General features: G+C 40.5%; 43 protein-coding genes and 1 other RNA gene (1 of these 44 only partly in view). 22 read left to right on the forward strand and 22 right to left on the reverse strand.

The features are described 5' to 3' along the window. From ACQ93I_RS11655 to ACQ93I_RS11680, 6 genes are all read right to left on the reverse strand, one after another. Positions 1 to 665, reverse strand: the 5' portion of a protein-coding gene (locus ACQ93I_RS11655) for a UDP-3-O-(3-hydroxymyristoyl)glucosamine N-acyltransferase (RefSeq protein WP_431698689.1). Its footprint begins 268 nt before the window's first position; 665 of the gene's 933 nt are visible here — the first part of the coding sequence; it begins with the start codon at positions 663 to 665; its stop codon lies beyond the left edge, outside the window. Between the two features lie 66 nt (positions 666 to 731). After that, positions 732 to 1,298: an elongation factor P gene (gene efp / locus ACQ93I_RS11660; protein WP_431698690.1), complete on the reverse strand. Its 567-nt coding sequence runs from the start codon at positions 1,296 to 1,298 to the stop codon at positions 732 to 734. 12 nt (positions 1,299 to 1,310) lie between these two features. Continuing rightward, the gene (gene lpxA / locus ACQ93I_RS11665) at positions 1,311 to 2,096 is read right to left on the reverse strand and encodes an acyl-ACP--UDP-N-acetylglucosamine O-acyltransferase (RefSeq protein ID WP_431698691.1); all 786 of its coding nucleotides are present in this window, start codon (positions 2,094 to 2,096) and stop codon (positions 1,311 to 1,313) included. Between the two features lie 5 nt (positions 2,097 to 2,101). Beyond that, positions 2,102 to 3,490: a bifunctional UDP-3-O-[3-hydroxymyristoyl] N-acetylglucosamine deacetylase/3-hydroxyacyl-ACP dehydratase gene (locus ACQ93I_RS11670; RefSeq protein WP_431698692.1), complete on the reverse strand. Its 1,389-nt coding sequence runs from the start codon at positions 3,488 to 3,490 to the stop codon at positions 2,102 to 2,104. Continuing rightward, positions 3,483 to 4,511, reverse strand: coding sequence for a UDP-3-O-(3-hydroxymyristoyl)glucosamine N-acyltransferase (gene lpxD, locus ACQ93I_RS11675; protein ID WP_431698693.1), 1,029 nt, complete (start codon positions 4,509 to 4,511; stop codon positions 3,483 to 3,485). Before lpxD ends, ACQ93I_RS11670 begins: the two co-directional genes overlap by 8 nt. Positions 4,512 to 4,535: 24 nt before the next feature. Beyond that, positions 4,536 to 5,765, reverse strand: coding sequence for an HD domain-containing protein (locus tag ACQ93I_RS11680; RefSeq protein ID WP_431698694.1), 1,230 nt, complete (start codon positions 5,763 to 5,765; stop codon positions 4,536 to 4,538). Positions 5,766 to 5,804: 39 nt separating this feature from the next. On the opposite strand from ACQ93I_RS11680, the gene ACQ93I_RS11685 reads away from it, so the two are divergent. From ACQ93I_RS11685 to ACQ93I_RS11705, 5 genes are all read left to right on the forward strand, one after another. After that, positions 5,805 to 7,355, forward strand: a complete 1,551-nt coding sequence (locus ACQ93I_RS11685) for a response regulator (protein WP_431698695.1) — start codon at positions 5,805 to 5,807, stop codon at positions 7,353 to 7,355. A 45-nt stretch (positions 7,356 to 7,400) separates the two neighbouring features. Next, positions 7,401 to 7,805 (forward strand): tRNA (adenosine(37)-N6)-threonylcarbamoyltransferase complex ATPase subunit type 1 TsaE, encoded by a 405-nt coding sequence (gene tsaE, locus ACQ93I_RS11690; protein ID WP_431698696.1) that lies wholly within the window; start codon positions 7,401 to 7,403, stop codon positions 7,803 to 7,805. Between the two features lie 366 nt (positions 7,806 to 8,171). Next, positions 8,172 to 8,765: a hypothetical protein gene (locus ACQ93I_RS11695; protein WP_431698697.1), complete on the forward strand. Its 594-nt coding sequence runs from the start codon at positions 8,172 to 8,174 to the stop codon at positions 8,763 to 8,765. A 51-nt stretch (positions 8,766 to 8,816) separates the two neighbouring features. Beyond that, positions 8,817 to 10,016 carry an alanine dehydrogenase gene (locus ACQ93I_RS11700; RefSeq protein WP_431698698.1) on the forward strand — a complete coding sequence of 400 codons (1,200 nt, stop codon included), beginning with the start codon at positions 8,817 to 8,819 and terminating at the stop codon, positions 10,014 to 10,016. A gap of 6 nt (positions 10,017 to 10,022) precedes the next feature. Then, positions 10,023 to 10,397, forward strand: a complete 375-nt coding sequence (locus ACQ93I_RS11705; protein ID WP_431698699.1) for a hypothetical protein — start codon at positions 10,023 to 10,025, stop codon at positions 10,395 to 10,397. A 43-nt stretch (positions 10,398 to 10,440) separates the two neighbouring features. On the opposite strand, the gene bcp is transcribed toward ACQ93I_RS11705, so the two are convergent. After that, complete coding sequence (gene bcp, locus ACQ93I_RS11710; protein WP_431698700.1) at positions 10,441 to 10,890, reverse strand: thioredoxin-dependent thiol peroxidase; 450 nt, start codon at positions 10,888 to 10,890, stop codon at positions 10,441 to 10,443. Positions 10,891 to 10,922: 32 nt separating this feature from the next. Here bcp and ACQ93I_RS11715 point away from each other — a divergent pair, with 32 nt between their 5' ends. After that, positions 10,923 to 11,585, forward strand: coding sequence for an endonuclease III domain-containing protein (locus ACQ93I_RS11715; RefSeq protein ID WP_431698701.1), 663 nt, complete (start codon positions 10,923 to 10,925; stop codon positions 11,583 to 11,585). Positions 11,586 to 11,798: 213 nt separating this feature from the next. Here the strand turns inward: ACQ93I_RS11715 and ACQ93I_RS11720 are convergent, their stop codons facing one another. After that, positions 11,799 to 12,383: an RNA polymerase sigma factor gene (locus ACQ93I_RS11720; RefSeq protein ID WP_266068534.1), complete on the reverse strand. Its 585-nt coding sequence runs from the start codon at positions 12,381 to 12,383 to the stop codon at positions 11,799 to 11,801. Between the two features lie 244 nt (positions 12,384 to 12,627). Between ACQ93I_RS11720 and uvrA the strand changes: the two genes are divergently transcribed. Continuing rightward, positions 12,628 to 15,414 (forward strand): excinuclease ABC subunit UvrA, encoded by a 2,787-nt coding sequence (uvrA, locus tag ACQ93I_RS11725; protein ID WP_431698702.1) that lies wholly within the window; start codon positions 12,628 to 12,630, stop codon positions 15,412 to 15,414. A 262-nt stretch (positions 15,415 to 15,676) separates the two neighbouring features. Next, a complete protein-coding gene (locus tag ACQ93I_RS11730; protein WP_431698703.1) occupies positions 15,677 to 16,726 on the forward strand; it encodes a hypothetical protein in 1,050 nt (349 codons plus the stop codon). A gap of 83 nt (positions 16,727 to 16,809) precedes the next feature. Here the strand turns inward: ACQ93I_RS11730 and ACQ93I_RS11735 are convergent, their stop codons facing one another. From ACQ93I_RS11735 to ACQ93I_RS11750, 4 genes are read right to left on the reverse strand one after another with little or no spacing between them, the layout of a single operon-like run. Next, positions 16,810 to 18,273, reverse strand: a complete 1,464-nt coding sequence (locus ACQ93I_RS11735) for a lipopolysaccharide biosynthesis protein (RefSeq protein ID WP_431698704.1) — start codon at positions 18,271 to 18,273, stop codon at positions 16,810 to 16,812. Then, positions 18,273 to 19,556: a glycosyltransferase family 4 protein gene (locus ACQ93I_RS11740; RefSeq protein WP_431698705.1), complete on the reverse strand. Its 1,284-nt coding sequence runs from the start codon at positions 19,554 to 19,556 to the stop codon at positions 18,273 to 18,275. The genes ACQ93I_RS11735 and ACQ93I_RS11740 overlap by 1 nt, the downstream gene beginning before the upstream one ends. 21 nt (positions 19,557 to 19,577) lie before the next feature. Next, a complete protein-coding gene (locus ACQ93I_RS11745; protein WP_431698706.1) occupies positions 19,578 to 21,998 on the reverse strand; it encodes a YfhO family protein in 2,421 nt (806 codons plus the stop codon). A gap of 24 nt (positions 21,999 to 22,022) precedes the next feature. Further along, complete coding sequence (locus ACQ93I_RS11750) at positions 22,023 to 22,301, reverse strand: DUF4834 domain-containing protein (protein ID WP_431698707.1); 279 nt, start codon at positions 22,299 to 22,301, stop codon at positions 22,023 to 22,025. Positions 22,302 to 22,406: 105 nt separating this feature from the next. Here ACQ93I_RS11750 and ACQ93I_RS11755 point away from each other — a divergent pair, with 105 nt between their 5' ends. Genes ACQ93I_RS11755 through pncA form a run of 3 tightly spaced genes read left to right on the forward strand, consistent with a single transcriptional unit; the run spans position 22,407 to position 25,354 of the window. Then, positions 22,407 to 23,303: a transporter gene (locus tag ACQ93I_RS11755; protein WP_431698708.1), complete on the forward strand. Its 897-nt coding sequence runs from the start codon at positions 22,407 to 22,409 to the stop codon at positions 23,301 to 23,303. Positions 23,304 to 23,339: 36 nt separating this feature from the next. Continuing rightward, positions 23,340 to 24,752, forward strand: coding sequence for a nicotinate phosphoribosyltransferase (locus tag ACQ93I_RS11760; protein ID WP_431698709.1), 1,413 nt, complete (start codon positions 23,340 to 23,342; stop codon positions 24,750 to 24,752). Then, entirely contained in the window at positions 24,749 to 25,354 is a 606-nt protein-coding gene (gene pncA, locus ACQ93I_RS11765; RefSeq protein WP_431698710.1) for a bifunctional nicotinamidase/pyrazinamidase, read from the forward strand. The genes ACQ93I_RS11760 and pncA overlap by 4 nt, the downstream gene beginning before the upstream one ends. A 45-nt stretch (positions 25,355 to 25,399) precedes the next feature. Here pncA and ACQ93I_RS11770 read toward each other — a convergent pair whose 3' ends face one another. The 5 genes from ACQ93I_RS11770 to ACQ93I_RS11790 form a co-directional block, all read right to left on the reverse strand. Next, complete coding sequence (locus ACQ93I_RS11770; RefSeq protein ID WP_431698711.1) at positions 25,400 to 25,828, reverse strand: hypothetical protein; 429 nt, start codon at positions 25,826 to 25,828, stop codon at positions 25,400 to 25,402. 108 nt (positions 25,829 to 25,936) lie between these two features. After that, positions 25,937 to 27,508, reverse strand: coding sequence for a ribonuclease Y (rny, locus tag ACQ93I_RS11775; RefSeq protein ID WP_431698712.1), 1,572 nt, complete (start codon positions 27,506 to 27,508; stop codon positions 25,937 to 25,939). Between the two features lie 50 nt (positions 27,509 to 27,558). Then, positions 27,559 to 27,665: non-coding RNA, 6S RNA (ssrS, locus tag ACQ93I_RS11780), on the reverse strand. A gap of 59 nt (positions 27,666 to 27,724) precedes the next feature. Continuing rightward, complete coding sequence (locus tag ACQ93I_RS11785) at positions 27,725 to 28,015, reverse strand: cell division protein ZapA (RefSeq protein WP_265163332.1); 291 nt, start codon at positions 28,013 to 28,015, stop codon at positions 27,725 to 27,727. 12 nt (positions 28,016 to 28,027) lie between these two features. Continuing rightward, on the reverse strand, positions 28,028 to 28,318 hold the full coding sequence (locus ACQ93I_RS11790) for a hypothetical protein (protein ID WP_266068518.1): 291 nt from the start codon (positions 28,316 to 28,318) through the stop codon (positions 28,028 to 28,030). Between the two features lie 182 nt (positions 28,319 to 28,500). Between ACQ93I_RS11790 and ACQ93I_RS11795 the strand changes: the two genes are divergently transcribed. Next, positions 28,501 to 30,192, forward strand: coding sequence for a M23 family metallopeptidase (locus ACQ93I_RS11795; RefSeq protein WP_431698713.1), 1,692 nt, complete (start codon positions 28,501 to 28,503; stop codon positions 30,190 to 30,192). A 389-nt stretch (positions 30,193 to 30,581) separates the two neighbouring features. Here ACQ93I_RS11795 and ACQ93I_RS11800 read toward each other — a convergent pair whose 3' ends face one another. Next, positions 30,582 to 31,730: a cysteine desulfurase family protein gene (locus ACQ93I_RS11800; RefSeq protein WP_431698714.1), complete on the reverse strand. Its 1,149-nt coding sequence runs from the start codon at positions 31,728 to 31,730 to the stop codon at positions 30,582 to 30,584. An 87-nt stretch (positions 31,731 to 31,817) separates the two neighbouring features. Between ACQ93I_RS11800 and ACQ93I_RS11805 the strand changes: the two genes are divergently transcribed. Then, on the forward strand, positions 31,818 to 32,771 hold the full coding sequence (locus ACQ93I_RS11805) for a hypothetical protein (RefSeq protein ID WP_431698715.1): 954 nt from the start codon (positions 31,818 to 31,820) through the stop codon (positions 32,769 to 32,771). Here ACQ93I_RS11805 and ACQ93I_RS11810 read toward each other — a convergent pair. After that, positions 32,765 to 33,313: a Smr/MutS family protein gene (locus ACQ93I_RS11810; protein WP_431698726.1), complete on the reverse strand. Its 549-nt coding sequence runs from the start codon at positions 33,311 to 33,313 to the stop codon at positions 32,765 to 32,767. The two genes, ACQ93I_RS11805 and ACQ93I_RS11810, sit on opposite strands and share 7 nt — an antisense overlap. Before the next feature lie 2 nt (positions 33,314 to 33,315). Continuing rightward, positions 33,316 to 33,534, reverse strand: coding sequence for a hypothetical protein (locus tag ACQ93I_RS11815; RefSeq protein WP_266068511.1), 219 nt, complete (start codon positions 33,532 to 33,534; stop codon positions 33,316 to 33,318). Positions 33,535 to 33,610: 76 nt separating this feature from the next. Here ACQ93I_RS11815 and ACQ93I_RS11820 point away from each other — a divergent pair, with 76 nt between their 5' ends. Genes ACQ93I_RS11820 through ACQ93I_RS11830 form a run of 3 tightly spaced genes read left to right on the forward strand, consistent with a single transcriptional unit; the run spans position 33,611 to position 36,075 of the window. Then, positions 33,611 to 35,446, forward strand: a complete 1,836-nt coding sequence (locus ACQ93I_RS11820; protein WP_431698716.1) for a T9SS type A sorting domain-containing protein — start codon at positions 33,611 to 33,613, stop codon at positions 35,444 to 35,446. Between the two features lie 17 nt (positions 35,447 to 35,463). Then, positions 35,464 to 35,736, forward strand: coding sequence for a DUF2752 domain-containing protein (locus ACQ93I_RS11825; protein WP_431698727.1), 273 nt, complete (start codon positions 35,464 to 35,466; stop codon positions 35,734 to 35,736). 12 nt (positions 35,737 to 35,748) lie between these two features. Continuing rightward, positions 35,749 to 36,075 carry a CCC motif membrane protein gene (locus ACQ93I_RS11830; RefSeq protein ID WP_266068507.1) on the forward strand — a complete coding sequence of 109 codons (327 nt, stop codon included), beginning with the start codon at positions 35,749 to 35,751 and terminating at the stop codon, positions 36,073 to 36,075. Between the two features lie 121 nt (positions 36,076 to 36,196). Here the strand turns inward: ACQ93I_RS11830 and rocD are convergent, their stop codons facing one another. Then, positions 36,197 to 37,441, reverse strand: a complete 1,245-nt coding sequence (rocD, locus tag ACQ93I_RS11835) for an ornithine--oxo-acid transaminase (RefSeq protein ID WP_431698717.1) — start codon at positions 37,439 to 37,441, stop codon at positions 36,197 to 36,199. 177 nt (positions 37,442 to 37,618) lie between these two features. Between rocD and rlmD the strand changes: the two genes are divergently transcribed. The 3 genes from rlmD to ACQ93I_RS11850 are packed head-to-tail and all read left to right on the forward strand — an operon-like array spanning position 37,619 to position 40,177. Further along, a complete protein-coding gene (gene rlmD, locus ACQ93I_RS11840) occupies positions 37,619 to 39,031 on the forward strand; it encodes a 23S rRNA (uracil(1939)-C(5))-methyltransferase RlmD (RefSeq protein WP_431698718.1) in 1,413 nt (470 codons plus the stop codon). Further along, positions 39,028 to 39,516, forward strand: coding sequence for a DUF6452 family protein (locus tag ACQ93I_RS11845; RefSeq protein ID WP_431698719.1), 489 nt, complete (start codon positions 39,028 to 39,030; stop codon positions 39,514 to 39,516). Before rlmD ends, ACQ93I_RS11845 begins: the two co-directional genes overlap by 4 nt. After that, positions 39,482 to 40,177 (forward strand): DUF6048 family protein, encoded by a 696-nt coding sequence (locus tag ACQ93I_RS11850; RefSeq protein WP_431698720.1) that lies wholly within the window; start codon positions 39,482 to 39,484, stop codon positions 40,175 to 40,177. Before ACQ93I_RS11845 ends, ACQ93I_RS11850 begins: the two co-directional genes overlap by 35 nt. 1 nt (position 40,178) lies before the next feature. On the opposite strand, the gene ACQ93I_RS11855 is transcribed toward ACQ93I_RS11850, so the two are convergent. After that, positions 40,179 to 41,339 carry a THUMP domain-containing class I SAM-dependent RNA methyltransferase gene (locus tag ACQ93I_RS11855; RefSeq protein WP_431698721.1) on the reverse strand — a complete coding sequence of 387 codons (1,161 nt, stop codon included), beginning with the start codon at positions 41,337 to 41,339 and terminating at the stop codon, positions 40,179 to 40,181. 45 nt (positions 41,340 to 41,384) lie between these two features. On the opposite strand from ACQ93I_RS11855, the gene ACQ93I_RS11860 reads away from it, so the two are divergent. Genes ACQ93I_RS11860 through ACQ93I_RS11870 form a run of 3 tightly spaced genes read left to right on the forward strand, consistent with a single transcriptional unit; the run spans position 41,385 to position 43,216 of the window. After that, on the forward strand, positions 41,385 to 42,116 hold the full coding sequence (locus ACQ93I_RS11860) for a class I SAM-dependent methyltransferase (RefSeq protein WP_431698722.1): 732 nt from the start codon (positions 41,385 to 41,387) through the stop codon (positions 42,114 to 42,116). Next, entirely contained in the window at positions 42,116 to 42,784 is a 669-nt protein-coding gene (locus ACQ93I_RS11865) for a ZIP family metal transporter (RefSeq protein WP_431698723.1), read from the forward strand. Before ACQ93I_RS11860 ends, ACQ93I_RS11865 begins: the two co-directional genes overlap by 1 nt. A 3-nt stretch (positions 42,785 to 42,787) precedes the next feature. Next, on the forward strand, positions 42,788 to 43,216 hold the full coding sequence (locus tag ACQ93I_RS11870; RefSeq protein WP_431698724.1) for a DUF4268 domain-containing protein: 429 nt from the start codon (positions 42,788 to 42,790) through the stop codon (positions 43,214 to 43,216). The last annotated feature ends 316 nt before the right edge of the window (positions 43,217 to 43,532 follow it).

A 43,532-nucleotide genomic window follows, 5' to 3' on the forward strand; every position in this document is an offset into this window, starting at 1 on the left:
ATGACCGTATCGTGGCCCACCTGGATAAGGTTATCCATTTTAGTGCCTTTTCCAATGGTGGTATCACCAGTCACGCCTTTATCTATAGTACAATTAGCGCCAATATCTACATTGTCTTTGATCACCACTCTTCCACCCGATATAAGTTTATCGTAACCCTCGGGGCGTTTCTTGTAGTAAAAGGCATCGCCTCCTAAAACTGAACCTGAATGAATGGTAACATTATCTCCAATTATTGTGTTATCGTAAATACTTACGTTAGCATGAATAAGACAGTTCTTACCAATTTTTACATTGTTCCCCACAAAAGCGGTTGGTTGCACTACCGTTCCTTCTCCAATTTCTGCGGAAGAAGCCACATTTGAAGTAGCTTTTTCAAAAGGCTTAAAGTACCTGGTGAGCTTATTGAAATCCCTGAAGGGATCATCTGAAATTAATAAAGCTTTTCCTTCAGGACATTCTACTTCTTTGTTGATAAGAATAATGGTAGCTGCCGAATTCAAAGCCTTGTCATAATACTTCGGATGATCTACAAATACAATATCTCCCGAAGTCACCACATGAATCTCATTCATTCCCAAAACAGGGAAATCGGCCGGACCTACATATTCCGAAGAAATTATTGTAGCGATCTGCTCGAGGGTATGTTGCTGCGGGAACTTCATGTTAGATATGAGATGTTAGATATTAGATGTGAGATTTGAGATATTAAATTCTCTGATCACCGATCACTATTCTTTAATTCTTTCCTTGTAAGTACCTTTATCGGTTTCTATCTTGATCTTATCACCTTCGTTGATAAAAAGGGGAACGTTCACTTCGGCACCTGTTTCTACTGTTGCAGGTTTGGTGGCATTAGTTGCTGTATTCCCTTTAACTCCCGGTTCTGTATGGGGTACCTCAAGAATCACACTTGCAGGCATCTCAACAGATAGCGGCATTTGATCTTCGGTATTAATTAGAATAGTAACCACTTCCCCCTCTTTTAGAAGTCCCGGTGCATCAAGTGCGTTTTCGGTAAGTCTAATCTGGGTATAATCTTCAGTGTTCATGAAGTGGTAAAATTCGCCATCATTGTAAAGAAACTGGAACTTATGAGTTTCAACCCTTACGTCTTCGATCTTGTGACCTGCAGAAAAGGTGTTATCAATCACTTTTCCTGTAGTTACACTTTTCAATTTTGTTCTAACGAAAGCAGGACCTTTTCCCGGCTTCACGTGAAGAAATTCTACAACTTTGAATATGTCATGGTTGTATCTTATACACAATCCATTTCTAATATCACTTGTACTTGCCATTTTTGCGCCTTATTAATTTGTACTTAAATATCCTTTCATGATTCCTCGTTGGGAATTCTTGATAAACTCTAAAATATCATCTCTTTCGGAAGTGGCTTCCATTTCAGCTTCAATGATGGCCACAGCCTGGGTATTGTTGTAGTTCTTCTGATAGAGAATTCTGTAAATATCCTGGATCTCCCTAATCTTATCAGTAGAAAAACCACGACGTCTTAGTCCGATTGAATTCACTCCTACGTAAGACAGGGGCTCCCTTCCGGCTTTTACGAAAGGAGGAACATCCTTACGCACTAAAGAACCACCGGTTACAAAGGCGTGACTCCCAATACTACAAAACTGTTGAATAGCGGCCATACCTGCAAGAATTACATAGTCTCCTACATTAATATGACCTGCCAGGGTACTGTTATTTGAAAAGATACAGTTGTCACCCACCACACAATCGTGCGCAATGTGACAATAGGCCATGATCCAGCAGTTCTTACCAATTTTGGTCTTCATCCTGTCGGTAGTACCACGGTTGATAGTCACACATTCTCTAATTGTGGTGTTATCCCCAATTTCGGTAAGTGTATCTTCATCATTAAATTTTTTGTCCTGAGGAACAGCAGAAATAACGGCACCGGGAAAAATATTACAGTTCTTTCCGATCCTCGCCCCTTCCATGATAGTAACATTCGATCCTATCCAGGTGCCTTCTCCAATCACCACATTGTTATGTATAGTGGTAAAGGGTTCAATCACTACATTTTTCGCAATCTTGGCTCCGGGATGAACGTATGCTAAGGGTTGATTCATAGTTTTTATTTTTGTTTTACAATTTGAGCCATTAAAATGGCTTCTGTCACGAGCTTGCCGTTAGCATAAGCATATCCCTGCATTTGGCATATTCCTCTTCTTATTGGCGCCAGTAGCTCCAATTTAAAAATTAGTGTATCTCCAGGCACCACCTGTCTTTTAAACTTAACGTTATCAATCTTCATAAAGAAGGTAAGATAATTTTCGGGGTCGGGCACAGATTTAAGCGCAAGTATACCACCGGTTTGAGCCATAGCTTCTACCTGAAGTACACCCGGCATTACAGGTTTCCCAGGGAAATGTCCTACAAAAAAAGGTTCGTTCATAGTGACATTTTTGACACCCACTACGGTATCACTGGTCAACTCAATGATCTTATCTACAAGGATAAAAGGAGGCCGGTGAGGCAGAATGTTCATGATCTCATTAACATCCATTAAAGGCTCCTTATCAAGATCATATTTTGGCACATTATTTCGCTTTTCAGCTTTAATGATCTTAGAAAGTTTTTTAGCAAACTGTGTGTTTACGTAATGTCCAGGCTTGTTGGCAATTACTTTTCCGCGAATGCGGGTTCCAGCCAGGGCTAAATCTCCTATCACATCAAGGAGCTTATGTCTTGCCGCCTCATTAGGATAATGGAGGGTAAGATTGTCCAGTATCCCATTGGGTTTAACCGCAATATTATCTTTATTAAAGGCCACCCTTAATTTATCCATAGTCTCAGGACTCAGCTCTTTGTCTACATAAACAATAGCATTATTAAGATCTCCTCCTTTTATAAGTCCGTGTTCCAAAAGGGTTTCCAGTTCATGCAGGAAGCTGAAAGTACGCGCGTTGGATATTTCTGATTTAAAATCTGAAATTTTTTGAAGCGATGCATTTTGTGTGCCCAGAACTTTTGTGCCAAAATCTACCATAGTAGTCACCTGATACTCATCGGCAGGCATCACCAGAATTTCACTGCCCGATTTTTCATCGTGATACCTAATAACATCTGTTACCACGTATTCTTCCCTGTCACACTCCTGTTCTTCAATACCTGCTTCCTGAAGCGCTTCTACAAAAAACTTAGAAGACCCGTCCATAATAGGAGGTTCAGCAGCATTAAGCTCAATAATTACGTTGTCAATTTCAAGACCAACACAGGCTGCAAGTACGTGCTCTGATGTTTGGATAGTAACGCCGTCTTTTTCAAGGTTTGTACCTCTTTGGGTGTTGACTACATAGTTAACATCGGCTTCCACCATAGGATTTCCTTCAATATCTGTTCTTACAAAACAGTAACCGGTATTGTTTGGAGCCGGTTTAAATGTAAGAGTGACTTCATTACCGGTGTGAAGCCCCACTCCCTGTAAAGAAACTTCTTTACTTATGGTGCGTTGTTTAGCCATTATCTGATTGTTTTTTTTCTAGTTTGGTTAAGCGGTCTTCTATTTTGGGTAAATTCTTAAAATGTACGTAAGCTTTATTGTATTCACTATAGCCAATCGCAGGAGAACCCTGAATCATTTCTCCATCTTTAATATTACGACCTATTCCTGACTGAGCCTGAATTTTCACTCCGTTACCAATGTGAATATGTCCCGCAATACCAACCTGTCCTCCTATAAGACAGTTTTTACCTATTTTGGATGAACCGGCAATTCCGGTCTGGGCGGCAATAGCCGTATTCTCTCCTACCTCAACATTATGTGCTATCTGGATCTGGTTATCCAACTTCACTCCTTTCCTTATGATTGTAGATCCAAGAGTAGCCCTGTCAATCGTAGTGCCGGCACCTATATCTACATTATCTTCAATAATTACATTGCCTATTTGTGGAACTTTTGAATACACGCCATCGGCATCTGGTGAAAAGCCGAAACCATCGGCACCAATCACTACCCCGCCGTGCAGTACACAATTATTCCCTATTATGGTTTCAGAATAAACTTTAGCGCCCGAAAAGATCGTAACATTATCTCCAATCTGAACATTGTCTCCTATATATGAGTTAGGAAAAATTTTGACATTATCCCCTATTTTCACCTGGTCTCCAAGATAGGAGAAAGCACCCAGATAAAGATTCTCACCGTAAGAAACAGTTTCAGAAATAAAACTTGGCTGCTCTATTCCCGATTTATTCAGTTTCACCTGATTGTAGTATTCCAAAAGCTTTGAAAACGCCGTATATGGATCTTTTACCTTTATAAGGGTAGTAGACAGATCATCTTCTGCCTGAAAATTTTCACCTACTATAGTAATAGTAGCTTTGGTGGAATATATAAAAGAGGTATATTTAGGATTAGCCAAAAATGTGATGGAACCGGCAGTCCCTTCCTCTATTTTGGCAAGCCTGTCAACCTCGGCCCCGGGATCTCCTACTACCTCTCCTCCGAGTATTCCTGCTATTTGAGTTGCTGTAAACTTCATTCTGGCAAAAGTAAAAAAAATGAGTTAATCTTTTGGTTTTGGATAACAGATATAAAATTTGGTCACCGGCCTGGAAAGTGCTTTGAGATTAAAATGGTCTGAAGCCTTTATCACATCGGTTATTTTTCCACTTTTAAAGAGGACATGAATTTTTTCATCTTCTCTTTTATAGGCCAGGTTACTAATATCTCCGCTAAACACAAAGTAGCTGGCCTCTTCCCTGCTTATATCAAACCGCGAGATCACTTTTTGAAGCTGGCGTTCTACTTTTTCTTCAGCAACCGGTTTTTTCTTTAGCTTTATTTTTAGTAGATCGCGATTAATGATCATTTGACATAAATTGCTTAGCACAAAATCTTCATCATTCGCCCATTCTTTCATTGCTGAAAGAATATCATAATCATCAAGTCGCGCAAAGATTTTTAAAGTTTCTTCTGAAAAACTCTCGGCCGTGATCTGTTGTTTTAAAAAATAATTGAGAGCAGTACTTGCAAATAAAGTGCGCCCAGACTGAACAAGTTCCTTGGCACGCTGAAGCACCCGAATCAAAAGCTGCTCTGCCACTACGCCGGTTTTGTGCAGGTACACCTGCCAGTACATGAGGCGGCGGGCAAGCAAAAACTTCTCAATAGAATATATCCCCTTTTCTTCTACCATCAACTCATTATCTACTACAGTGAGCATACTTATAAGTCTTTCGCTATTGATGTTCCCTTCAGCCACCCCTGTATAAAAGCTATCGCGCTTTAAGTAATCGAGACGATCCATGTCCATCTGACTCGAAATTAACTGGCAGAGAAACTTTCGGGGGTATTTTCCACGGAAAATTTCTATAGCCATAGTTAATCTTTGGTTAAACTTCCGGTTCATTTCTTCCATAAAAAGGAAAGAAATCGTCTCATGACTTACCCCTTCCACAATGCTATGCTCCATAGCATGAGAGAAAGGCCCGTGGCCAACGTCGTGAAGCAGGATGGCAATTTGAAGGGCCTCCTCCTCTTCCGCAGAGATCTCTACACCTTTAAGCCTCAACACCCTCACGGCTTTTTGCATTAAATGGAGACAACCCAAGGCGTGGTGAAAACGTGTGTGATGCGCACCGGGATAAACCAGGTATGACAATCCCATTTGAGAAATACGCCGCAGTCTTTGAAAATATTTGTGCTCCATGATATCAAAAAGGAGCTCATTAGGTATAGTAATAAATCCGTAAATTGGATCGTTTAAAATTTTGAGTTTGTTTCCTGGAAGCAAATCTTGTCCTTTAATATTAATCTCAACAAAGATACATATATGAACGATATCAAAATATTATGGGTAGACGACGAGATCGACCTGCTTAAGCCTCACATTCTATTCCTTGAAAGTAAAAATTATAAAGTCTACACCTGCCAAAGCGGGACCGAAGCTTTAGAAGAAATAGAAAAGGAGAATTTTGATATAGTTTTTCTGGATGAGAACATGCCAGGCTTATCTGGACTGGAAACGCTTTCAGAAATCAAGGAAAAACAGGCAAACGTGCCGGTGGTAATGATCACCAAAAGCGAAGAAGAATATATAATGGAGGAAGCTATAGGCTCAAAAATAGCAGATTACCTCATTAAACCTGTGAACCCCAATCAAATTCTTTTGAGTATCAAAAAGAACCTTGATCACTCCCGGCTTATTTCTGAAAAAACCACATCGAGCTATCAGCAGGAATTTAGAAAGATCGCGATGGATATGGCAATGATCAATTCTTTTGAAGGATGGGCAGAACTGTACCAAAAGCTTATTTACTGGGAACTGGAACTGGAAAACATCGAAGACACGGGGATGTTTGAGATCCTTGAATCCCAAAAAACGGAAGCAAATTCACAGTTTTGCAAATTCATAGATAAGAATTATCCTACATGGTTTGAGAAGAATGCCGATGCCCCCACCATGTCACATACTTTGTTTAAGGAAAAGATACTTCCCGAATTAAGTAAAGCACAGCCTACGCTGCTGGTGGTAATTGATAATTTAAGGTATGATCAATGGCGGGCATTTGAACCAGTGGTGAACAACTACTATAAGAAGGAGCTCGAAATCCCCTTTTACAGTATCCTGCCTACAGCAACGCAATACGCCAGAAATGCTATTTTCTCGGGACTTATGCCAAGTGATATGGAAAAGCTCCACCCCAACTTATGGAAGAATGACACAGACGAAGGCGGAAAAAACCTTCATGAAGCCGAATTTTTACAGGCACAGCTAAAGAGACTGGGCAGCGACATTAAACACGAGTATCACAAGATAAGTAGTCTCAAAGCCGGTAAAAAACTGGTTGAAAACTTTAAGAGCCAAAAAAAAAATGATCTTACGGTAGTTGTCTACAACTTTGTGGATATGCTTTCTCACTCTAAGACAGAAATGGAAGTGATCAAAGAACTGGCATCTACTAATAAATCTTACCGGTCCCTTACCCAAAGCTGGTTTAGAAATTCTCCGCTGCTTGAGATTATCCAGCAAGCTCAAAACCTCGGATTCAAACTTATAGTGACTACAGATCACGGAACTATTAATGTAAAAAATCCCTCAAAAGTTATAGGTGATAAGCAGACCAGTCTAAACCTGCGTTACAAAACCGGAAAGAGCCTCACTTACGAGGAAAAAGATGTTTTGGCTGCACCTAATCCAAAAACTATTCACTTACCTGCTATTAACATGAGCAGTTCCTTCATTTTCGCAAAGGGAGATCTCTTCTTTGCATACCCTAATAATTATAACCATTATGTTAGCTACTATAGAAATACTTTTCAGCACGGAGGAGTATCGATGGAGGAAATGATCATCCCCTTTAGCGTCTTATCTCCTAGATAACAAGATTTTAACTATCTTTACAGTCCCAAATCATAATACTTTTGAATGGAAGTAACCTACCTTCTATCTGAAATTGATACTGTTGCCCAGAAACTTCTGGAAAGATCTGGAAGTAAAACCCTATTGTTCTACGGAGAAATGGGAGCGGGTAAAACAACTTTAATAAAGGCCCTCTTAAAGGCCTTAGGTGCCGTAGATATTGGCAGTAGCCCAACTTTTTCCCTTGTAAACGTTTACGAAACTGAAAATGGAACTGTGAATCACTTTGATTTTTACCGAATCAATGATGAATCTGAAGCCTGGGACATGGGTTTTGAAGAATATCTTGAATCTGGCAACTGGAATTTTATAGAATGGCCTCAAAAAATTCAAAATTTTATTGAAGAAGGGGATCAAAAAGTGGAAATTTTGATACTGGAAAATGAATTAAGAAAGTTAAAGTTTTGTTAATTTAGCGTCAGATTTTTAATGTCGAGTAAAGAATCTGCTGTACGAATTTTCTTTCGTATTTTGGATTTCCTTAACAGATATGTATTATCTCCGGGTCATTAACCGAATTAATAATTATTTTAACTGTATTAACTGGAATGTGATATTTTAAAAGTTTAAAAAAAAATTCTTCAAAAAGGCGGCAAAAGTACGAATAATGCACTAATTATTAGCGGGTTAGTTTTTTATAGGTTTGTATCAACAAATCGAAACATACACAACCTTTAAAAAACTATATCATGAAAATTAAAGCCCTTTTCCTAGCCGTTTCTATCTTTGGAGCAACTTTATTTGTAACTTCTAACACAGATAACGACAATAAAAAGAATGAAATCCAAAAAACAGCTGTCGACCGCAGACTCATCAAAATTCCTGCTGCTGGGTAGCATTATTGCTATCTGTATAGCATTTTCACCATATTTATTTTACTTATACGAAATTTTCCCAAATGGTCCTATTTGGGAAAATTCTTTTTTTACCTATGAAAGTAAATACTATCAGAGCATTAATGTGGCTATCTGGACTTATTTAGGTAAAATTACTCCTCTATTTCTTCTTCTAATCTGGTTCTTCACATGTAAACATTGGTGGTATCATGTTATTTTGGTTCCTATTGTAATGTATGGATATCAACTTGTTGTTGCGTTTTATCAAGACGCTTATATGGATGAAAGTATTTTTTTAGATACTAATGGTCTTCTATATCTCGCTCCATTTTTTATTGGTATACTTTCAATAGTATACCTGATTAGAATTAAAGTATTTGACCGAGTATATGGTATAGATTTAACCGAAATAGAACGGGAAAACATCTCCCCCTTCTCACCTTTTTCAGATAAAGAATACAAAGAAATAAAAGATTTTAGAAAAGATACTGGAAACAACGGTGACATTCAGGAAGAGTACTACGTAAAACTCTAATTCTTTCACTTCATAAAAATGTCGTAATTTTATCTTTGTGACCAACAGATTATGACAGAGCAGCTATCTCCCTTTACCAGGGAACAATTAATTCCGCAGGAAGAAACCCTGGAAGTCTATAAGCACAAAGGCCAGTTATTTATTGGTATCCCTAAAGAAAACGCTTATCAGGAAAAGAGGGTCTGCCTTAGTCCCGATGCGGTAGCTGCCATGACAGCACACGGCCATCGCGTACTTATAGAATCTAGTGCCGGGGAAGGCGCTAAATTCAGTGACAAAGATTACTCTGAGGCAGGAGCCGAAATCACTAAAGATACCAGGAAGGTTTTTTCCTGCCCCATGATCCTTAAGGTAGAACCTCCTACCCTCGAGGAACTTGATATGGTGAATCCGCAGACTACCATTATATCAGCACTTCAGCTTAAAACACAAAAGAAAGCCTATTTTCAAAAGTTGGCATCCAAAAGAATTACGGCGCTTGCTTTTGAATTCATTAAAGATGACGATGGTTCCTACCCGGCGGTTAGGGCTCTTAGTGAAATTGCCGGTACAGCCTCTATACTTATTGCCTCCGAAATTATGAGCAATAATCCTGCTGGGAACGGACTTATGTTTGGAAACATTAGCGGAGTTCCACCCATTGAAGTCACCATACTTGGTGCCGGTACAGTAGGAGAATTTGCTGCACGTTCTGCACTTGGCCTGGGTGCAAATGTCAAGATTTTTGATAATTCCCTTACCAGGTTACGGGTAGTGCAGGCTAACCTTGGGAGGCCTTTACACACATCTACAATTCAGCCAAAGAATCTCATTAAAGCTTTAAAAAGAAGTGATGTGGTGATAGGAGCAGTTCGTGGAAAGAACCGTTCCCCTATTCTCGTTAGCGAGACCATGGTAGAACACATGAAGAAAGGTGCTGTGGTTATAGACGTAAGTATAGATATGGGTGGTTGCTTTGAGACCAGTGAGATTACCACTCACGATAAGCCCACGTTTGTTAAGAACGGGGTGGTACATTATTGCGTCCCCAACATCCCATCCCGATATGCCAGGACAGCTTCCCTTTCTATAAGCAACATTTTTACACCTTATCTTTTACATATCGCCGAGCAGGGCGGATTGGAAAATACCTTAAGATTTGACAGAGGTCTGAGAAATGGTTTGTACTTTTACCACGGAATTTTAACCAACAAATCTATTGCTGAATGGTTCGATCTTTCTTATAGGGATATCAACCTGCTTATTTTTTAATTCTCCATGAAATTTATTCACAGACTCGGCTATTACCTTGGAGGTTTTGCCATAGGATTGATCATACTTGCTTTTTTTCTGAGCGGAAAAAAAACTTCCTGCGCCTACGGCCCGGATGCACGGGTACTTAAGAATATCAGGATAAAGGAAAGAGCTTATGCTCAAGAAGCCATTTCTGAGATTGAGAGGCTGCAAATAGACTCAGCCTCTATTACCAGAGTGCTCCATAAAGGTGATATAGATTTTAGCCGCAGCAATACAGACCTCGACTCCTGTAAAGTTTATATGGTGACAGGAGATTCAGATTCAGGAGAATTGGAAATGCTTTTCGAGAACTGTGATTCTCTTGCCACTCTTCAGAAGATCTGGAAGAAAGAATAATACCCTCCATTATAATATTCCTTATCCCTTTAACCTTAATCCTTTAAAGGATTTGTCCGGCGTGCTCTTTAGTCTTTACTTTTGAAATCACATCAGCAATCACACCCTCCTCATCAATAACAAAGGTAGTGCGGTGAATTCCGTCGTATTCTTTCCCCATAAATTTCTTTGGTCCCCATACTTTATAGGCATTGATCACTTCTTTGTCTTCATCGGCCAGCAATGGAAAAGGCAGGTTATTCTTCTCTTTAAAATTCTGCTGCCGCTTTGGTGAATCGGCACTTACTCCTAATATTTCATAACCCTTAGCCTGAAAAGCTTCATAATTGTCTCTCAAATTGCACGCTTCGGCAGTACAACCGGGAGTACTCGCTTTAGGATAAAAGAAGACGACTAATTTTTTTCCTTTATAATCCTCTAGAGTATGTTTTTTCCCTTCCTGATCAGTGGCTGAAAAATTGGGCGCTTTATCGCCTGGTTGAAGTGTTGTCATAATTAGTACTTTTGTTTCAAAGTTACACATTAATGACCAAGCAGGAAAAAGTTCAATTTGTCATAGACACTTTAGCAGATATTTACCCAAACGTTCCTATCCCATTAGATCATAAAGATCCTTATACCCTGTTGATTGCCGTGCTGCTTTCAGCACAAAGTACAGATGTAAGAGTCAATCAAATCACACCTTTACTCTTCGCAAGGGCAGACAATCCTTATGCCATGGTAAAACTTTCCGAAGAAGAGATTAGGGAGATCATAAAACCTGTAGGCTTATCTCCTATGAAAGCTAAAGGCATCTACGGTCTTTCAAAGATCATTATTGAAAAATACAACGGCGAAGTTCCAGTAGATATCGATGCACTCGAAGAGCTTCCTGCCGTTGGGCATAAAACCGCCAGCGTGGTAATATCCCAGGCATTTAACATCCCGGCATTTCCTGTAGATACACATATTCATCGGCTCATGTACAGATGGAATCTCTCTAACGGAAAAAATGTGGTTCAGACAGAGAAGGACGCAAAACGCCTTTTTCCGAAGGAATTATGGAATGAGCTTCACCTTCAAATCATTTGGTACGGCAGGGAATATTCTCCGGCAAGAGGATGGGATCTGGAAAAAGACATCATCACCAAAACCATTGGTCGTAAAACAGTTTTGGATGAATATCACAAAAAAAAGATCCGCCGTTAGCAGATCTTTTTTTTTGTTCAATTAATTTAAAATTGATTCAAATTCCAGCTTCTTGTAAGTGTTTATTCTTAAAGCTTTAGAATAGCTTAAAAGGAAGCTTATGGTTTCCTTTTTTGGGTTCATGGGTTGCAATTTTTTTCGAGAGTAGAGTTTCGCCATTATTGAACTTTTAAAGTTGTAACATAATAACGGCCAGACGCTAATCTTATTGTGCTAATTAGTTAAAACTAAATTGTGCTTTTCAATAACTTTTCGAAGATTGATCAAAGCATACCTCATTCTCCCCAATGCCGTGTTAATACTTACGCCGGTTCTTTCTGAAATTTCTTTAAAACTCATGTCTTTATAGATCCTCATAACCAGCACTTCCAGTTGATCTTCAGGTAATTCTTTAATTAGCTCCTGAACATCGGCCTCAATCTGATCTTTGATGATCTGTTTTTCAGCATTTAAACCTGAATCGCACAACACAGAAAAAATGTTAAAGTCGCCACTGTTCTCAAACTTGGGCATTCTTTTGTTTTTTCTGAAGTGATCTATCACCAGGTTATGAGCAATACGCATCACCCACGGAAGAAACTTCCCTTCTTCGTTGTATTTTCCTCTTTTCAGGGTTTTGATCACTTTAATGAAGGTATCCTGAAAGATATCTTCAGCAACATCTTTGTCAAAGACCTTTGAAAAGATAAAACTGTAAATTCGTTGTTGATGACGGTTGATAAGAATAGAAAGTGACTGCTCGTCTCCTTCCATATAGCTCTTTACGAGCAAAGCATCATTTGCCTCGGCGTTATCCATAAGAGTTACTTTTGCAGGCTGTTGGGGTGGCCTGGGGGTTAGTTATTACAAGTTCAAAGTAACTTTATGCAATAGGCAAAAATGATTTTAGATTATATCAGCAAATATAAAAGGAAAAAATTCACTAATGCAAATAAAAGGTTAATGTTTTTAACATGTTAGCACAGAAACAGTTATTATACCACACACCTTACTCAAAAATTTGAAGTTTGAGTACCTTTGCTGTTACAACACAAAATAAAGTATGCAAGTAGATATCTCAGGAGTAGATCCAAAAGAGAACATTATAATAAAAGGAGCACGCCTTCATAACCTAAAGAATATAAACGTAGTAATTCCCCGGAATAAGCTGGTAGTTCTAACGGGGCTTTCGGGATCGGGAAAATCATCTTTGGCCTTCGATACCTTGTACGCCGAAGGCCAACGCCGGTACGTTGAAAGTTTATCATCTTATGCCCGCCAGTTCCTGGGAAGGCTGAACAAGCCACAGGTAGACTCTATAAAAGGGATTGCCCCGGCTATTGCAATCGAGCAAAAGGTAAATTCCACCAATCCACGTTCAACCGTTGGAACTTCTACGGAAATATACGATTACCTGAAACTCCTTTTTGCCCGAATTGGAAGAACCTACTCCCCTGTTTCGGGAGAGGAAGTAAAAAAAGACACTGTTACCGATGTAGTGAATTATGTACAATCTTTTCCTGAGGGGTCAAAAATGCTACTTTTGGCACCTGTTCATGTTGAACAAAGTCGCACGCCACAGGAGAAACTGAAAGTTCTGCTACAACAGGGATACAGCCGTATAAAGTACAAAGGTGATGTACTGCGGATCGATGAAGCTGACCTTTCAAAAATAGCAGAAAAGGACCTGTTTCTTGTAGTAGACAGGATTGTGGTGAAAGATGATGAAGATTTTTTAAATAGGCTTGGAGACGCTACTCAAACTGCCTTTTTTGAAGGGAAAGGGGAATTATTCATTGAAAGTTTATCAGATAGTAAGATCAGGCAGTTCAGTAATAAGTTTGAGCTTGACGGCATGACTTTTCTGGAGCCTAACGTGCATTTGTTCAGCTTCAATAATCCTTATGGTGCCTGCCCAAAATGTGAAGGCTATGGAGATGTGATTGGTATTGACGAAGACCTAGTCATTCCCAATACCGGTTTATCGGTGTACGAAAATGCCATTTTTCCGTGGCGTGGTGACAGCATGAGCTGGTACAGGGATCAATTGGTAAATAACAGCCACAAATTCAATTTCCCAATTCACAAGCCTTATTTTGAACTCACACAGGAGCAAAAAGATCTTATCTGGAATGGGAACCAGTATTTTGAAGGATTAAATCAATTCTTTGCTTTCCTGGAATCCAAGGCTTACAAAATTCAGAACCGTGTAATGCTTTCCCGCTATCGCGGAAAAACAAAATGTTCTGTATGTAAAGGAAAAAGGTTGCGCCCCGAAGCTAATTATGTAAAGGTAGGAGGAGCTACAATTACCCAACTGGTAGAAATGCCGGTCAATAAAGTAGCCGACTTCTTTGCAAACTTAGATTTGAATGAATCAGATGCCGCCATTGCAAAAAGGCTGCTTACCGAAATAAATAACAGGCTTGGATTCCTTTTAAAAGTAGGCCTCAATTATTTGACTTTAAACAGAAAATCGAACACCCTCTCGGGAGGAGAATCTCAGCGAATTAACCTCGCCACTTCCCTGGGAAGTAGCCTTGTGGGTTCTATGTATATTCTTGATGAACCTTCTATTGGATTGCATCCCCGCGATACGTTAAAGCTCATTGAAGTCCTTAAATCTCTTCGTGATCTTGGTAATACTGTAATTGTCGTAGAACATGATGAAGATATCATGAAAGCTGCAGACGAGATTATTGATATTGGTCCTGAAGCCGGCACCAACGGCGGAGAAGTCGTAGCTGCCGGAACCTATGCTGACATACTCTCTTCAGATTCTCTCACCGCACAATACCTCAACAACGTTCTTGAGATCAAAGTTCCTTCTAAAAGACGGGATTATAAATACTTTGTTGATATTATAGGCGCCAGGGAGAACAACCTTAAAAATTTGGATGTGAGATTTCCGCTGGGTGTTTTTACAGCAGTAACGGGGGTTTCAGGAAGTGGAAAAAGTACTTTGATCAAAAAAATACTTTATCCTGCCCTGCGCAAGGAAATTGGTGGCTATGGAGAAAAAGCCGGACAGTTTACCCGAATTGAAGGGAAATTCGGAAATGTTACCACCATTGAATTTGTAGATCAGAATCCCATTGGCCGTTCTTCACGTTCCAACCCCGTGACCTACATTAAGGCCTATGACGATATTAGGAACCTGTTCTCCAATCAAAAGCTAAGTGATATTCGCGGTTACAAACCCAAGCATTTTTCGTTCAATGTAGATGGTGGGCGTTGTGAAACCTGTAAAGGCGAAGGAGAAGTAACTATAGAAATGCAGTTCATGGCCGACGTTCACCTGCTTTGTGAAACCTGTAATGGCAAGCGTTTTAAAAAGGAAGTTTTAGAAGTAAATTTCGCCGGAAAAAATATTGATGATGTGCTTAGCATGACCATTGATGATGCCGTTAATTTTTTCAGCGAAAACGGGGAAGACAAGATCACTGCAAAGCTAAAACCACTACAGGATGTGGGTCTTGGCTATGTCCAACTCGGGCAAAGCTCTTCTACCCTGTCGGGCGGGGAAGCCCAAAGGATTAAACTTGCGTCTTTCCTGGTAAAAGGAAGTTCAAAAGAAAAAGCGTTGTTTATTTTTGATGAACCCACCACAGGTTTACACTTTCATGATATTCAAAAGCTACTCAAATCATTTAATGCGCTGCTGGCCAAAGGCCACTCTGTTATTGTAATTGAGCACAATATGGATCTTGTAAAATGTGCCGATCATGTTATTGACCTGGGACCTGAAGGTGGTGACGCAGGCGGCCAACTCATTGCTGCGGGAACCCCTGAAGAAGTAGCAAAGAACAAAAAATCCTATACGGCTCCTTTTCTCAAAGAAAAATTATAGAAGCATATATTCGAGCTTAGAATTTAACACTATAAAAGATCAAATTTAGAATCTTGGCACAGCCTTTGAATCAAAATAATTAATTGCAAGAGTAATGTTTACATAATTAGATTGTAATTAATAATTTTTGGTTGGTTAGTTTGGAAACCCCGTTGAGCTTAATGTTCGCGGGGTTTTCTAATTTGTGGCACGTAGTTTGAATATAAGTTAATGTAGTTCCTTTATAACGAGTACACAGGTCTTAACCTCAAATCCATTTATCATGAAAAAAATTTACCTCTTATTGACAATAATGCTTGTAGGTATTTCCTCCAATGCCTCTCCTGAAGCGCAGGGAAATTTTGATCGCAGGGCTTATGAAGAAGCTTTCATTTTTGTGGAAAGAGGGGTTGAATTTGCCGTTTTTCCAGATGGGCAGTTTGATTTCTTCTTTCATCCACAGGCAAATTTCCAGAGGGTTTCACCTAATATTAATTACAGCTATAATTCCGGTTATAACTACGGCCCCTTTGTACAGTACGACGATTACGGCGCAGTAATTCAAATTGAAAATGTACCGGTTTATTACGATTACTACGGAAGAATTGTTCAGGCTGGCCGGGTACAGGTAAGGTATAATGCTTTTGGAATGGTAAACAGGGTTGGGAACCTCTTTGTTCATTACGATCCTTACCACAGGTATAGTCACACTTCAGGCTTTATAAACAATAGAAATGTAAATTATGTTTATAGACCATGGCATGATTACTACATGAGGCCTTCAAACTTCACTGTAGTTTACAATCAGCCTTACCGCCTGTATTATGAACCTTACAGAATGAAGTACAATAGCTATAAAAAGTACTATTATAATAATCATTTTGACAGGAACTCTTTTCAGAAGAGCTACTACAAACCGGGCGACAGGGTTACCTCCTATCACCGCGGAAGAAGGACAGAGGCGCAAAAGCAGGAAAGAATTGAAAATGCTACTGCTACAAATACCGCAGTCTCTGTACCTCAGGCAAGAAATAATTACAGGGATACTCAGCAGACGTTTCCTTCAAGGGAAAAAGCCGTACAAAGAACAAGAACTTTAAGAGCTCAAACTCCTGCAGTTCAACAACGGGAAGCCCGACAAAGCCGCACAGAAAGTCGTTCTGTTCGGAGTGAACAACGAAGTACAAACAGAAATAACACTTCTATAAACAATTTTCCGCAGAGAAGCGTACAGGCCGAGAGCAGAACAAGAAGGTCGGCAGAGAAGGTTAATCCCGCTACAAAAACCTCAACTCCTGCAAGAGAGACCAGAAGTTCTCGGGGAAGAGATTAAATAATTAGTTTGGTTGGTTAGTTGGTAAATCTCCGGTTGCATTAGCGCCGGAGATTTTTACTTTAATACCCTTGCTTCAAAATCTATCTCTGCGGAAGTCTCAAGGTCTTTTCAATGATCTTGTTTATTTCGGGAGATAACTTTAGCACATAGATCACCAGGACGTATAGCACTCCGATGATGCCCGATTTAAGTACTATATTGATCAGCGGGTGCCATGAAAATTCCCAGAAGTAAAATCCTAATCCAAATATCAGGATGAGAAGCAGACTGTAAGCTGTCTCTTTTGAAAATGGATGTATTTTAAATTTCCTGAGCACAATGATCAACTTTACTGTATTGTAACAGGCAAAAGCTAAAAAGGTCGCCAGGGCCGCTCCTAAAAGTCCGAGAACGGGAATAAGCAAAATATTGAGAACAAACGCAAGTACAGCCAGAAAAACACCAATGGCCAGCACCAGGCGGTAATAATCTGAATTAAAAAGAATACTATTGTTGTTCCCCAGCAGGTTATCGTAAAGCTTCACAGCACTAATCAAAATTACAATCACATAGCTAATCTGGTATTCGTCGGGAATGAGGGCGTAAAGCTGGGAAATATTAGTAATGATCACTAAAAAGATAAGTCCGCTTATTATCAGTAAATTCAGCGAACTTTTTTCATAGAGCTCTAAAAGTCCTTTTTTATCTTTTTTATTGAGCAGCGTAGCCGTCATTGGATACGTTATTTGGTGCATCGCCCGCGAAGGAACAGCGATTACAGAAGAAATATAAACCGCAATCCCATACACCGCAACCATTTCAATAGGAAGAAACCTTTCAATCATCACTTTATCAAGATCGAGTAAAACCATTGCTACTGAACCTGCTATGAGAATTAAAGCAGAATACTTCAGGATAAAACTTTTATTCTTCGGAAATGAAAAACTAAGCTTCGGAAAGTACAAATTGAAGGCATAAAACATCATGAGAACCAGTCTTAACACAAAAACTGCACCCACGGCATAAACAAATTCTTCCACCGAAAGATATCCGAAGTAAACAGCCAGAAGAAGTAGAGAAATGCATCCCCTGTGAAAAACTTCCTTCATGAAATTTCCGAAGACACTCTTGTAGGCCACTTTTGCCCACGAAAAGAAGATTTCAAAATATGAAGTCGCCAGGGCAATGACAAAAATGAGCCAGATATAAGGTTTTACAAGCCCCTCCCCGTCTGAAAAATAATCGAGTAGCAAGTCATACGAGAAGTAACCGATCAACCCTAAAATCAGAGAAATTCCCAGCGGTAAAAACAGGATTATACTCAGCAGCCTGTCCTTTTCTTCTTTGGAATCGTAAAAAGTATAAAACTTCACCAGGGTATTGTGCACTCCAAAAGCCATTAACGGCCAGATAAGATTAGCAGCCGATAATAGAAACCCTACAAGCCCATAATACTCGGGCGTAAGAAAATTGGTGTAGAGAAATAAAGTATTGATGGCACCAATTCCAAAACCAACATAAGTGGTAGCAAGGTTTTTGGCCGATTGGCTTACAATAATTCCCATTACAACTGCTTTATAAGATTTGCCAATCTCTTTGCAAGGGCACTCCTGCTGTACTGCTGCAAACCAATGGGATACGACCTTAATTCGCCTTTTTTGTAGAGTTCATACTTCTCTAAAATGTAAGTCTTAATTTCCGCTTTTTGAGGGTATAGAAAATAAGACCCTGTATTGGTTTCTCTAATGATCTTTTCAATATCGGCATCTACAGGCCCTACCGCAAGAATGGGACGTTCACTCACCATATACTCAAACAATTTCCCCGGAATTATTCCCTTTGTTTCCTCACTATCTATTTCAATTAGCAGGAGCAACTGCGAACTTCTCTGCAATTGTAAAGCTTCTGAATGAGACACGTAATTCTTTAAAACCAACCACTCTTCCAAATGACATTTTTGAATACTCTCCAAAACCGGCTCTCCCACAGCTCCCACAAGCTTAAGCTGAAAATCTTTTGCAAAATCTTCATTTTCGGCAATTAATTCTGAAATCGCCTGCCATAGATTTTCCGGATTTCTTCCTGAAAGCAACGAACCTATATGGGAAATACTAAACTTTTCGTCCATTGGAAGTTTTTCCACCTTCTCAACGTCATATCCATTAGTAATTACTTCAACAGGACTGTCCGTTTTTGAGAGAAATTCCGCTTTAGTGGTAAAACTGGTGGTTATAATTTTATCGGCACTCAGCAACACTGCTTTTTCCAGTTCCTCATGTTTTTTACGGGAAGCTGGAAGCAACTTTAACTTGCTGTGGTACCCAATCTGCGTCCATGGATCGCGAAAATCAGCCAGCCACTTTACACCCAGCGCTTTTTTAAGCTCCAGGCCAATAAGGTGCATACTGTGGGGCGGCCCTGTAGTAATGACCGTATCGATATCATTCTCCTTAAGGTAGCTTGAAAGATATTTTACTGAAGGTTTTATCCAGAACTTTCGGGCATCGGGAATAAAGAAGTTCCCCCGAATGAACAGCATGAACTTCTGCAACAATCCCTGCTTCTGTTCCTTCGGAATAATTCCTGAACTGATGCTTTTCGTGTCTTTTTTTGAAAGCATTCCTGCAAATGCATAGGGTTCAAAAATGGCATTTTTGAGCACCTTTATTTCTGAAGGAATTTCGACTTCAAGACTGGTATCTTTCAGAGGGTAATGAGGGTTTTCGGGGGTGTAAACTATAGGTTCTATTCCGTTTTCAGGAAGATATTTTACAAATTTAAGCCACCGCTGCACCCCAGGGCCACCGGCCGGGGGCCAGTAATAAGTAACTATAAGTATTTTTTTCATAGCCCTACTTAAAATGTCAAATTACTTACGTCGTATCTTCCAGAAAAGACCGCCAATCAACAAGAGCCCTAATAGTATAGAACTGGCTAACGCAATTGAACTTCCCGTCTTTACTACTTCTGGTTCAAACTTAAAGATGATCTCGTGCTCTCCTGCAGGCACCATCATTGCCCGCAGCACGTAATTTGCTCTAAAATGCGGAACTTTCTCACCGTCAATGTAAGCTTGCCACCCGTGCGGGTAATAAATTTCGGAAAAAACCGCCATACGATCGCTTTCTGCAGAAGCACGGTAAATCAATTCATTCGGCTGATAAGAAACTAATTCAATACTCGCTGTACTATCGGCTTCAAATTGCTTTTTTGGAAGGAATTCAGCAAAACCATCGTCTACAACCGCCACTCTTTTGGTGTTGATACCATCAAGCGCCTGGATTGCTTCATTTGCATTCTCTACCATTTTCACTTCCGGAATGAACCAGGCATTGCCATTAGTTTCAGGGTTTACCTGAGCTACAGCCCCTTCTTCCGTAGGAATAATAAAATATTTGGTATTGAGCATATTGAGCACCTGCAGATTGTTTTGTGACAAATAAAAGTCATAAAGTTCCTGCATCCTGCCCGGCTTTGCGGCATGGTAACCTCCTATAGAATTGTGGAAAAATGATGTGCGGGCAGTATTAAAAGGACTTCCGGTAAGGTCAAAAACCCTGTAGTGACTCTCATCCCTCATGATTTCCCTATCGGCTTCAGTAGCCTGGAAAGGCCTGTTTACCACACTTGATCCCACAAAATCTTCACTATCTACATATCTTTTACCAACACCAACCAAATCAACAAGAATGAGCAAACCAAGTCCCAAAAATGTCAAATTCCGGTTGAGCTTTTGTTTTATAAAAAACCAGAGTACAGCAGCAGTGAGCAGCACATACACCAGGGAACGAATGGCATCGGCTGTAAAGACGGCTTTGCGATCTTCCTTTAATGCCCTCACAAACTCGGGCCCCAGCTGCTGAATTAGCACTCCGTCGCTTGCGCCTGTAAAACTGAAAGCTCCCCTAAACAGCAGGAACAATAAGGCAATACCGCCGGTAATTATTGTGGCCCATTTTATAGAATAAACCTTTCTTTCCACACTTTCTTCTTTAAAGAACAATCGGGAAAGACCGGCGATAGCAAGCACCGGAATACACAATTCTAAAATCACCTGAATTGAAGACACCGCCCTGAATTTGTTGTAAAGCGGCACATATTCAATAAAGAAGCGGGTTATAAATTCAAAAGGATAGTTTTTACCAAATGAGAGTATCAGGGCCAACAGGGAACCTCCAACTACCCACCATTTCAGTTTTCCCCGCACCAGAAAGAGTGCAAAGACAAACAGAAAAAGCACTGTGGCGCCAACATAGGCCGGGGCACCCACAAAAGGTTGATCTCCCCAGTAAGTGGGGGCTGCTTCGGCAAATTGTGCCGCCTGTACCGGGTTAGCGCCCAACTGCAACAACTGCGAATAAACAGCAGAATCTGTCCCCAGGTTCTCTGCGCTCGAACCACCCATAAAACGGGGTATGAAAAGATTGAAGCTTTCCAGAACTCCGTAACTGTATTCGGTGATATAATTGTAATCAAGTCCGCTAGATTTCCCGGGAGTACCTTCAGGGTTAATTGTAAGTCCGGTGTCTCCACGAGTACTAAAGTCGGCATATTCCTGGGTGGCCAAAAGATTGGTGGCGTTCGTGCCTATTGCCAACACTACTGCAACTACCATCACAGCCAACGCCTTAAAGAATTCGGGTAACGTCTTTTTCCTGAAGGCTTCGATCAAATACACAATACCTATTACGATCACCAGCAGGAGCAGGTAAAAAGTCATCTGGAAGTGATTAGCACTTATTTCCAGTGCCATTCCGAAGGCCAGCAGTAAAAACCCTATAATATATTTTTGACTGAAGCACAGCAAAATACCGCCTATCACCCACGGCATATAGGCAATGGCATGAGCTTTTGCGTTGTGCCCTACTCCAAGTATAATAATGAGATAGGTAGAAAACCCGAAAGCCAGTGCTCCCAAAAATGCCAGTCTGTAATCAATTTTTAGAACCAGAAGTAAAATATAGATCCCCAGGAAGTACAGAAATAGATAATCGGCCGGGCGGGGTAAAAATCGCAGGGTTCTGTCGAGTTCTTTTATGTAGTTATGAGGATAATTTGCACCCAATTGGTACGTGGGCATCCCCCCAAAAGCAGCATCGGTCCAGTACGGTTCCTCGCCTGTCTCTGCCCTAAAATCATTTTGTTGACGGGACATCCCTATATACTGGGCAATATCACTCTGGTAGATTTCCTTCCCCTGAAGTACAGGATAGAAGTAGGCAAGAGAAATTATAATAAACCCCAGGAAAACAAAAATGTGAGGAAGTACTTTCTTTAGGGAAAAATTCATACGAAGAGAGTTTTGGAGCGGAAATTAGTCAATTTCTTCATAATCGATATACTCTCCCACGTCATTCTTTGATTTAGGGGTGCTTTTAGGCTTTTTTTCAATGTTCACCTCACCCTGTTGGTGTTGCTGCCCTCTGCCAGGATCAAACTGGCTAAAACGCTGCTCAAACTTCTTTCCAATCTTCTTTAAGACCCAACGAAGTAGTATGGGGCCAAACCAGCGTATTAATAATTTTAAACCAAAGTAAACAAGAAGGACTATAAGTAACACCCTCAATACCTCGGTCAATGAAGCTTCGTGCATTCTAAAAGTTTTGGTAAAATTACTATTCTACTCAAAGAAAACCATTGCTGCACCCAAAAAAAATGAGAAAATATCTATATTTGATCATCACCAATCAGCCCTAATATGAGGATCTACCTGACTTTTTTTCTCTTTTGTTTCTTCGGAAGTTTTAATGCCACTGCTCAATATACAGAAACCATTAATTCAAACAGGCCGGGAAATTCCCAGGGGGCTTTTGCAGTGGGACCTATGGTGCTTCAGGTAGAAGCCGGTGCAAAATTAGGGAACGACACTCATGAGCTACTGCAGACTGATACAGATCTTTGGGGAATAGATTACGCCATAAGATTTGGGTTTCTCTTTGAAGAGCTCGAGATCAACCTGATGGGTTCTTATCTTAACCAAACCACCAATTACGTGGTTGGAGCCAACAACGAGGCCTACGAATTATCCAATTTCGATTCTAATACCATAGGAGTAAAATACCTTGTATATGACCCCAATAAAGATGCAAAAGAGAAGAAGCCCAATCTTTACAGCTGGAAGGCCAATCAACGCTTTGACTGGAGTACTCTGGTACCCGCAGTATCTTTGTATGCCGGTGCCAATTTTTCATTCGGTGACAACCCGTTTCTCTATGAAGGGCAGTCAAAATTCTCACCTCGTGCGGCTGTAATTTCTCAAAACAACTGGGGACCCTGGGTTCTGGTCCTAAACATTATTGCCGACAGGATTGGGGATGATTCTCCAACCTATTCGGGTATAGGTACGCTCACCCACTCTTTCTCAAAGAAGTTTGCAGTGTTTGGAGAATTCCAGACTTTGATAAGCGATATCTATAGCGATGAGATTGCCCGTGGCGGTTTTGCCTACCTCTTTCACAAAAACTTTCAGGCAGATATCTCGGGGCTTATCAATTTCAAAGACACGCCTTCGAGATGGCAGGTTGCTGCCGGTGTTTCTTACAGGTTTGACTGGCACAAGCAAGACCAGTACCTGGAAGCGCAGCAAGAACTCTAATTATTCTAAACAGAACATAAATTTAAAGCATCTGGCATGATAGATATAAGCGGTACTTACACAGATCAGTACCAGCTCACAATGGGACAGGTATACTTCAGCAAAGGAGAAGCAGAAGAAACTGCCATTTTTGATTATTTTTTCAGAAAATTACCTTTTGAAGGAGGTTTTGCAATATTTGCCGGGCTCGAAACTCTCCTGGATTACCTTCAGGATTTTAAGTTTTCAGATAAAGACCTGGAGTTTCTCAGCACTCAAAACTTCTCTAAAGAATACCTCGACTACCTCAAAGATTTTCGCTTCCGCGGAAAGATCTTCAGCATGAAAGAAGGAGATGTGGTATTTCCAGGTGCTCCCGTGGTGAGAGTAGAGGCAAATATCATTGAAGCCCAGATCATTGAAACTCTGCTTCTGAATGTGCTGAATTTCCAGACGCTCATTGCTACAAAAGCAGCAAGAATGGCTATTCAGGCTAAAGGCAGCACGTTGATAGATTTCGGACTTAGAAGAGCGCAGGGGTTTGGCGGCTATCACGCGAGCAGGGCAGCTATTATAGGCGGCTTTGAAGCCACGAGTAATACCCGGGCAGGAAGGGATTTTCACTTTCCGGTATCGGGAACCATGGCGCATTCTTTTATTCAGAGTTATGAGAACGAACTGGATGCTTTTAGAGATTTTGCTGAAATTCATCCGAAGAATACAATTTTACTTGTAGATACTTACAATACCTTGAAAAGCGGAATTCCTAATGCCATACAGGTAGGAAAAGAAATGGAAAGCCGTGGCGAGAAGCTTAAAGGAATTAGACTCGATAGCGGCGACCTTGCCTATTTATCAAGAAAATCACGTGAGATGCTGGACAAGGCGGGGCTGGATTACGTAAAAATATCAGTTTCAAATCAGCTGGACGAGCATCTTATCAAGAGTTTGCTCGATCAGGAAGCGCCTATAGATATTTTTGGAGTGGGAACAAATCTGGTTACAGGAAAGCCCGATGCCGCTCTCGATGGTGTCTACAAACTATCATTTTTTAAGAACAAGCCCAGGATCAAACTTTCGGAAACCATTGCTAAAGTAACGCTGCCACATCGCAAGCAAGTGTATAGATTGCTTGATGATTCAGGTAACTTTTTGGGTGCCGACGTGGTTTGTGTGGCAGATGAAGGAAATCCTGAAATGATGTACCATCCCTACGATCCTTTAAAATTCAGGTTTGTGGGCGATGTGGAAAAGGAAGAACTTTTGAGCCTGGTCATGGAAGATCAAAAGAGGGTTCATAAGGAGACTAGTATCAAAGAAATTAAGGAATTCAGCAAAAAGAGATTGGAACAACTTCCTACGGAATACAAAAGGTTCTTTAATCCGCATATCTATAAAGTAGGTATAAGCGGAAAACTCAAGGATGAAAGAAATTACCTGATCGAAGAACACAAAAATAAGAGATCATGAAAACACTCATCATAGTAGATGCCCAGATAGATTTTATGCCGGGCGGTGCACTTGAAGTTAAAGATGGAGACAGGATCATCCCGGTGATCAATAAAATTTTACCTCAATTTGAACTCGTAGTAGCCACCCAGGACTGGCATCCAAAAGAGCATAAAAGCTTTGCCGTAAATCATCCCGGCAAAAACGAGTTTGAGGTGATTGACCTTAATGGCCTGGAACAAAAACTTTGGCCGGTGCACTGTGTGCAGGACACAAAAGGAGCCAATTTTCATCCCAATCTTGAAACAAAACCCATAGAAGCCATTTTTAGAAAAGGAATGGATCCTGAAATAGACAGCTACAGTGGCTTTTTTGATAACGGTCACAAGAAGATCACGGGCCTTGGCGGATATTTACAGGAAAGAGGAGCTGTTGAACTCTATTTTTGCGGCCTTGCTGCAGATATTTGTGTTTATTTCAGCTTACTTGATGCCCTTAAAGCAGGTTTTAAAGCAACGCTGATCGAAGACGCAGCCGTGCCACTTCTTCCGGAAGGATTTGATAAAATTCGAGAAGATATTATTAGAAATGGCGGAAGAATAACTCATTCAAAAGAGCTTTAAAAAATGCCATTTTTGACACCCATAGCTCATAACTCTTACTCATAACTAACGTCGGTGCCACCTTCGGGTAAACCACCATACTGCGGCTTGCAAAAAGCCAGTGAGCACCACAGAGCTTATAATGTGCTGCAATGCATGCAGTACCCCAAAAGAATAACCGTCCCTAAATTTGTTGGGTAGGTCATATTGGGTCACTAATTTTTGACCCAAATATCCAAGAAAGCCAAAAGCCACCAAAACGAAAGCATAAGTAAAGAAGAAAAAGAAATTCTTCTGTTTGGTCCATTTGAAATACACCGAAGCCACAACCAGCACAAGCCAGCTCACCCAGATGCTTATTTGATAATTTAATACCGACACATGAGCCTCCTGCAGCCCAACATCTCCTAAATTTCCAACAGCACTAAACAGTGTGAATAGAGGATAAAGCAGAACTACCAGAAAAAGGAATTTTAAGATGTTTTTCTTTTTCATAACGGCTTTTGATTGTAGTCTTAAGTTACAAAAAGATTACTGTTATCAATAAAAAAACTCCCGACTCTTTTAAGAACCGGGAGTTTTTGAAATAAGATTTTCTTTCTATTATTTGGCGATATTCACCGCACGGGTTTCGCGTATCACGGTAATTTTTACCTGCCCCGGATAGGTCATGTCTGTCTGGATCTTTTGAGAGATCTCAAAAGAAAGGTTGGAAGCTTTTTCATCGCTCACCTTTTCGCTTTCCACGATCACCCTTAACTCTCTTCCTGCCTGTATAGCATAAGCTTTTTTCACTCCGCCAAAACCAAAAGCGATATCTTCAAGGTCTTTCAACCTTTGAATATAAGAATCCAATACCTGTCTTCTCGCTCCCGGCCTCGCTCCGCTTATAGCATCACAAACCTGTACAATTGGAGATAATAGAGACGTCATTTCAATTTCATCGTGGTGCGCTCCAATAGCGTTACAAACCTCGGGTTTCTCTCCGTATTTTTCAGCCCATTGCATTCCCAGGATTGCGTGAGGCACTTCAGTCTCTGCATCTGGCACTTTTCCAATATCGTGAAGTAATCCTGCACGTTTGGCCATTTTTGCATTTAAACCGAGCTCAGCAGCCATAACTCCACATAATTTCGCAACCTCTCTTGAGTGTTGCAGCAGGTTTTGCCCGTAAGAAGAACGGTATTTCATTCGCCCTACAATCCGGATCAATTCAGGATGTAATCCATGGATACCAAGATCAATTACTGTACGTTTTCCAACTTCAATGATCTCCTCTTCTATTTGTTTGGTAGTTTTCTTGACCACTTCCTCAATACGTGCCGGGTGAATCCTTCCGTCGGTTACAAGTTTGTGGAGCGACAGGCGGGCTACTTCCCTTCTTACCGAATCAAAACAGGAGAGAATGATTGCTTCAGGGGTATCGTCTACGATGATCTCCACTCCTGTCGCAGCTTCAATAGCGCGAATGTTTCGACCTTCCCTACCAATAATTCGTCCTTTTACATCGTAACTTTCAAGGTTAAATACCGAGACGCAGTTGTCTATGGCTTCTTCGGTACCAATGCGTTGTATAGTGTTTACAATGATCTTTTTCGCCTCCTGCTGTGCAGTTAGTTTAGCCTCCTCAATGGTATCCTGAATAAGGGCCATGGCATCGGCTTTGGCAGTATCCTTTAATGACTCTACAAGTTGAGCTCTGGCATCTTCGGCTGAAAGACCAGAGATAACCTCGAGTTGCTGCACTTTGCTGGAATGAAGTTTATCTACTTCTTCCTGCTTTTTCTCCAGAACATCGTTTCGGTGATCATAATCGGCAATCTTTTCTTCCAGGTCCTTGTTCAGGTTTTTATTCCTGGCCAGTTCGCTCGAAACTTGAGATTCTTTATCCCTTACCCTCTTTTCGGCATCAGCAATTTTCTTGTCCCGCGAAAGAATAACCTTTTCGTGTTCGGACTTTAATTCGATAAATTTTTCTTTAGCCTGCAGGATCTTGTCTTTCTTGATCCCTTCAGCCTCCTGTTTAGCTTCTTTTAAAATCCCTGCTGCCGATTTTTTAGCTCTTTGAATAATTCTGGAAGCGTTCTTCTTCTCCAGGTACTTTGCCAGTCCAAATCCAATTGCTAATCCCAGGACAAGTGAAATAATAATGATCGCTATAGTTAGTGTATTCATTAGTTAGTTTTTATGTAAAAAAAAAGCCTGTACTAGTCGTTGATTTGTATAAACTCTCTAAATCAAGTTTAGGGCTAACAAGCTGATCAAGGATCCGCTCAAAGGCGGCTTGCTTTTACAACTTAAACTCACCCTCTTTAAAGAATTGGTGTTGAGTTTATCAAAATAAATTAACTAATACAGGCAGTAACCTTTATTTTCTAATTCAAAGAACAGTTAAACCAAGTGTTTGTCAAGCAGGTCATTGAGCGCTTTCAATTTATCTTCAGCCAGAAGTACTTCACTGCTGCGGTCAATTGATTTTTGCTCGGTTTGGGCAGCAAACTGTAAGGCACACATTGCCAGCACATCCTGCTTATCCCTAACGGCATAACTCTGTTCAAATTGCTTAATCATGAACTCTATCTTTTTTGCAGCCTTTCTAAGCCCCTCTTCCTGCTCAGGAAGAATGGTCATGGGATATACCCTGTCTGCAATAGAGATCTTTATTTTAAGCTGATTCGACATTTTTTTATTCTTCTATTCAGAGAGGTGAACAATACATTGATCTATTTCCCTGATCAAGCTATTTATTTTAAGCTTGGTTTCTTTTTTATAATCATTACTGCCCAGCAAGGCGTTGGCAGCTTTAAGAGTTTTTACCCTGTTTTCTGAAGACTCCAGGCTTTCCTGTAATCTTTGTTTTTCGGATCTTAAAGAAGTTAATTCCTCCTGAAGGCTTTGTTGTTTCTGCTCCAGTTTTTTATAATTCTGAAGCAACTTCTCAACCCTACCTTCAAGAATATCAATTATTTCTGTTAAATCACTCATTAAAGCTAAACCTGCTGCTTACCCTCACAAAGTTAATATACCTGCCGAAATATCCCAATATTTTGATCTCTATTTTGAGTTGTGCTTTAAAATAATTTTAACTTCCTCAAAAATAAGGGTTTAATTTTATGCCGGGGTTTTGGTATCTTTATCCCGCTATTAAAAAGTAAAAATTCCCTTACATGAAAAGAATACTTGCCCCCCTCCTATTCTTAACCGGTTTTGTTGTGTCGGCACAGGTTGCCAACGTTCCCACAAATTATTTTGACGATCCGCTTCAGGTACCCCTGGCTCTTGCCGGTACGTTTGGAGAATTGCGATCCAATCATTTTCACAGTGGGCTCGATATTAAGACGCAGCAACGGGAAGGGCTGCCTGTATATTCTTCTGCTGAAGGTTATGTAAGCCGCATAAATGTATCTCATTATGGCTATGGAAAAGCACTATATATTCAGCATCCCAATGGATACACTACTGTATATGGCCACCTGAAGAATTTTTCTCCAGAGATTGAAGCCTATATTAAGAAGCTGCAATATCAAAATGAAAGCTATGAAGTAGAAGTTTATCCAACTGCTTCAGAAATTCCTGTAGAAAGAGGAGAACTTGTTGCCAGTAGCGGAAATACCGGTGGCAGCGGCGGCCCGCACCTGCACTTCGAGATAAGAGATGGTGAGCAGCGCCCTATGAACCCGCTTATGTTTGGAATAGAACTCGAAGATACCCGCGCGCCAATAGTATCGGCATTATTTGTATATCCGGCGGGAGAAGAAGCACATGTAAATGGTTCGGCCTCAAGACAAAAACTAAGGCTAATTCCGCAGCAAGATGGTTCTTTTAGAGCTGAAAAAATTGACGCCTGCGGGGAGATAGGTTTTGGTATTACGGCAGTAGATCAACTTAATGCAGCCCCAAATCAAAACGGGGTTTACAAAATTGAAAGCAGTGCTAATGGCGAAAAACTCCTGCAGGTCAATTTTGAGAAATTCTCATTTGCAGAAACCCGCCACCTCAACCAGTTGATAGATTATGGATATTATACCCAGAACAATAGTAGGATCCAGAAGCTTTTCGTAGAACCTTCCAACCCATTAAGCATTTACAGTGACATGAAAAATGAAGGCTATCTCAATGTGCAGGACAGCCTTTCGTATAACTATACGATCAAAATAAGTGATTTTGCAGGCAATGAGCGTATAGTTCACGTGCCCATAGAAGGAAAACACCGCAATGACATTAAAGAAGACCCTTCCAAGATTACCGATTTTTTTGTCCCTGCAAGTACAGGAGCTCAGTTTGAAAGCAATGGTATAGACGTTTATATTCCGGAAAACAGTCTCTATCAGGATGCTTACCTTGATGTTAGCTTTGAAGGTGAAAAGGTAAGTCTACACGAAGACGTAATTCCCATTCATTCCAACATCACCATAGGTTTTGATGTTAGCAAATACACCCCTGAAGACAGGGAGCAAATGTTTATTGCCAGGCTCAACAAATGGGGAAATCCTCAATATTCAGGCACCACCAAAGACGGGGAAAGATTTACCACTAAAACCCGCACTTTTGGCAACTACACTTTAGGCAGAGATGTAAAAGCGCCTACCGTAACACCTGTTAACTTTAGGGACGGACAGTGGATCTCGGGCAATAAGGACCTGAAAATTAAGATCTCCGATGATCTTTCGGGCATCAATAGTTATAAGGCTACAGTTAACGGTAAATTTATTCTGATGGAATATGAGTACAAGAAGAATTTACTTACTCACGATTTTGCTGACGGAGTAGTCACTGACACCGAAAATCACCTGAAGCTGGAAGTAATTGATAACGTAGGAAATACCACTATTTTTGAAAGTACCTTCTTTAGAAAATAGGTTTTCAGCTGAAGTGCTTTTTTAATTTTTCCTGCATTGGCGGCCTTTAGCAGAAATATTGAGCTAACGGTTACACCTGTTGGTTTCAAAAATGTCATTTTTTAGAGTTCCTTTAAAATTCTGAAAAAGAACTTTTTTCAATCCAAAATGATGATAAAGCTGAATGGAAGAATCAGGTGCAAATTAATTATCACCCAGACGTAGCACAACTTTCAGCAGGAAATTTTAGCGCAACTAATATCAGCGCGAATTTAATCCTGCTAAAAACATGTGTTATAAAAGTTATTTCTGAAGCGAAAAGTCACAAAAATTAGGCAAGTGTCGATAATTTCCGAATTGTCGGCACTATGTGAAACCCTAAAATTGAAAGTCGAATAAATATTCTCTTCCTATTTTTCCATAAACTCCTTCAGCACATTTACCACGTATTCTATATCTTCTTTAGTATTGTACCTGGAAAAAGAAAAACGCAAAGAAGGCTTTTTCAGATCTTCGGCAGGCAGAAAAGCATTCAGCACGTGACTTCCCTTATCGCTTCCACTTTGGCAGGCACTACCTTTTGAGCACGCAATTCCGTGAAGGTCCAGCTGGAACAAAAGCATTAGCGCTTTTTCCTGAGACATGGGCAGGCATACGTTAATAAGCGTATAAGTACTATTCACAAAATCACCGCAGTCGCCGTTAAATTTTACTCCGGGAATTTCCTTTTTTAAGAGGTCTGTAAAATGCCTTTTTAGAGAGGTGATATATTCCCTCTCTTCGTCTAAATTTTGGTAAGCTAACTTAAGTGCTTCCTCCAGCCCTACAATATTGTGGACTGCTTCGGTCCCGGCTCGAAATCCCCGCTCCTGCTCGCCTCCAAAAATAAGTGGCTGCAAACCACTGTTTTTTCGGATATAAGCAAAACCAACACCTTTGGGTCCGTGGAATTTATGGGCACTTACAGCGGTAAAGTCAACTTTCACCTGAGAAAGGTCAAGTTCGTAATGCCCAATGGACTGTACGGTATCTGAATGAAACAAAGCTTTGTGTACACTACACAACTCCCCAACTTTTGCAATGTCAAGTAAATTACCTACTTCGTTGTTTACATGCATCAGGCTCACCAGGGTCTTCTCGTTCGAAGACTTCAGGACTTCCTCCAAATGATTTAGGTTAACCCTTCCGCAGTCATCGAGATTCACATAAATAATTTCGGTCCCAAAAACATCGTGAAGTTTATCAATGGTATGAAGCACGGCATGGTGTTCAATTTTTGAAGTAATAATGCGCTTCACGCCTAGATCCCTTACGGCCGAGTTTAGAATAAGATTATCGGCTTCTGTACCGCCCGAGGTGAAAATAATTTCTGAGGCCGCAACATTAAGGATCTTTGCCACTGTTTTGCGAGCCTGTTCTATTAGAGTTTTTGCACTGCGGCCAAAGGTGTGAGTTGAGGAAGGATTTCCATATACATCACGCATTACCTGGGCCATTCGTTCTACCACTTCTTCGCGAATCTGCGTAGTTGCGGCATTATCAAAGTAGACTTTTTTCATGGTCCACAAAAATAACAGATTTAAAATAATTTAAGCTTGTCTCGGTTAAATTATATATTACTTTTAATTTTGCCGAAAACCCGTCTTATGAAAAAAGTGTTTAGTTTATTTTTTACAGCCGCGCTGCTTACCGCATGCAATGACGGGGAAATTATTGTGACCGATTTTAATTTTGAAGATCCACAAATTAGCTGGTGTGGAGATACTGAATCTCATGTGCTCTACAAAATCAACAACTCTGGTGTAAATGAAGCTATTGCTTTTCGTTTTAACCTTAGTGTTGAAAAAGAACAGGTTTTTCTGGCTAAAGAAGGACGACTTAGCCTCCCTTTGAACGGAACTACGAGTGAAGTTGTATACAGGGTTTTTGACGGCGAAGTACGTGGCAACTACTTTTGTAATGAAATTCCGCCCGTATCCCCAAAAGTAGTACGGGAATTTAAAAGTACCACGGGAGGTGAAGTGATTATTACTTCTACTATTGCAAATTCAACAGATCATGATGGAGATGGCATACCTTCAGCCAGTGAAGGAATGGATGCTAATTTAGATACCGACGAAGACGGAATTCCCAACTACCTCGATATTGATGATGATGGAGATAACATCCTTACCCGTATTGAAAGACAGGTAGAAGCCGAAAATGCTGTGAACACATATCCAGATTCCGATAATGATGGGATCCCGAACTATCTCGATGCCGATGATGATAATGACGAAGTACCAACCAGGAATGAAGACTGGAACCTAAATTTGAATCCCGCCGATGACCAGGATGAGGATGGATTGCCTTACTATTTGAACCCTGAGATTATAGATTCTTTTGAAGTTGAAGACTCCAGAGAAAATATTATTTCAAGAAGCTACAGATACCTCCTTACTGTTAATAACCTGACACTGGTTAATCAGGGAGGAGACGGGGAACAAATTCGCCTTGAGAACTATGAATTGGGCGTTATCACCTCACCTTCCCAAAATATCACAATTCAGCCTACAAACGGTGAAGATGAGAACAGCGGAGAGGAAGGAGAAGATCAGTAATTCTGAAAAATATAAACTTCGGTAGCTCCCAGCCCATACTTTTGATAATCGGCATCATAAAATTTGATGTTATCATACCTGTGAAAGAGGGTTTCGAGTTCAGCTCTTAATACGCCCTCTCCTACTCCATGAATAAATACAATTTTTTGGATGCGTTTACTTATGGCAAATTCGAGTTGCCGCCGGGCAGTATCCATTTGAATGTTGAGGATTTCATAATTTGAGAGTCCGCCGGTCTTAGGCACGAGTTTGCCAATGTGCAGGTCAACCTCCATGGGCGGCTGATTTCGCTCTTTTGGTTTCACTCTTGAATATCTACGCTTTTTTGAAGATTCCTTTTCTTTAATTACTTCGGAAAAATTTTCAACTTCAGGAGGAAGTATATCGGGTAATACATCTTCAACTTTAACTAAATCCCGGACATTAAAGGATAAGAGAAAACCTTCAGAAGTTTCTATATCAACCTCAGAGCCCATAATTGAAAGAACCCTACCTTCCAAATCTTCGTCAAGTACAGCTACTTTATCTCCCGGTTTCAGCATCACTAAAGAGAATTATTATTTTCACCTTCTTCATCTTTTTTATGGTCGTCTTTAGTCTCAACCCAATAATTGGTAGCTCTGTATAGCCCAAACATCAACATCACCAGCCCAATAATCATCACATATACATTTCTCTCTTCTCCCGAAATTTCAAAAATGAGAAGCACGCCACCTATTATTATGACCGCGGAATTGATAAATTGAGAAGAAGGCTTTTTCATAATTATTTGTTTGCCAGTTGATTAAAATCAAAAAAGAGTAGTAACTTGAATCGTCAAAGCTACAAATTTCGGGAAAATGAGAAGATTTCTACTGGTTACGGCATTTTTATTTGCTTTTCACCCAATTTTCGGCCAGTTGAACATCGCTCCTTCCGGCAATGGACAAAACAGAACTTACGTTTATGTAGAAAAATCTTTCCTGTTTATTGAAAATGATATCAGGTTGGTGAAAAACCCTTCCGCAGTAAATGAAGCTTCACTATACCTGCGAGATAATGCCGAATTGCTACAGGGAGAGCAACAACACAAAGAAAATTCCGGAACCGGGAGCATCTCAGTTTTTGCTGAAGGAACCACCAATGCTTACGACTATAATTACTGGAGTTCTCCCATAATATCTCCTGAAAATGGCCTTTTTGGCATCTCACTTTTACAGGTTCCCGTTTCAACCATTGTAAGCCGGCAACCCCAACTCACCACTGCCCCAAACGGCACCGCAAACCCGCTCGCTATCTCTACCCGCTGGATCTACACCTACCAGGGCAACGGGTACTCCAGCTGGAAATTTGTTGGCGGCAACACGGTGATCCCGCCCGGTTATGGTTTTACCATGAAGGGCACAGAGGGAAAAGATTTGGTGGTTGTTAACGGAAGAGCAAATAACCCGGGAAATTCACAGCGGTACGACTTTCGTGGAAAACCGGTCTCCGGCACTTTAGATATCCCGGTAACGCCAGATGCTTTTGTGCTGGTAGGTAATCCATACCCATCAACTTTCAACCTGAGTCTTTTCCTGCTCGAAAATTCTGGCAGCGGCACTTTGAGCACAAATTGCTACGGAAGCATCCAACGCCAAAATATTACTACCGGTGTCGCCTACTTTTGGGATTCTAAAGAGAATGGTTCCTCACATAATCTCGAAGATTATATGGGCGGCTACGGAGTTTTTAGTCCGATAGATCCCTGTACTGATGGAATTTATGAACCTCCGGTTTTCAAAACGGTCAAAAATATTGAAGACGGCAGCACAGGCAAACCTTCTCAAAAGAAATTCCTGCCTGTAGGCCAGGGCTTTATGGTAAAGGGTGCACAGGCAGGCAACATTACTTTTAAAAATTCTCACAGAACGCCATCAAAAAATGCATCGGGAACAAATACCCCGGCACCCGAAGCAGTTAAGAAAGATCACCAACACACTTCTGAAAAGAACAGCCTTGCCAGGGTACAACTTAAGGTTACAGTGAACGACCTTTACGAAAGAAGCCTGAGCCTGGCCTTTTGGCCCGCTGCAACACCAAAAATAGACGCAGGTATGGATGCCCGGGCTTTTGAACTTGCGCCTACCGATGTGGGCTGGCTCCAGGGTGAAGAAAGCTATATAATTGATGTACGCCCTTTTGATATTTCTGAAGAAATCCCGCTGTTTATAAAGGTTGAAACCGGGTATCAAAAAATGACATTTTCACAGGGAATTATTGAAAATGCCGCAATTCATGAACTTTTTATTCTAGATACTCTTACAGATGAATATTTTTCTATTAAAAAGGAACCCTTAACTTTAGAGCTGCAGCCGGGAATTTATCACGGGCGTTACAAGCTTGCTTTTGCTGAAAAAGTAGCTAAAGAAGACCTGCCACAGGTGATTTTTGAGGAAGAGGCGCATTTAAAATTCAACATCCATCAAAATAACCGCCTGGGAGCACTGCAAATAATAAGCAACGATCTTTTCCCGGTAAAGGCTGTAGAAATTTTTGACCTGCAGGGGAAAAAAATGTGGTACCGCAGTAACTTTGACAACCGAAGGTCTGTAGAAATTTCAACCCGGCCGTGGGGAAACGGCGTTTATATTGTAAAGGTGATTGATATGAATAATCACAAAACAGTCAAAAAAATATCAGTTTACAACCATTGACCTATATGGAAGAATTCATGCTCCCTTGTTTAAACAAACAATTGTTTGGCATAGATTGCCTGGGTTGCGGTGCACAGCGGGCACTGGTACTGGTACTTCAGGGAGAATTTAGTGCAGCTTTTAAGATGTTTCCCGCAATTTACCCTATCCTCATCCTGTTACTTTTTCTTGTCACCAACTTATTCTACAAGTTTAAAGGTGACTGGTATATTAAGGCTGCCCTTATTGTAGTGAGTGCCGCCGTGATAATAGGTGCTTATATTTATAAAATGAGTTTTTTGATCAACTAACCAATAATAATTATGGAAAAACAAACTTTACCAAATTCAACATTAATTTTAGTTTTCGGAATCCTTTCTATCGTAACTTGCTGCTGCTATGGGATCCTCGGCCTTATCTTTGGGATTGTCGCCCTGGTATTGGCAAAGACTGCTAAACAAACCTACATGGCCCAACCAGATATTTACGAAGGCTATAACAATGTAAAAACAGGAAGAATTCTTGCTATTATAGGAGTTATACTTTCGGGACTGTACCTGCTTCTAAATATTGTACTTGTGGCTATCTACGGATGGGATGGGATGCAGGAAATGGTCATGGAATCTATGGAAGTTTACCAAAACCAGTAGTTTTAAGTGATTAATATTCGGTGCTCAGTGTTCAGAAACCTGAACCTGGAACTTTGAACTTTGAAAAAAAGGAGGGCGAAAAATGTTATTTTTCGCCCTCCTTTTTTATTCACTTCCTAAATTACTTTTCGAATTCCTGAAGTGTTTTAGTTATAATACCTACACAATCCATAAGTTGTTCTTCGTTCATCACCAACGGTGGTGCAAATCGTATGATATTGCCGTGAGTTGGTTTAGCCAGAAGTCCGTTTTCCTTCAGTTTCATACAAATATCCCAGGCTGTAGAGCTGTCTTCAGAATCATTGATCACAATGGCATTTAGCAGACCTTTACCTCTCACCAGGTTTACAATGTTAGATTTTCGTATGTAGTCATCGAGCTTTCTTCGGAAAAGGTTCCCGAGTTTTTCAGCATTTTCAGCAAGATTTTCATTTTTAATCACATCAAGGGCAGCCATTGCTACGGCACAGGCTACGGGATTTCCGCCAAAAGTGGAACCGTGTTGTCCCGGTTTAATAACGTTCATAACCTCGTCATTGGCCAGTACTGCCGAAACTGGATATACCCCGCCAGAAATGGCTTTTCCGAGGATCAATACATCAGGCTTAACGTTCTCATGCTCTACTGCCAAAAGTTTTCCGGTACGTGCAATTCCCGTTTGCACTTCATCAGCAATAAAAAGCACATTATGCTGCTCGCACAATTCTTTAGACCGAGCCAGGTAACCTTCAGAAGGTACGTATACCCCGGCTTCTCCCTGAATTGGTTCTACAAGGAATCCGGCAATGTTACTGTTATTTTTTAAAGCTTCTTCAAGAGCTTCAGTATCGTTGTATGGTATTTTAACAAATCCCGGAGTGTAGGGGCCAAAATTCTTTCGGGCACCCTCATCATTAGAAAAAGAAATGATCGTGGTAGTTCTTCCGTGGAAGTTATTCTCACAAACAATGATTTGAGCTTCAGTCTCCTCTACTCCTTTTTTCTCATAGGCCCATTTTCGTGCAATTTTTATTGCAGTCTCAACCGCCTCGGCACCGGTATTCATGGGCAACAGCTTGTCAAAACCAAAATATTCTGTTGCATACTTCTCATACCTTCCTAAAATGTCATTATGGAAGGCCCTTGAGGTAAGGGTTAGTTTTTGAGCCTGTTCTGTCATGGCCCCCACAATTCTTGGGTGACAATGCCCCTGGTTTACTGCGGAATAAGCCGAAAGGAAATCGTAATATTTCTTACCTTCAACATCCCAAACGTGAACACCTTCTCCTTTTTCAAGCACAACCGGAAGCGGGTGATAATTATGAGCCCCATATCTATCTTCAAGTTGAATAGCCTCCTGGGAAGAAATTTTTTCTGAAATCTTCATTTTCATTTTTGTTTTCAATTACTAAATAAGCAATTCCTACTTTCCGGAAATACCAGCAAATACGGTATTTTGAGGAGAGAAATCATCCTGAATTCAGAAGTCGCAAATTACTAAATGTTTCCTGATTTTTTAAGGCCTGCGCCCAATAATTCTTGGCATTTATCCTATTTTTGCCACATGGCGAGAAAGAACAAAAACAAAGAATTTAAAAACCTCGAAGTCATTGATGCCGGGGCAAAAGGGAAAAGTATAGCCAAAGCCCCCGATGGCAAAGTGATATTTATTGGAAATGCAGTGCCCGGTGACGTGGTAGATGTGCAGACTACTAAAAAGAAACGCGCTTTTTACGAGGGTACAGCTACCAAAATACATGAATTTTCAGATAAACGGGTAGAGCCACCCTGCATACATTTTAGCGTTTGCGGGGGCTGCAAGTGGCAGTTCATGGGCTATGAACACCAGTTGTTTTATAAGCAAAAAGAAGTAACGAATAATCTTACCCGCCTTGGCAAAATTGAATTGCCCGAAGTCACTCCTATTCTGGGAAGTAAGGAAATTTATTTTTACCGCAATAAGATGGAGTTCTCTTTTAGTGACAGCCGCTGGTTAACACAGGAAGAAATTCAGAGCGGCAAAGATATTCAAGACCGAAATGCACTTGGTTTTCACATTCCGGGAATGTGGGACAAGATCCTGGATATTAAGGAGTGCCACCTTCAGCAGGCACCCAGCAATGGAATCAGGAATGGCATAAAACAATTTGCCATTAAAAATAATATTCTTTTTTTCAATACAAGAGATCAAAAAGGAATGCTGCGCACGTTGATGATAAGAACTTCTTCTACGGGAGAGATCATGGTGCTGCTTCAGTTCTTTGAAGACAATAAAGCGCAACGGGAATTACTTCTGAATTTTGTTGCTGAAGAATTTCCGGAGATAACAAGCCTTCAGTATGTGATCAATTCAAAAGGTAATGACACCATTTATGATCAGGAAGTAGTTTGTTACAAAGGCCAGGACCACATTTTTGAAGAAATGGAAGGCCTGAAGTTTAAGATCAATGCAAAATCTTTTTATCAAACCAACTCGGCACAGGCTTACGAACTGTATAAAATTACGCGCGACTTTGCAGGTCTAACCGGAGATGAAGTGGTTTACGACCTGTACACCGGTACCGGAACAATTGCCCAATTTGTGGCTGCCAAAGCTAAAAAGGTTATAGGCGTAGAAGCAGTACCCGAAGCTATTGAAGACGCCAAACAAAATGCCAGAAACAACAACATCACAAATACCGAATTTTACGTTGGAGACATGAAAAAGGTGTTTACCAGTGAATTTGTGAAAACTCATGGAGAACCCGATGTTCTCATTACCGATCCTCCACGAGATGGAATGCACAAGGATGTGGTTGCGCAAATAATTGGTATCTTGCCACAAAGAATTGTGTATGTTAGTTGTAATTCGGCAACCCAGGCAAGAGATCTTGCGCTGCTCGACGAGCACTACAAGGTAACAAGAACACAGGCGGTTGACATGTTTCCACAAACGTTTCACGTAGAAAATGTTGTTTGTTTAGAACGAAGACAATGAACAGGTTCCAAAAATGGCTTTTTTTAGCAGGTTTTATTTTCCTCACCCTTGGGTGCCAGCGAGACGACATTTGTCCCGAAGGAACTGAGACCACTTCGCTACTGGTAATTGAATTTTATGATCCGCTTGACCCCACGCGTTTAAAGGCAGTATCAAACCTGACGGTTCGCGCCAGTGGTAAGGAAGAAATTTTGATGGGGCCAACCACTGTAAATACTGTTAGCCTGCCACTTAGAACTGATGAAAACTTCACAGAATATATTTTCACTATAAATTCTGGCAGCGAGGAAGAAAATGCAGATACAGTAACTTTTACTTATTCTCCAGACCTTGAATATCTCAATCGCGCCTGTGGTTATAAAGTAAATTACAACAGCCTTGATGTTGCAATTCATGAAGATGAGAATAACTGGATACTTTCAGAAACTATTATACAAGAAAGCGTTGAAAATGAAACAGAGGCTCATATTTATTTTACTCACTAGTTTTTGGTTTCATTCTTCAGCAGTCTTTGCACAGGAAGCGGCAATAGACACTGTTGATGTACGTGAAAAATATGGGCTGCGCGTCGGGATCGACCTGTCAAAGCCTATAAAGATGCTTATTGAAGAGGATTATCAGGGCCTGGAGGTCAAAGCCGATTACCGGTTGTATGAAAACATATACCTGGCGGCAGAAATTGGAAATGAACAGAACGTGATCTCGCAGCCAAATGTGACGGCTTCTGCAAAAGGAAGCTACGTTAAACTTGGGGGAGATTACAATTTCTATCATAACTGGACCGGGATGCAAAACCTAATTTACATCGGATTGCGTTACGGTTTCGCCTCATTTTCTACCGAACTGGAGGAATATTCCATATATGACCGGAACCCTTATTTTGAACCGGATATTAGAGCTGAAGGCCGTGAATTCAACAATCTTACTGCAGGATGGCTGGAAGTAAAATTAGGTACAAAAGTAGAAGTTTTGAACAACCTGTATCTTGGAGTGCATGTAGAGCTCAAGAAAAAAATCAATGAAACTAAACCCGGGAATTTTGACAATCTCTATATCCCCGGCTTTAACAGGACCTATGACGGGAGTAGCCTTGGCGTAGGTTACGGCTACTCTATTTCTTATTTAATACCTCTTTACAGGCAGTAGTCTAATTCTCCTGTTTTTTAGCTTTTTTGGAACCTTCGTAAATCTCGTATTTAAGCAGCTTTGATTCCAGGGCTCCATTAAATAATTTAATTTTTCGGGAAGGTCTTAAACCTACATGTTTAATAGCTTCAAGATTAGAAGTAATAAACCAGGCATGGGTGCCGGGATAACTCTGCTTAAGCGTGTCGCCAATAGATTTGTAGAATACAGGCATATCTATACTAAGACGTTCTCCATAAGGCGGATTGAACACCATATGCAAATGTCTTTCTGTTTGTTTTTCAGTCTTGAAAAAATCTTCGTGTTCTACCGAAATAAATTCAGCAAGATTAGCATTGTCAACATTATCTTTGGCTTTATGAACTGCAGATGGTGCCTTGTCGTAGCCTTTGATGGTGAAATGGAAATCCCGCATTTTCTTTAGTACCGACTCCTGAATTTTTTCAAAAAGATCTTCATCCCAATCTTTCCACTTTTCAAAGCCAAACTCCTTTCTATTCAAATTGGGAGGAATATTACAGGCGATCATGGCAGCTTCTATAAGAATAGTACCACTACCACACATGGGGTCAATAAAGTCACACTGCCCATCCCAGCCTGAATGTAAAAGCATTCCCGCTGCTAAAACTTCATTTATTGGTGCAATATTGGTAGACGATTTATAGCCACGTTTGTGCAACGATTGTCCCGAACTATCGAGTGAAACTGTACAATGCTCTTTCTCTATGTGAATATTAATGCGCAAGGAAGGGTAATCAAGGTCAATCCCGGGGCGTTCTCCGGTCCTGTCCCTGAATCTATCAACAATAGCATCTTTTGATTTAAGAGCTACATATTTAGAATGAGTGAATTTTTCGGAATGTACAGTAGCATCAATAGCAAGAGTTTGATTAGCATCTAAATACTTTTCCCACGCAATTTTATTTACTTCGCTGTAAAGATCATCTTCAGAAAAAACCCTGAAGGTCGCAATTGGTTTCAGCACTTTTATAGCGGTGCGCAGGGAAAGATTGGCTTTATACATGAAACCTTTGTCCCCATAGAATGAAACAGATCGTACTCCTTCCCATACATCTATAGCTCCCAGGTTTCTCAATTCTTTGGCAAGTAATGGTTCAAAACCAAAAAGTGTTTTGGCAACCATTTGATAATTATTTCCCATTTGTTATTTTCTGTGAGAGACAAAAATACACTAATTTTGCAGGATATGGAATTAGCAGCAAATAGATGGTTTTCTTCGTGGTTTGACACTCCATACTACCATATTTTATATAAGAATCGGGGTGATGAAGAAGCACAGCAGTTCATGCAGAACCTCATTACCTTTTTAAAACTTCCTCAAGGGGCAAGTATACTTGACCTGGCCTGCGGTAAAGGAAGACATTCTGTTTATCTCAACAAGCTAGGGTTTGATGTTACTGGTGTAGATCTCTCTGTTAACAGCATTGCGTACGCCAAACAGTTTGAAAATGAAAATTTGCACTTTCATACCCACTGCATGTGCAAGCCAATGGACGAACAATATGATGCTGTTTTTAATCTTTTCACCAGCCTTGGCTATTTTGAAGATGAAAAAGAAAACCGGGAGAGTATTTTATCTATAAAAAAGGAGCTCAAAGAAGGTGGCTGGGGAGTCATTGATTTTATGAACGTGGTTAAAGTAATCGATAACCTCGTGCCTTCTGAAGTAAAAACAGTGCAGGGAATTACTTTTAATATTACCCGAAAGGTTGAAAACGGATATATCGTTAAAGATATAGAATTTGAAGACGAGGGAGAAGAATATGCTTATTCAGAAAAGGTGAAAGCTTTTACTTTGGAAAATTTCCTTTACTACTTTGAAAAAGCCGGAATTGAACTGGTGCACACTTTTGGGAACTACAATCTACAGCCATACGATAAAATTAAATCTGACCGACTAATACTTGTCTTTAAATAATGCTGTATATACTGCCATTAATAGCGGTGGTAATAGGGTATTTAATATCCCTATTTTTAAAACCGTCCTCCTCCACTGGCTTTCAGTTATTACTTTCTTTTAGCGGTGCTTTTCTCCTTTCGGTAACAGTATTCGAAATGTTACCCGAAGTCTACAGCTCCGGATTTGATAAAGTTGGATTGTTCATCATGGCCGGACTCCTCTTACAGATTTTCCTGGAATTTCTCTCTAAAGGTGTAGAACATGGGCACATGCACCACAGCGGGAATTCCGTGAAATTTCCTTACCTCTTACTCCTGAGTCTATCACTTCATGCCCTTCTTGAAGGTTTTCCATTGAATCAAAGCAGCGATTTACTTCATGGGGTAGTGATCCATAAGATTCCAGTCGCAGCAATACTGGCTGCTTTTTTATTCCATTCAAAAATAGCAAAATACAAAGCCTTTCTTTTTCTCGCGGTCTTCGGATTAATGACGCCACTGGGCAGCTGGATGCATGCGAATTTTATGATTTCTGAAGAATATTCGGCTTACATCAATGCAATGGTCATAGGGATTTTTCTTCACGTTTCTACAACCATACTCTTTGAAGCCTCAAAAAACCATAGTTTTAATGCTACAAAACTGGCTGTGGTCATTTCCGGAATTTTATTGGCTTATTTTCTCTAGAATATGTACAGTCGTGCTGAAAGTAAAAAGATTCGCCAGGAATTCTGGACCAGCTTCGGAAAAAATTACGTCCGAAAGTGGCTTTTATACAACACCAGAATTAAAGACCTCTCATTAAAATTTACCTTTACCCGAGATACTGCTGAAGTTTCTATAGATCTCGATGCTAATGATGAGATCATGAGACTTTACTATTTTGAGAAATTCGAAAGCCTGAAGGTTATTCTTAAAGATGAATTTTTACCTGAAGTAGTTTTTGACAAATATTATCAGCTGGACGATGGGAAAATAATTTCCCGCATCTATGTCACTCTACCCGGCGTTGATATCCACAATAAAAAAGACTGGCCAAAGGTTCAGTTATGGCTCTATAAAAAAATGGATTCATTGGAGCGCTTTTTCCTGGAGTATTGGGATTTTATTGAGCAGTAGAAATCCGCGCCAACGGTTTCCAAAATAGTTTTTTTTTACAAAATCTACCCTCCTCTCTGTGTTGGGGTGGCCATAGGCCGGGGTGGTGCTTGCTTCCGCGAAGTTATTGTGGAACATGGCACGGATTACAAATCCGCGCCAGCGGAGTATATGTATGTGTCTCGTTTATCATTCCCCTCCTCAGCTGAGGAGGGGTGGCCACAGACAATGCTGATTTTCGGATTGCAAATCCGCGCCAGCCACATTCCGGAAGCGAGACCCTCCCCATCCGCCTGTGGCGGATGGGCCCTCCCTGGAAGGGAGGGGTGCTTAGATT

The sequence above is a fragment of the Salinimicrobium sp. WS361 genome (assembly GCF_050750585.1).
GTDB lineage: Bacteria > Bacteroidota > Bacteroidia > Flavobacteriales > Flavobacteriaceae > Salinimicrobium.

What these genes read in the sequence shown, in the direction of transcription:
- ACQ93I_RS11860 (WP_431698722.1), top strand. Translation starts at nt 41,385, where the DNA reads ATGGAATTAGCAGCAAATAGATGGTTTTCTTCGTGGTTTGACACTCCA.
- ACQ93I_RS11705 (WP_431698699.1), top strand. Translation starts at nt 10,023, where the DNA reads ATGAAATTTATTCACAGACTCGGCTATTACCTTGGAGGTTTTGCCATA.
- ACQ93I_RS11820 (WP_431698716.1), top strand. Translation starts at nt 33,611, where the DNA reads ATGAGAAGATTTCTACTGGTTACGGCATTTTTATTTGCTTTTCACCCA.
- efp (WP_431698690.1), bottom strand. Translation starts at nt 1,298, where the DNA reads ATGGCAAGTACAAGTGATATTAGAAATGGATTGTGTATAAGATACAAC.
- lpxA (WP_431698691.1), bottom strand. Translation starts at nt 2,096, where the DNA reads ATGAATCAACCCTTAGCATACGTTCATCCCGGAGCCAAGATTGCGAAA.
- ACQ93I_RS11850 (WP_431698720.1), top strand. Translation starts at nt 39,482, where the DNA reads ATGAAACAGAGGCTCATATTTATTTTACTCACTAGTTTTTGGTTTCAT.
- ACQ93I_RS11800 (WP_431698714.1), bottom strand. Translation starts at nt 31,730, where the DNA reads ATGAAAAAAGTCTACTTTGATAATGCCGCAACTACGCAGATTCGCGAA.
- ACQ93I_RS11735 (WP_431698704.1), bottom strand. Translation starts at nt 18,273, where the DNA reads ATGGGAATTATTGTAAGCCAATCGGCCAAAAACCTTGCTACCACTTAT.
- ACQ93I_RS11770 (WP_431698711.1), bottom strand. Translation starts at nt 25,828, where the DNA reads ATGAAAAAGAAAAACATCTTAAAATTCCTTTTTCTGGTAGTTCTGCTT.
- lpxD (WP_431698693.1), bottom strand. Translation starts at nt 4,511, where the DNA reads ATGAAGTTTACAGCAACTCAAATAGCAGGAATACTCGGAGGAGAGGTA.
- ACQ93I_RS11815 (WP_266068511.1), bottom strand. Translation starts at nt 33,534, where the DNA reads ATGAAAAAGCCTTCTTCTCAATTTATCAATTCCGCGGTCATAATAATA.
- ACQ93I_RS11865 (WP_431698723.1), top strand. Translation starts at nt 42,116, where the DNA reads ATGCTGTATATACTGCCATTAATAGCGGTGGTAATAGGGTATTTAATA.
- rny (WP_431698712.1), bottom strand. Translation starts at nt 27,508, where the DNA reads ATGAATACACTAACTATAGCGATCATTATTATTTCACTTGTCCTGGGA.
- ACQ93I_RS11855 (WP_431698721.1), bottom strand. Translation starts at nt 41,339, where the DNA reads ATGGGAAATAATTATCAAATGGTTGCCAAAACACTTTTTGGTTTTGAA.
- rocD (WP_431698717.1), bottom strand. Translation starts at nt 37,441, where the DNA reads ATGAAGATTTCAGAAAAAATTTCTTCCCAGGAGGCTATTCAACTTGAA.
- ACQ93I_RS11845 (WP_431698719.1), top strand. Translation starts at nt 39,028, where the DNA reads ATGAACAGGTTCCAAAAATGGCTTTTTTTAGCAGGTTTTATTTTCCTC.
- ACQ93I_RS11695 (WP_431698697.1), top strand. Translation starts at nt 8,172, where the DNA reads ATGAAATCCAAAAAACAGCTGTCGACCGCAGACTCATCAAAATTCCTG.
- ACQ93I_RS11825 (WP_431698727.1), top strand. Translation starts at nt 35,464, where the DNA reads ATGCTCCCTTGTTTAAACAAACAATTGTTTGGCATAGATTGCCTGGGT.
- uvrA (WP_431698702.1), top strand. Translation starts at nt 12,628, where the DNA reads ATGCAAGTAGATATCTCAGGAGTAGATCCAAAAGAGAACATTATAATA.
- bcp (WP_431698700.1), bottom strand. Translation starts at nt 10,890, where the DNA reads ATGACAACACTTCAACCAGGCGATAAAGCGCCCAATTTTTCAGCCACT.
- pncA (WP_431698710.1), top strand. Translation starts at nt 24,749, where the DNA reads ATGAAAACACTCATCATAGTAGATGCCCAGATAGATTTTATGCCGGGC.
- ACQ93I_RS11750 (WP_431698707.1), bottom strand. Translation starts at nt 22,301, where the DNA reads ATGCACGAAGCTTCATTGACCGAGGTATTGAGGGTGTTACTTATAGTC.
- ACQ93I_RS11685 (WP_431698695.1), top strand. Translation starts at nt 5,805, where the DNA reads ATGAACGATATCAAAATATTATGGGTAGACGACGAGATCGACCTGCTT.
- ACQ93I_RS11795 (WP_431698713.1), top strand. Translation starts at nt 28,501, where the DNA reads ATGAAAAGAATACTTGCCCCCCTCCTATTCTTAACCGGTTTTGTTGTG.
- ACQ93I_RS11700 (WP_431698698.1), top strand. Translation starts at nt 8,817, where the DNA reads ATGACAGAGCAGCTATCTCCCTTTACCAGGGAACAATTAATTCCGCAG.
- ACQ93I_RS11805 (WP_431698715.1), top strand. Translation starts at nt 31,818, where the DNA reads ATGAAAAAAGTGTTTAGTTTATTTTTTACAGCCGCGCTGCTTACCGCA.
- ACQ93I_RS11745 (WP_431698706.1), bottom strand. Translation starts at nt 21,998, where the DNA reads ATGAATTTTTCCCTAAAGAAAGTACTTCCTCACATTTTTGTTTTCCTG.
- ACQ93I_RS11755 (WP_431698708.1), top strand. Translation starts at nt 22,407, where the DNA reads ATGAGGATCTACCTGACTTTTTTTCTCTTTTGTTTCTTCGGAAGTTTT.
- tsaE (WP_431698696.1), top strand. Translation starts at nt 7,401, where the DNA reads ATGGAAGTAACCTACCTTCTATCTGAAATTGATACTGTTGCCCAGAAA.
- ACQ93I_RS11760 (WP_431698709.1), top strand. Translation starts at nt 23,340, where the DNA reads ATGATAGATATAAGCGGTACTTACACAGATCAGTACCAGCTCACAATG.
- ACQ93I_RS11730 (WP_431698703.1), top strand. Translation starts at nt 15,677, where the DNA reads ATGAAAAAAATTTACCTCTTATTGACAATAATGCTTGTAGGTATTTCC.
- ACQ93I_RS11830 (WP_266068507.1), top strand. Translation starts at nt 35,749, where the DNA reads ATGGAAAAACAAACTTTACCAAATTCAACATTAATTTTAGTTTTCGGA.
- rlmD (WP_431698718.1), top strand. Translation starts at nt 37,619, where the DNA reads ATGGCGAGAAAGAACAAAAACAAAGAATTTAAAAACCTCGAAGTCATT.
- ACQ93I_RS11790 (WP_266068518.1), bottom strand. Translation starts at nt 28,318, where the DNA reads ATGAGTGATTTAACAGAAATAATTGATATTCTTGAAGGTAGGGTTGAG.
- ACQ93I_RS11715 (WP_431698701.1), top strand. Translation starts at nt 10,923, where the DNA reads ATGACCAAGCAGGAAAAAGTTCAATTTGTCATAGACACTTTAGCAGAT.
- ACQ93I_RS11720 (WP_266068534.1), bottom strand. Translation starts at nt 12,383, where the DNA reads ATGGATAACGCCGAGGCAAATGATGCTTTGCTCGTAAAGAGCTATATG.
- ACQ93I_RS11785 (WP_265163332.1), bottom strand. Translation starts at nt 28,015, where the DNA reads ATGTCGAATCAGCTTAAAATAAAGATCTCTATTGCAGACAGGGTATAT.
- ACQ93I_RS11740 (WP_431698705.1), bottom strand. Translation starts at nt 19,556, where the DNA reads ATGAAAAAAATACTTATAGTTACTTATTACTGGCCCCCGGCCGGTGGC.
- ACQ93I_RS11810 (WP_431698726.1), bottom strand. Translation starts at nt 33,313, where the DNA reads ATGCTGAAACCGGGAGATAAAGTAGCTGTACTTGACGAAGATTTGGAA.
- ACQ93I_RS11670 (WP_431698692.1), bottom strand. Translation starts at nt 3,490, where the DNA reads ATGGCTAAACAACGCACCATAAGTAAAGAAGTTTCTTTACAGGGAGTG.
- ACQ93I_RS11870 (WP_431698724.1), top strand. Translation starts at nt 42,788, where the DNA reads ATGTACAGTCGTGCTGAAAGTAAAAAGATTCGCCAGGAATTCTGGACC.